Origin of the sequence: Mycobacterium interjectum, assembly GCF_900078675.2 — a bacterium.
Lineage (GTDB): Bacteria > Actinomycetota > Actinomycetes > Mycobacteriales > Mycobacteriaceae > Mycobacterium > Mycobacterium interjectum.
The window spans coordinates 3,998,013-4,053,053 of the sequence record NZ_LT546237.1; the positions used below are offsets into that span (position 1 = coordinate 3,998,013).

Here is a 55,041-nt window from a genome sequence, read left to right on the forward strand (position 1 = left end):
GTTGCCGAGCCCCTCGCTGACGAGGCGCACGACGTCGCGCTCCGCCGGGGTCAGCGACGCCCACCCACCGGCCGGGCGTTTACGCTCACCGCGCCCACGTCGCGCGTAGGCGATGGCTTCCTCGCGGGACAGGGCGGAGCCCTCGACCCAGGCGGAATCAAAGTCCCTCTCGCCCAACGCTGCTCGCAGCGTCGCCAGAGAGGCCTCGTAGCCGGCGTCGAAGACCTTGAAGCGCACGCTGCCCATGCGCTGGCGGATGGCATGCGCCGCACCGAAGAGACGGGTGGCTCCGCGGTGGCTGCCGGCGTCGCCGGCCAGGACAGCGATGCACTCCAGAATGTCGGGGACCAGCAGGTATGCCTCGATCTCGGCGGCGATCGCGAGAGCGTCGTGGGCGTCGCGTTCGGCCTGCTCCGGCTCCCCCTGCGCGATCGCGACGCGGCTGCGCGTGGTCAGGGCCGACATCAACCAAAAGCCCGAAGCCGTCGCGATCGTGTCGTCGGCTCGACGGCGCGCCCCGATCAAATCCCCTGCCGCCAACGCGGTTTCCGCACCCATGGCGCGTCGCCCCTCCAAATGAACACTCAGCTCAGGCGCGGCCTCGGTTGCGTCCCGTGCTGTCGCAGCATCGCCGGCAGCCAGCGCCGCGACAGCCAACGTGACGTAGGCGACGCCGGCTTTGAGCCGACCCAGCTCGACGGCGGCGTCGGCGGCGGCGCGGGCCGCATCCGCGTCGCCCTGCTGCGCTAGTGCGACGCCCAGGTATGCGAGGCTATCCCCCCTGAAGACATGATCGTGCGCAGCCTCAGCCTCGGCAGCGACCTCGCGAAACTGCGCGACGGCGCCAGCCAGATCGCCCTGCCAAAGCTGCGCGATTCCGCGGCCGCAGCGGCACCGGCGCGAGGTCCACCGGTCGCCGATCGCATCGGCCAGGTCGCGTCCTTCTTCGGCGGCCGCGCGCCCCACGATCGGGTCACCCGCCACCATTGCCCCGGCCGCCTGCGAGGCCAGGATCTGGCTAAGCCTCCACCGATCGCCCGACGCCCGGGCCGGGCCGATCGCTTCCGCGAAATACCCCTTGGCCGCCTCGGGATTGGTGTAGGCGGCTATGTACCCGCAGGCGCTCAGCGACCGCGCCAGCAGCGAGGGGTCGTCGACCTCGAGCGCGAGCGCCAGAGCCTGCTGAGCCTGATCCAAAGTGTCGGGCTCGCCCATCCAGGTGGCGAGCAAGGCTCGGTCGGCGAGCGCGCTCGCCCGCACCACGCCCGCCACCTCCCGATGTGGCGCGTTGTCGCCGGTGAGGGCGGCGTTGAACCAGGTCAGCCCTTCCCGGAGGCGGCCCCGTCCCTGCCACAGCGGCTGGAGTGACGATGCCAGCGCCAACGCGGGCTCGAGATCGGACTTTTCGCGACTCCACCCGAACGCGGCGCGCAGGTTGTCGATCTCGGTTTCAACCTGCTCGAGATGCTGCTCGTAATCACTGCCCGCCGGCGCGTCGAGCAGAGCCGCCATCGCCGTGTAGTGATCGCGGTGGCGCGTGCGCACGGCATCGGCCTCGCCGGACTCCCCGAGCTTTTCCTGCGCGTACTGGCGCACAGTCTCCAAGAGCCGATAGCGCGTTCGGCTGCCGCTCTCGTCCGCCACCACCAGAGACTTGTCCACCAACAGGCTGAGTTGATCGAGCACTTGGTAGCGCTGGATCTCGCCGCCGGCGGCGACTGCCTGGGCGGAGTCGAGGTCGAAGCCGCCCGAGAATGCCGCCAGCCGGCGGAATAGGACCCGCTCCGGCTCGGTGAGCAACGCGTGCGACCAATCCACCGAGGCGCGCAGCGTCTGCTGGCGGCGCACCGCGGTACGCGACCCGCCGGTTAGCAGCCGGAAGCGGTCATGCAAGCTGCCGAGGATCTCGGGCAGCGACAACGCCCGCACACGTGCCGCCGCCAGCTCAATTGCCAGCGGCATCCCGTCGAGACGCTGACAGATCTCGGCAACGACGGCGGCGTTGTCGTCGGTGAGGGCGAAACCGGTGTGGCCCAGACGCGCACGGTCGGCGAACAACTCGGTGGCTTCGTCGGCCACCGATAACGACGGCACTCGCCACGTCCCTCGCCACCCACACCGAGCGGCTCACGACTGGTGGTCAGCAGGCTCAGCCCCGCTGCCGCGCTCAAGAGAGCGACAACCATTTCCGCGCACGCGTCCAGCAGGTGCTCGCAATTGTCCAGCACCACCAGCAGCTGGCGGTCGCGAACGAAGTGCAGCACTGTGTCCATCGTCGATCGGCCGGGCTGGTCGGGCAGCCCCAGCGCGCGGGCGACCGTCACCGGCACCAGGTCGGGGTCCGTGATCGGCGCCAGATCCACATACCAGACACCCGCGGCCTGTTCCGCCGCTAACAGGTTCGCGACTTCCACGGCCAGGCGCGTCTTGCCCACCCCGCCAGCACCGGTCAAGGTGACCAGCCGGTTCTCCGCCAACAGCTTGCGGACCTCGCTCACCTGTAGGCGGCGACCCACAAAGCTAGTGAATTGCGTCGGGAAATTGTGCGCGGCAACACTATTCGTCGTACGTAAGGGCGGGAAGTCGTTGCGCAGATCCGGATGACACAGCTGCACGACCCGTTCAGGTCGGGGCATGCCGCGCAGCTCGTGGGTGCCCAAATCGATCAGCCACGCATCGGCCGGCAACGCGTCAACAACCAACGCCTCGGTCACACCCGACGACACCGTCTGCCCGCCATGGGCCAAATCACGCAGCCGCGCCGTGCGATTGATCGCCGGGCCGATATAGTTGCCCTCACCGCGCAACTGCACCTCCCCGGTATGCACCCCAATCCGCAAACCGATCGGCGCCAACGGCGCCCGCTGCAACCCCAGCGCGCACGCCACCGCATCACTGGCCCGCGCGAACGCCACCACAAAGCTATCGCCCTCACCCTGCTCCACCGGGCGCACCCCACCATGAGCGGCCAGCAGCTCCGACAACACCTCATCCAGCCGCGCGAACGCCGCGGTCATCTGCTCGGGCTGGGACTCCCACAACCCGGTCGAGTTCTCCACATCAGCCAACAGCAGCGTCACCGTGCCCGTCGGCAAAAGCCCGCTCACGCCAAGATCGCTCCACTCCACCAGCGGCAGGTCCGCGCGTGGATCAACCTCGCTCATGCTAGCCAGCATGCAGCGCGCCCGTACGGGAAACATCAGCGGAAACGCGTACGCCTATCCACTGCGCACGCGGAGTTTTCCGGGTCAAGTCCGCTTCCGGTCCGTGTCCTTACTGGGCTGCACCCGCTTCGGCTCGCCCGGCATCTTCGGGGTGGCATCGTGCTACTGATCATGCTTGCCCGCGTATTTCCAGCTCGCGAGCGTCAGCCACGCCGCAGGTTGTCGGGCGAATATTCGCCCGACTCCGGCCGTGGTCAGCCATCGCGATTTCCGAGCCTGGTCTTCTCACGTGGCAAGTGGACCTCGACGATCAGTAAGTCGCCGAGAGGAACTCTTGACGCCAACAAGGCGCGGCGCGGCGCTTCTGCAGCGCTCGAAGAGTGCGATACCGCATCAATAGGCGATTAGGGCATCCGTTAAGTGCTCGACTGTCGCGGAATATCGGCGATCGCAAGCTGGCTGAGGCGCGTATGTCCCATGACGCCGTCCGGCCGCAACCGGGAGGGAGATCACATGACGGCACCTTCACCCGGAATGCTGGAAGGCGAGTTTTGGCGGGTCGAAACGCCAGACCGTCGCATACCAGGTTGGCTGACAGTGAACGACCGCGATTGCCCTGCTCTGGAGACCTTGGGGCACATATTCGACGAACGCGCCAACGTCGTGAGAATCTCCGAGCACGGCGGGGTGACGATAACTAACTCCGGCGACCCAGAGCTCTTGTCCTTATGAACTGTCAGGCCGCTCATGCTGTCTGAGGGCTGCATGGCCAGCGGATCAGCGCGGAAGCAGGCCGCAAAGGTACGGCCAGTGAGACCATCGTCATCCGTACCGACGAAGCCTAGCTTCAACAACTGATTTATCAAAGCTCATTTCCTACAAGGGGTTTGGCCTTGTGGCATGCATTTGGAAACCTCGATGAGAGGCATGTGCCCGACACGACCGTGGCGAAGGCAGCGCTGATGCAGACCTCTTTGTCGGCAGCTTTTGGGCGGCTGCCCCTCCCGATCACGACCGCTGCGCCGAATAGGGCTGCAGCAGTACCGCGAGCGTCAGTCCCCGTGTCAACCGCGTGACGTACACCTTCCCCGAGACGGTCCAGCCCGTACACGTTCAGGCTCCGCCTCCGCCGCATCCCCCAATAGGGTCGTTTGACCCTTGTTATGCACGCCGGACTGCGGTCTACGCTGTTGGTCTACGGATTGATCACCAGCTTCCATGCTCCTGACAATGTGGGCAACCCCATCGTCGTCGTTGAAGGAAGCGTCTTTTGTCACCGCTATGGTTCGTACCGCACCCAAGAAGGTGCGTGGATCATTGCGCCCGATATGGCGGATACGCGAGGAACAACGAAAGGAAGCAAATGATGATGAGGAAAGCCATGCTCGCCATGGCGGGGTCCGCAACGGCGATCGTTATCGGTGGCTGACGTTCCCGTTCTGCAAGTGGGTCAACGGCGCGACCTCAACAGCTCCGACAGCGGGGCCATGATGCCGAAGCGGCATAAGGAGATTCGCCGCTCTAGGAAGGCGACCGCAACTCCGGCGGCTCGCGAGCCGGATCCCACAACTACGGGACAGTTCACGCTGTCTCTGACATCACCCGGGAAAGGAAACAACAGTGGTCTCCCGCAAATACGATAAGAAATGGAAAGCGAAATGTCCCCGCTGCTCGAAATCATGGAACCAGAGCGACTTTTCCTGCACCAATTGCGGCAACAACGAGGTCCTTGGTCAAGGACACTCGTGAAATGGGCATGGGGTACATGTACTTCGGCTGTCGGCGCTGCAATACCAGGGGCTACGACCCTCAATGCCCCGACTGCGGTACCAACCTGGCCGGAGTAGCCAGGACCGGGTGGTTCTCATAAACCGAAGGGGAACGAAATGAGCTCAACAAGGATCGTCGGCTTCGTTATTTGTGCCTTCTTGACCCTCGTCAGTGTCGTCGGCCTGTTCCAGGGCGGAGCAATCGGCGCCAAAGTGGTATTGGGCTTATTTGCCGCCTTCTTCGCCTTACTTGCCTTCCTTTGCGCACGGCCTCGGTGACGAACGCGGCTACGAGCACTGGGAGCAGCACGCAATCAGTCAGGGCCAGAAGATCCCTACGTGTGGATCTGCCGGCCGTGATGGTGGAAGGTTACGACGTGGTTAGGCGCCCAATCATCTCCGTAAGACACCAATCCTCTACGAAGTGCCAACGGAGACAACAGAATTCCGAAATGAAGACCCATGACGGGCGGTGATCAAGGCTTCCCGTTCTGCAACAGCAACGACAACCTCGACACCAGTCACTACTACTGCGGTGCCTGAGATGATCGCGGTGTCCGCCAATTTGGGCACAACGGCCGCCGCCGCTGCGATCATGACTTTTCTCGTTGTGTTACCCGCCTGTAGCCTGTCTAGCCGTTTCGCATCCCTTGAAGGCGCCCACACTGGTGTTCGGCGGCTGGAGCAGCACCGCGCAGTTGTCGGGGCCGTTCCGGGAGCCAGTGTTACCCGCGCACGGCATCGGTTGCATCGGGACCTGCAATTGCACGCACGCCGCGTTGCATTGCCACCGAGCTTGATCAGGTAGCGAGGAGCACGCCGGGAAGTCTCCGGCATGCGCCACCGGTATGGATGCTGTGAACGGGGCGATGGCGAGCGCGGCCACCGCTGCGATGATTGTTTTCTTCATTTCGGATGCTCTTTTCCTGGTTGCTCGCCGCATGCTATTCGGGCTCGTTTCCGCAGCTGACCTTGTCGTGGTACAGGTTCATGCATTGCTGCCAGTCTTGCTGGTTGCGTTGCAGGGCCTGCTGGTTCGCCTCGTACTCGGTGTAGGCGTCCTGTGTCTGCGGCCCGATGTGCAGCTGGCACAGCGCGTAACGGTACAGCCCGACTTGGGTCGCCCAGTCACATCCGGTGTCGCTCTGCGGCTCCGTGGCGCAGATCTTTTTGATCACCCAATCCGGTTGACCCTGAGCCTTCGCATCAGCACAAGCGTCGGCGTGCGCCACCGGGGTGGTGACGAGCAGCGGAGCGAGGGCGATAACCCCCGCCGCCGCCGCGATAATTACTCTTCTCATCACTGGCCTCCCCTAGCCCGCTTTGCCGTTTCGCACCCGTTGTAGGCACCCACACTGGCGTTCGGGGGCTGCAGGAGCACAGCGCACGAGTCGTTCGGGACATTCGCGGGAACCTGCACTGGCGCTGCCGCTGGAAGTCCCCAACACGCCGACGATTGGTTGGCTACTGGGGTAGCAGAGAGACAGCCCTGACAGAGTGGTCCCGTAACCGCGTTGCCGCTATTCACATCACATGCCGGTGCGCTGTGTGCCACCGGCATGGATGCCGTGATAGGTGCGAGGGCGATAGCGGCCACCGCCGCGATGATTGTTTTCCTCATTTTGGGAGGCTCTATTCCGGGTGCTTCTCGTGCTCTAGCCGTTCAGCCGTTGCATATATGCACCCGGCGGGGGCTTATAGCGGGGCAACCATGTGGCTAGCGTACTAGCGGGCCTGGAGGCAGCAAAGGGCACTTTGTCACAACAAGGGACGAAAGCACAGTGTCCCGAGTCGCGTGAGACGCTTGACCGCTGGAAAAATTCGCGCGGCAACTGCCCGTGGCCTACGCCGCCCCCGAACAGTTGATGGGGCAGGAGCTGGATGGGCGAGCCGATCAATATGCCTTGGCCGCTAACGCTTTTCATTTGCTCACCAGCGCGCCACCGTATCAGCAGTCGAACCCCGTCGCGATCATCGATCAACACCTCAATGCAGCCATTCCTAAGTCAGCGACCGCCGCCCGGATTTGGCTAGCTTTGACCACGCATTATCGAGAGCGTTGGCCAAGAATCCCGATCAACGCTTAGACAGTTGCCGGGATTTCGCCAAAGGCACTGCGCGAACATGTTTCCGCCGCGCCGGTGGGAGAAGGTACCACGCGGGTGGGCGCTCCTCGTGGTGCACCAATCCCTGCCGATGGTCGCCTGAATGCGCGTCGCCGCCCTCCAATCCCTCTCCCCGCAGTCGTTTTCGTGCTGATCGCTGTGGCACCGATCGGCATGGTTGTCACGGTGATCCTGCTGTTCACGGGCGGCAACCCACCGGCTGGTCCGCCCAACACCGTAGGCCCCAGCAGGGCTGCGCCGCCCGCCCCTGCACCAACCATCAGCCAACCGCCGCCGGTGGTTGTTGCCCCACCACTAGACGGCACCTATCGCCTCGATTCGACTACTCGAAAGGGACCGTCGACGGCCGGCCTGTAACGCACCCACGCGACAATATCTCGCTTTGGTTTGGGTTCCGGTCGGCATGTACATCGGCAGGATGCGTCGCGACGGGTGCGTTCGGATGTTTCTCGCCACGGCCTAGTTTTAGCGGGACACCACGCCAGCCCAGCGCGCCGCGTTGACCAGAAGGCGCACATCGGGATCCCTGCATATCCGACATCTTGGCTCTGCGGGCTCGAAGTCCGCCCACTCAGCCCTGGGGTCACAAGGCTTATCGAAAAGTGCTTGCGGCCCAAGCAGCTTCACGCAAAATGCTCAGCGCACGCAGAGGACCTTCAGTGGGCTCCACCTGACCGCACAACAGGATCTCTCCCGACATCGTCGTCCTCCAGGGCGCGCAGGATCATCACGTGTACTCACCGCTTTCGCGTCGCACTTCTCGGACACAGGCCGGGCTTCCAGGGCGGCATGCAGCTCGTCTGCCGCGCTGCCTGACCCCCACAAAAGAGTTACTGCCATGCTGGGCCGCCTCGGGCCCTCATTGAGACTTACTAGTCCTATTCAAGTCCTTATTTCGACTGGGCTGCACCCGCTTCGGCTCCCCCGGCATCTTCGGGTAGTTCGGCGGGTAGGGCATGTCGCCCAGTCCGCGCTCCGCATCGGCGTCGGCCATCTCCAGCAGCGGCGCGATCGACTGGGCCACGTCGTCCATGCCGGCCCACGGATCGGACCGGCGCCGCACCAGGTCGGGCACGGTCGCCATGGTGTAGTCGTCGGGATCGGCGCCGGCCAGCTCGTCCCACGTGAGCGGCGTCGACACCGTCGCGATCGGCGTGCGCCGCACGGAATACGCCGAGGCCATGGTGCGGTCGCGGGCGTTCTGGTTGAAGTCGATGAAGATCCGCTCGCCGCGCTCCTCCTTCCACCACGAGGTGGTCACGGCGTCGGGAGCACGGCGCTCCACCTCGCGCGCCAGGGCGATGCCCGCGCGGCGCACCTCGACGAAGCCCCAGTCGGTGGCGATGCGCAGGAACACGTGCACCCCGCGGCCCCCGGAGGTCTTCGGGTAGCCGACCAGGCCGAGTTCGTCGAGCAGCGGCCGCAGCACATCGACGGCAACCGAGCGCGCCTGCTGAAAGTCGGTGCCGGGCTGCGGATCCAGGTCAATGCGCAACTCGTCGGGATGGTCGACGTCCGGGCAACGCACCTGCCACGGGTGCAGCGTGACCGTGCCCATCTGCGCCGCCCATACGATCGCCGACGGGTGGGTCACCTTCAGCGCGTCGGCGGTGCGTCCCGACGGGAACGTCACCCGGCAGGTCTGAAGGTAGTCGGGGTGGTGCGGCGGTACCCGCTTCTGGTAGATCTCCTCGCCATCGATGCCGTCCGGAAAGCGCTGCAGATGGGTGGGCCGGTCGCGCAGCGCGGTCAGCATCGGCCCGCCGGCTACGGCCAGGTAGTACTCGACGAGCCGCCGCTTGGTCCCTTCCGAACCCAGCGCGGGGAAGTAGACCTTGTCGGGGTTGGTCAGCCGCACCGCAATGCCGTCGACGTCGATTTCCTCCGCTGCAACAGCCACATGATGATTCCAGCACAATGACCTCATGCGCTTGCCCGTCATGCCGCCGGTGTCGCCGATGCTGGCCAAACCGGTGCGGTCGATGCCGCCGGACGCGTCCTACGAGCCCAAATGGGACGGGTTCAGGTCCATTTGCTTCCGCGACGGCGACGAGGTCGAGCTGGGCAGCCGCAACGAGCGCCCGATGACCCGCTATTTCCCCGAGCTCGTCGCGGCGGTGCGCGCTGAACTCCCCGAACGCTGCGTGATCGACGGCGAGATCGTCGTCGCGACCGACCACGGCCTGGACTTCGAGGCGCTGCAGCAGCGGATCCACCCGGCCGATTCGCGGGTGCGGATGCTGGCCGAGAAGACGCCGGCTTCGTTCATCGCGTTCGACCTGCTCGCGCTCGGCGACGACGACTACACCGGGCGCCCGTTTAACGAACGGCGCGCCGCCCTCGTCGACGCATTGGGAGGCTCCGGGCCGTCGATCCATCTCACGCCGGCGACCACCGACCTGGATACCGCGCGACGATGGTTCGAGGAGTTCGAGGGCGCCGGACTCGACGGCGTCATCGCCAAGCCGTTGACCGTCACGTATCAGCCGGACAAGCGCGTGATGTTCAAGATCAAGCACGAGCGGACCGCCGACTGCGTCGTCGCCGGCTATCGGGTGCACAAGTCGGGCGGCGAAGCGATCGGCTCGCTGCTGCTCGGGCTCTACACCGACGACGGCCAGCTCGCGTCCGTCGGTGTGATCGGCGCCTTGCCGATGGCCGAACGGCGACGGCTGTTCGCCGAATTGCAGCCGCTGGTAACCGGTTTCGAGGGCCACCCGTGGAACTGGGCCGCGCACCAGGCCGGCGAACGGACCCCGCGCAAGAACGAATTCTCGCGCTGGAACGCCGGCAAGGATCTTTCGTTCGTGCCGCTACGACCCGAGCGGGTGGTCGAGGTCCGCTACGACCACATGGAAGGCCCGCGGTTCCGGCACACCGCCCAGTTCAGCCGGTGGCGTGCCGACCGCGACCCGCGCTCGTGCACCTACGCGCAGCTCGAGCAGCCGGTGACCATCAGCCTCGGCGACATCGTGCCCGGCCTCGGGCCGGCCTAGATGGTGGCGACCCGCCGCGCCCGGCTACGCCGCGCTTGCGATCGCCACGCGTCCGATCAGGCGTGAGGGCAGAAGATCCCGAGGATCTGCTGGCAGTTGTCTTTGTTGATCAGGCCCGGCGGCGCCGGCGGGGGCGGCGCCGGTGGGTTGTCCCCGTCCCAGATGTTTTGGGCGACGTTCCCCTGGCCGAAGTAGACGTAGTAGTAGGTGTGGCAGACGTTGTTGTCCCAAATCACCGGGTTGGTGACGTGATTTCCGGTGGGCGGCAGCGGTTGGCCAGGGCACCAGTGGCAGGGCCCCTGCGGGTGATCGTTCGGGCAGCCGGGCCAGGCGTTCAGCGGCACGGGGCCGGGGTGCGCGTGGGCGGTTGCCACGGTCAGGCCCAGGCCCGCCACACCGACACCGCCGGCCACCAACGCGGTCGTTGCTGCCCGCGCGATTCGTCGTGTCATGGAACGAACGTTGCTCATCGTGGTCCTTTCCGATGGCGGGGCCCTGATGGGCCGCTTAGCTATGCAATTCGATATCGACCGCGTTGCTACCGGTCCCAACTTCAGTTCGCCGCGCCGAAAACTACCGCCGATCACATGCGAAATTCTTGCGGAATTAAGCTGTCGTGATGCTGAATATCGCGGCCCTGTTCGTGGCCGGCACTGCCGCGCTGGACGATAACGGCGCGATCTATGCCACCGGCATCCCCACGACGTGGTATCGGGTCGACCAAATCCCGTTGCTTGCAATAGTTCCGATCGTTCTTGTGGTGCATGCGCGGTCCGGTGGTGACTACGACGCGGAACTGCATGTCGTGTGCAAAGATCCCGCGGGGGTGCCGTGCGGCAGCCTCGAGGCGTCGTGGCACTGGCCGGACGACGGCGACAGACCGTCCAAGTACCGGTGCTTCACCGAAAACCTGAGCTTCCCGGTCGATGCCGAAGGCGAGTACACGATCGGCGCCTATTACGACCCGCACGGAAAAATCGAGATGGCCACCCCCGTACCGGTTTCGATCGCGTTAACCGCAGCCAGCCCGGCCGGCGACGTCTCCCAGGCCGCCGCAGCCGAGGGTTAGTCAGCGTTTATCCGGGGCTTGATGCGGGCACGCGGAAAAGATGTCCGTAACAGCATTCAAGGATCTGCCGCTGGCCGACCGCGACCGCGCGTGGGACGGCGCCGCCGCCGAAAAGCGGGTGCGCAAGTGGGCCGGTGCGCAGGACAAACCGAACCAGAAATACCGAAACGCCCACATCTGGTACGACAGCGGCAAAAAGGACAACTTCACGGCCTACAAGCTGCTGTTCGCCGACGTGATCGGCGGCGAACTCAAAGCGGTGCCGCGGGGAGTGATGATTGCGGGCGCGATCATGGACGGCGCTCGCGGCGGCATCGATCTGCCCAAGGCTGACGTCGGCCGCGTCAAAAGCCACCTGGCGAAGTACTACCAAAAGATGGGCGAAACCGCGCCGTGGGAACGCGGCTGATCGCACTCCGATGGTGGCGACCCGCAGCGCCCGGTCCCCCGCAAGCGGGAGGTGCCCCCAACGCGCGCTTGCGATCGCCGCTAGACGGCGACCATTAGCTCCGACAAACCGCGCAGCGTGACGTTCGCCTTGTAGCGCGGTTCGCCGGCCAGCCGCGCATCGGGGAAGCGTGCCGTCAGCGCTGACACTGCGACCCCGGCCTCCAGCCGTGCCAGCGGCGCGCCCAGGCAATAGTGAATTCCGCGGCCGAACCCCAAGTGCCGCAGGGTCCCCCGATCCGGGTCGAAGCTGTCGGGCCGGTCGAACTCCGCGGGATCACGCTGGGCCGCGGCGAGCAGGACCATCATGATGTCGCCGGCCGGCACGTCGACGTCTCCGATCGTCATGTCCGCGGCGGCAACTCGCCCGGCCAGTTGCACGGGTGGGTCGTAACGCAGGGTCTCCTCCACGATCGCCGGGGCCCGACCCGGGTCGGCGGCCAAGGCCGTCCAGTGCGTCGGGTTCCGCAGCATGGCCAAGATCGCATTGCCGATCAGGTTCACCGTGGTCTCATGTCCGGCGATCAACAGCAGGTTGCAGGTGGAGACGATTTCGTCTTCGGTCAGCTGATCACCGGACTCCTCCACCGCGACAAGGCCCGACAACAGGTCGTCGCCCGGCTCTGACCGGCGCCGCTCGATCAAGTCGTGGAGATAGCCGCGTAGCCCCCGCACCGCCTGCATCCGCTCGTTCACCACGTCCGGCGGGACGCCTGTGATCGTCGAGAAGGGGTCCAGCGCCTGCGCCAGCACCGCGGAGGCCCGGCTGAATTGCGGCTCGTCTTCGAGCGGCACACCGAGCAGCCGGCAGATCACCGCCACGGGCAGCGGATAGGCGAAATCCTCGACGACGTCGAACTCGCCCTTCGCGGCGATCCGATCAAGCAGTCCATCCACCAGCGCGACGATTTCGGGTTGCAGCGCGTTGACCACTTTCGGCGAGAACGCCTTGGCGACCAACTTGCGCAGCCGTGTGTGATCGGGCGGATCGAGGAACAAAAAACCCGGCGGGAACGGCCGGGGCTGCAACAATCCCGCCTCGAGCTGGCGCTTCGCGACCGTCGACTTCATGTTGCTGCTGCTCGACGACGGATGCCGCAGTACCTCGTCGCAGTCTCGGTATGCCGAGAAAACCGTCAGGCTGGTCTGCGGCAGCTGCAGCGGCCCGCGGTCGCGAAACTGTGCCAGGAGCCGATACGGGTCGGCGCGGTTGGCCGGGTCGAGGAGCTGCAGCAGCAGCCCCTGCGACTCGGCTTGGGCGGCGGTCGTCATGCTCACATTCTGCGCGCCCCGCCGGCGGGCTCAGCGCCGCAGAAACTCCGCGATGTGGTCGGCCAGTTCCTCGCCGGCGTCCTCCTGCAGGAAGTGCCCGGCGCCGCGGATCGTCGGATGGTCGATGCCCTGCGCACCGCGCATCTCGCGCTGGAAAATCGCGGCCATCGGCCCGGTGATGGGGTCGCTGTCGCTGAACGCGACCAGCATGGGCGTCGGGCTCACGGCCAGCTTGGCCCACGCCGCCTTGTTGGCCGACGCGGCGGGGTCATCCGGCGCGGTCGGCACCACGCCGGGCATGGCCCGCGGCCCGGCGCAGTACTCGTCGTCGGGAAACGGCGCGTCGTAGCCGGCGCGCACCTCGTCGCTGAGCTGCTGGCGGCACCCGCCCTGGACGAACGACCCGATGTTGAGGTTCGGTGCCGTCGTGATGGCCTCCCGGAAGCGCCACCACACGTCGGCCATCGGCTGCTCGCCGTTCGGCAGGCCGGTGTTGGCGACGACCAGCCGGGCGAACCGCTCGGGATGCTCGGCCGCCAGCCGCAACCCGATCAGCCCGCCCCAGTCCTGGCCCACCAGGGTCACGTCGCGAAGGTCGAGGACGTCGAAGGCGACGGCGCGCATCCATTCGACGTGGCGGGCATAGCTGTGGTCTTCGCGCCGGGTCGGCTTGTCCGAGCGACCGAACCCCACCAGGTCGGGGCAGATGACGCGGTGCCCGGCGGAAACCAGTATCGGGATCATCTTGCGGTACAGGTACGACCAGGACGGCTCGCCGTGCAGCATGAGAACGGGGTCGGCATCCTGTGGCCCGTCCTCCACCCAGGCGACCCGCAGCCCACCGCCCTCGCCGTCCGGTATCTCGCAATACCTTGGCGCATAAGGGAAGTCGGGCACGTCGTCGAATCGGTCCTCGGGAGTGCGGAGCGTTTGCATGGTTCAAGTCCCTTCGTCTAGTCCCGCCAGCGCCGGGTGGGCCAGCAACCGATCGAGAAAAGGACGCTGACCCTTGAGCAGCTTCGCGCGTGCCCGCGCCACCGTAAACCAGCCAACCCGGTCGACCTCGGGAAACTCCCGCATCCGGCCCGAGCCCCTGGGCCACTCCATTTCGAAGGCGTTGCTGCGCGCGTCGGTGACGTCGAGGTCGGCCCCGACGGCGAAGGCGGTGATCACCTTGCCGCTCGGTTGTTTCAGCGCGCCGAAGTCGATGCGCGGGCCGGCCGGCAACGGCAGGCCGAGTTCCTCATGGAACTCGCGCTGCGCGACGGCCCAGGGGTCATCGCCGTCGGCATACTCGCCCTTGGGAATCGACCAGGCGCCATCGTCTTTGCGGGCCCAGAACGGTCCACCCGGGTGTGCGATCAGGACCTCGACGACGCCGTCAGCGATCCGGTACAACAGCACACCCGCGCTGAGCGTCGGCATCGGCTGTCAGACCCCGACGGCGCGTTCCAGATCCTTGAGCGACGACTCCAGATGCGCGAGCAGGCGCTGCAGGTGCGGAATGCTGCGACGGCATCCGACCAGACCGAAATCGAGATTGCCGGCGTTGCTGACCAGGGTGATGTTCAGCGCCTGTCCGTCGAGGATGGCCGACAGCGGGTAGTTGCCGTCGAGGCGCGCACCCCCGCAGTACAGCTGCTCCTGGGGCCCCGGCACGTTCGATATGACGAGGTTGAAGGGCGGCGACGTGGAGTTCACCCAACCCGGGACCGCCGCCAAGGCCAGCGAGCCCATGTTCATCGCCGACAGCGCCAGCGCCTGGATTCGGGGCAATTCGGAAAACACCTTCTTGTTGCTGCGCATCGACTCGCTGACGGCCTGCAGACGCTCGGCGGGATCGTCGGCGTCGGTGGCCAGGTTGCACAGGATCGCCCCGACGAGGTTGCCGCCGGCGTCGGCCTCGTCCTCGCGACGCAGACTCACCGGGACCATCGCGACCAGGGGCGTGTCCGGCAGCGCGTCCTGCTCGAGCAGGTAGTAGCGCAGCGCGCCCGAGCACATGGCCAGGACGACGTCGTTGAGGGTCACCCCCGCGGCCCGCTTGACGCTCTTGATGCGGTCCACCGACCAGGACTGGGCGGCGCACCGGCGGGCGCCCCCGATCTTGACGTTCAGCATGGTGCGCGGGGCGCCGAACGGCAACGTCACCTGCTGCTCGAACAAAGCGGCGCGGGCCAGCGACACCGTCGAAGGACCAAGTGCCGCAACCGATCCCGCCGTCCGGAGCAGTGAGCCCACCCGGGACGTGGGGCTGGACTTGCGCTTGGGCTTCGCCAGGCTCCACGGCGCGCGAATCTCGCGGTCATCGGGATCGTTCGACAACGCGCGCTGCATCAGCTTCTGCGCCGAGACGCCGTCGATCAGCGCGTGATGCATCTTGCAGTACATGGCGAACCGGCCGTCCTTCAGTCCCTCCACCACATACAGCTCCCACAGCGGGCGGTGGCGATCGAGAAGGCTGGTGTGCAGCCGAGACGTCAGCTCCAGCAGTTCGCGGACCCGGCCCGGTGACGCCAGCGCCGAGCGTCGAACGTGGTAGTCGACGTCGACCTCGTCGTCGTAGGCCCAGGCCATGGGGGTTATCCCGCCCATGATCGTCGCGGGGTGCTTGCGGAATGTGGGCTGGAATTCGTCGCTGGACATCAGGGCGTCGGTGAACTCACGGACGAAGTCGGGACCGGCGCCCGGTGGTGGCTCGTATAACTGCAAGCCGCCGACGTGCATGGGGTGTTCACGGGATTCCCCCAGCAGGAAGACCGCGTCGGTGGGCATCATCAGTTCCATCCACCAATTAGACCCCCAACGGCCTGCGACGCGAAGCCCTCTCAGAACATCGCCGCCGACCCGACGTCGGGATGGCTGCGCATGAACTCGACGAGCCGATCGACGTAGCTTCCGAACGGGGGCGCCTCGATGCCGCTGCCCGCGAGGTCGGCGCGGCAATGGTCGGTCAGATAGGTGGTGGGGTGGGCGAAGTAGTCGACCGCCTCCGGCGGGATCCGCATCAAGCGGTACAGCCCCGGCACGTGCGCCAGGGACGCCTTGGCCAGCTTCCGCGGCAACGGCACCTTGATGAGTTGCCGGCCCGTCGCCTCGGCGAGAGCCTCCGCGATCTCCTCGACGGTGAGCGGGCGCGGGTCCGCCAATTGATAGGTTCGGCCCTCCGACGCCGGAAGGCCGCTCAGGTATCCGACCGCCTCGACGATGAAGTCGCGCGGCACCACGTTCACCCGCGTCGCCGTCGGGTCGCCGGCCAGCGGCAGGAGCGCGCGGCGTGGCTGTCGCAACAGCCACTGCATGACGAAGTAGGGCCCGTCGAACTTCTGCGTCTCACCGGTGCGACTGTCACCGACGACGATTGCGGGGCGATAGACGGTGGCCGGCATGCCGGCGGCCATGCGCCGGCGGACCTGGACCTCGGCGAGGTTCTTGGTCTCCTCGTAGTAGTTGTTGAACGGGGCGCCGACCTCGAGGTCGTCCTCGCCGAACGGGCCGGCGTAGCGGCCGCTGACGTAGCACGTGCTGAAGTAGTGCAGTCGCGTCAGCATGGGGCAGCGCTCGAGCGTATCCAGGACGTTCCGGGTGCCCTCGACGTTGACCCGGACCGCCACGTCGTGGCGCACGGCCAGGTCGTAGGCGGCGGCGAGGTGCCACGCCTCGGTGACCCCGGTGAGCGCATCCGCCGCGAGGCCCAGACCGGGCTGCGTGATGTCGCCCTCGACCACCGCGATCCGGCCCTCCAGGAACGGATCGGCGGCGCTCAGCTCGGCCACGCGCCGCTCCGCGAGCGGCGTGAACTTGGGCTGCACCAAGCAGATCGCGGAGCTGTCAACGCGTTTGAGGATGCCCGGCAGCAATGCGCTGCCGAGAAAGCCGGGGAATCCGGTCATCAATACTGTCATGACTGCACCTCTAGCTCACCCCGACACTGAGGTTATCGACGAGCGGCGTCGTGCAAACGGGTCTTTTGACCCGCCACGGCCGCCATTGGTCCCCGGCAACGGGGAATTGTGGCTCTGCCACGGCGCCCCACGGCTGCGCGAGCATGACTGCATTGGACTGCAGCGCAGGAGTGAACATGGCCGGCGACGAATCGGCCCCGCACGAGATGGCCAAGTGGGACCCCACCTTCACCGAGCTTCTGATCAACGCGGTGACTCCCGTGATCAACCGATGGTTTCGGCCGGAGGTGCGGGGCTTGGAAACCTTCCCTTCGGCCGGCGGCGCCTTGTTGGTGTCCAACCATTCCGGTGGGGTGCTGACGCCCGATTGGAACGTCTTGGCCCCAGCCCTCTACGGCAGGTTCGGCTACGACCGGCCGCTGTACACCCTCGCCCACTATGGCGTGTTCTTCACGCCGTTCCGCGCGGCGTTGGGCCGCCTTGGCGTCATCCATGCCAGCCGGGAAAACGCCGGCGAGGTGTTGCGCTCGGGCGCAGTCGTGCTGGCTTTTCCGGGCGGCGACTACGACGCGTTCCGACCGACGCTGAGCCAGAACGTCATCGACTTCGGCGGCCGAACCGGATATGTGCGGACCGCAATCGAAGCGGGCGTGCCGATCGTGCCCGCCGTGTCAATCGGCGGTCAGGAGACGCAGCTATTCGTCACCCGGGGCAATTGGCTCGCGAAGCGGCTGCGATTCAAGCGCTTTCGGATTGAGATCCTCCCGGTGACGATCGGTTTCCCCTTCGGTATGACGGTCTTCTTCCCCGCCAACATGCCGTTGCCGGCCAAGATCGTCTATCAGGTGCTGGAGCCGATCGACGTCGCCGCGAGGTTCGGCGATGATCCCGACGTCGATGAGGTCGACGCCTACGTGCGCTCGGTCATGCAGGCCGCGCTCGACGCGCTGGCGCGCGAGCGCCGGCTCCCGATCCTGGGCTGAGCGACCGACCACGCCGACGCGGCGATCAGGTGCTGCCTCCCCAAAGCCGTCGATCGGCGCAGCGCCTACAGCAGGTCCGTGATGGTCTTGAGGCCCGCGTCGTAGAGGACGCCGGGCAGCATGCCGCCGTCGCATTCGATGGTGGTGCCGTTGACGAAGTCCGCGTCGCCGCTCGCGAGGAACACACAGACCCGGCCCACCTCCGCCGGCTCGCCCGCCCGGCGCAGCGGGACGGCGGCGAAGTACTTCTCGCCGGTCGGGTCGTCTTTCGGCAGGACGAACGACCGGAAGTTCTCCGTCATCGTCGGGCCCAGCGCGACGCAGTTGACCCGGACCTTGGGCCCCCATTCCTCGGCCAGCGACCGGGTCAGCTGGTTGAGCCCGCTCTTGGCCGCCCCGTAGGAAACCAGCGTGGGAGACCCGGCGGGGTGCCCGGCGCCGCTGGAGATGTTGATGATGCAGCCCACCCCGTCCTGGGTGCTCATCTGCCGGTACGCGCGGATCGCGAACCACAGCGGGCTGATGAGGTTCATCTGCACCGCGTACGCGTGAAACAGCGCCGTGCGCTCATAGTCGTCGTCGCTCGGCGGCGCGCCCTGGATGCGCTGCACGAGTTCGGGAATGCTTTCGGCGTGCGGCGCCGGCACGGTGCCGCCGGCGTTGTTCACCAGGATGTCGATGCGCCCGTGGGCGGCCACGGCGTCGGCGACGAACGAGTCGATCGAGTGGTAATCGCCTTGGTCGCAAACCTTTTGGTGGGCCCGGGCCGCCCAGTCGGGTTCCGCGTCGACGCCCGGGAGGGCCGCCAGCGGCGAGCGTGAGCAGCCGATGACCGTGGCACCCGCGCGCAGCAATTCGTGGGCGATGCCCACGCCCACGCCGCGGCTGGTTCCGGTGACGATCGCGATCTTGCCGTCGAGGGCGCCCATCGTCAGGCCTTCCTGTGCGTCATTGACAGTGACTGTCAGCGGGTCATACTGTGCCATTTCAGCCGTTGGCGTGTAAAGGCGTGTACTCGGGAGGCCACATGAACATCCGCGTCATCCAATGGGCGACAGGCGGTGTCGGCAAGGCGGCCATCGCGTGCGTGCTGAATCATCCGCAGCTGGAGCTGGTCGGCTGCTGGGTGCACAGTGCGAGCAAGGACGGCGCCGACGTCGGTGACATCATCGGCGCGTCCCCACTCGGCGTCGCCGCCACCACCAACGTCGACGAGCTGCTGGCCCTCGACGCGGACTGCGTCGTGTACAGCCCCCTGGTCCCCAACGACGACGAGGTCATCGCGATCTTGCGGTCCGGCAAGAACGTGGTCACGCCGGTCGGCTGGGTGTACCCGGATCCGGGCAACCCCCGTCACCAGGCGGTGGCCGACGCGGCACTCGAGGGCGGGGTGACCCTGCACGGTTCGGGGATCCACCCGGGGGGCATCACCGAACGGTTCCCGCTCATGGTGTCGTCGCTGTCGTCGGCCGTCACGCACGTGCGTGCCGAGGAGTTCTCCGACATCCGCACCTACAACGCCCCGGACGTCGTGCGCCACATCATGGGGTTCGGCGGCACGCCCGAGGAGGCGATGCAAGGCCCCATGGCCGGCCTGCTCGACGCGGGCTTCAAACAATCCGTCCGAATGATCGCCGATCACATGGGATTTCGCATCGAACCGAACATCCGGACCATCCAGGACGTCGCGGTGGCGACGGCCGACATCGACTACGCCCCCTTCCCGATCACCACGGGAACGGTGGCCGCGCGTCGCTTCCGCTGGCAGGCCCTGGTGGACGGCGAACCGGTCATCACCGCCGCGGTGAACTGGTTGATGGGCGAGGAAGACCTGGAGCCGGCCTGGAATTTCGGCGGGCGCGGCGAACGCTTCGAAGTGGAGATCACCGGCGACCCGACCGTGAGCCTCACCTTCAAGGGTTTGCAACCCGAGACGATCGCCGAAGGGCTGGTGAAGAATCCGGGCGTGGTCGCCACGGCCAACCACTGCGTGAACGCCATCCCCGATGTCTGCGCCGCCACGCCCGGTATCAAGACCTACCTCCAGCTGCCGTTGTTCGCGGGCCGCCCGGCCCCCGATCTTGCGGCGGCCAGGCCATGACCCTCCTGGGCGATGTGTCGTTCTGCCACCTCGTCGTCGGCGTCACCGACATGGACCGCGCGCTGGCGTTCTACCGCGACGCGCTCGGCATGGACGTCGTCTTCGACACGCTGATCTCCGGCGAGCCCTTCGATGCGGCGTTGCACGCGAAAAGAAAGCAGGAGGGCCGGGTGGTCGGTGGCCTGCTGGGTGGGCTGATGGTCGAGTTGCTCTCGCTAGGGGCCAAGCCCACCGCCGACCCACCGGCACGCCGGGCCAGCACAGGGATCCACAACGTCTCGCTGTCGGTCCGCGACCTCGATGACACTCACCGCCGGCTGCGCTCGGCGGGCTACACGCCCGACCAGGATCCGTTCGAAATCGGCGGGGTGCGAATGTTTTTCGTCAAGGACCCCGACGGGACGCCGGTCGAGTTCATCGAGCTGCCAAACGGGGTCCGCAGCACCTACGAGATGCACCGCGGCGTGCCGTTGCACATCGGGCCCGCGCGATGACGTATAGCCACCCGGCATCGATGCGCGGCCACGTCGCGATCGTCACCGGCGCCGCGCAGGGCGTCGGCAAGGGCATCGCGGCCGCACTGCTCGAGCGCGGCGCGTCGGTGCTGCTGGTCGACATTCAGTCCGACGCCCTGAGCGCCACCGCCGACGAACTGAAATCGGCGGGTCCGGTGGAGAAGTTGGTCGCCGACCTGCGCGACCCCGGCAACGCCCCGCGGATCGTGGCCGCCGCGGTCGACGCCTTCGGCACCGTGCACGGGTTGGTCAACAACGCCATCGCCACCAACGAGCCCAAGCCGTTCGTCGATGTCACCACCGAAGACCTGGCACTCGGTTACGACGTCGGCCCCCGCGCGACATTCCTGCTCATGCAGGCCGCGCACCCGGTGATGGTCGCGGCCGGCGGTGGGTCGGTCGTCAACCTCGGCTCGGGTACCGGCACGGGCGGCGAGCCGAGGTGGGGCGGTTACGCCGCCGCCAAGGAGGCCATCCGCGGGTTGTCGAAGGTCGCCGCACTGGAGTGGGGCCGCGACAACATCCGCGTGAACGTCATCTGCCCGTTCGCCGAGTCCGACGGCGTCAAGCTGTGGAAGCAGTTCGCGCCCGACGATTACGCCAAGGCGGTGAGGCGCGTCCCGATGAAGCGGATCGGGGACGTCCGCACCGACGTCGGAGCGCTGGTGGCATTCCTGCTCGGCACCGATGCGACGTTCATCACCGGACAGACCATTCACGTCGACGGTGGCATCGGCTGTTTCCGATGACCGAGGAATCCCTGCGGGATCGGCAGCGCGCACAAATCCGCGCCGAGATCCGGCGCGCGGCGTTCCGGCTGTTCATCGAGCGCGGCTACGACGCGGTGACGACCGAGGAAATCGCCTCGGCCGCGGGCGTTTCCCCGCGCACCTTCTTCCGCCACGTGCCGACGAAGGAGGATTTGCTGCTGGCCCCCGTGCGGCACGGCGGCGCCGCCATCGTCAACCTGCTCGAACAGCGGCCGCCCAGGGAGTCGCCGGATGCCGCGTTGATCAACGCCATCGTCGCGCGGATCCGCTCGTTCGACCAAGCCGACGTCGAGGAGTGGCGAGAAGCCCTGCTGGTCGCGCCCGGCTTGCTCGACAAGGCCACGATCCACACGCCCGCCGACAAGGAACGCGCCGCCAAGCTGGTGGGCGAACGGATGGGCGCCAACCCCACCGACGACATCCGCCCCGGGCTGCTGGTCCAACTTGCCTTCGCGGCAGCCGATTTCGCGTTCCAGCAGTGGGTGCGGCAATCCGGGGCCCCGCGAACGCTGGATCTCTACGTCATCGAGGCCCTCGAGGCGGTCAAGGGCAGACACTGGAAAAGGAAGTCGATCTCGTGAAGGACACGTACAAAGTCGCGGTGTGGGCCACCGGCGGAGTCGGGAAGTACGCGATCCGAACCGTCACCGACCGCCCCAACCTCGATCTTGTCGGGGTGTGGGTGCACTCGGACAGCAAGAACGGCAAGGACGCCGGCGAACTCGCCGGCATCGATCCCGTCGGCGTCCTGGCAACCCGGGACGAGTCGGCGATCCTCGGCGGCGACGCGGACTGCGTCGTCTACGCGGCGCCGGCGCCACCCCGGATGAAGGAAGCGATCGGCGACCTGTGCCGAATCCTGGCCGCCGGCAAGAACGCGGTGACGACCGCGATACCCGGACTCGTGTACCCGCGCGGCTCGCTGCCCGGCAAGGTGATCGATGCGATCCGCGGCGCGGCGGACGCCGGCCGCAGCTCGTTGTTCTCCAGCGGCATCGAGCCCGGGTTCGGCGCCGACCTGTTCCCGGTCGCGCTGATGTCGATGTCGCACAAGGTTTATTCGGTGCGGGGCATCGAAATCACCAACTACTCCGAGTACCCGGCCGAATACGACATGCGTGAGCTGTTCGGATTCGGCCAGCCGCTGGACTACCAAGGCGGCTTGATGATGCCCGGCGTCCTCCGCTGGGGCTGGGGCGCCGCGGTCACGATGGTGGCCGACGCGCTGGGGGTGCAACTCGACGACATCCGCGAAACGTGCGAGTTCCAGGCGACTCCGCGTGATATTCCCACCGCGTTCGGCCTTGTCGAAGCGGGGACCGTCGGCGCCACCCGGGCGCGCTGCATCGGGGTCGTCGACGGCGTCGAGGTCATCACCATCGAGCACGTCGACCGCATCGCCGACGACCTCGCCCCCGACTGGCCCAAGGGCCGAACGGGCGGAACCGATGGCATCTGGCGCGTCGTCATCGACGGTGAGCCGAGCTTCGATGCCGAATTCGAAGTCGGGTATCGGCCCGGCGACAGCCACAACGATCACGGCCTGCTGGCGACCGGCATGCGCGCGGTCAACGCCATCCCCTGGGTCTGCGAGGCCGAGCCGGGAATCGTTGACGCGCTGCATCTCCCGCTGACCTCACCGGTGGGAGCGCTGCACCCGCACCGCGGCGGGATCTCCGCCTTCTGAAGGCTCAGAAGCCGCTGTCGCCCCCGCCGGAGTCAAACCCGCCGCCAAAGTCCGAGCCGCCGAAGTCGAATCCGCCGCCGGAGTCATAACCGCCGCCCGAGTCGTTGCCGCCGAAACCGGCGTCGCCGCCGCCTGAGTACTGGTAGCCCCCGTCGAAGCCGACGTCGCCCTGCTGGCTGTCGTAGCCGCCGCTCGGGGCGCTGTCGAAGCTCTGATTCGCCGTCGCCGAATCCCATCCGGCGTCGAAGCCCCGGTCGTAACTGCCGCCCCAATGGTCGTCGAGCATGGCGTCGATCAACAGGACATCGGCCAGGGCCCAACCCCAGCCCGGCCCCCAGAACGCGTACGGGTAGTAGCCGGGGTAGAAAAACATCCCGTTGTACATGCCGCCGGGGTAGTAGTTCGCGTAGCCGGGCTGCGGGGTGGTGCTGTAGTTGTTGTTGTTGATCGTCACGTACTGCCCGGTGTCCGGGTTCTTCACCTGCACCGTGGCCTGCTTGCGGTCCGGCTCCGGCACCGACGTCACGGCGGACACGTTGGGCCCCGGGTTCAGCTTGCGGTTCGCCTTGTGCACAGTGGCCTGCACGGCCCGCAGGTGCGCCCGCGCCGCGGTGTAATCGCCCGCCTGGTAAGCCTTTCGGGCGTCGCCCAGACCCGCGTTCGCCTTCAGCGACTCCGCGCTGACGTCGATGTCGGCGTTGGCGATCACCGCGTTGTCGAGATCGGCGACCTCGGACTCGGCGGCGATCAACTGCCCCTTGACCCACTCGCGCGCCTCGTTGTCCTTGCGGCGCTTGCGGCTTCGGCTCACGGCGAACCAGATCAGGCCGACAACCGCCAAGGCGACGCCGATCACGATCAGCGCCGTCCACAGTGCAGCCAAGCCGCCGTGCCTGGCGCTGCCGACGGGAGAGGTCGTCGCCGTGCCACCGGGCGCGGCGGTCACGCCGGACAGCTTGCTGACGAAGTCACTGGTCGCCCCGTAGGGGTCGTTGCGGTGCTCCTTGGCCGACTGTCGGAGGAACGGGTCCACGCTGTCCGCGATCACCCTCGGCACGTTGTAGGCGCGCACGTGATAGCCCTTGGCGTCGATGACCAGGATGACGCCGCTGAACCCCGGATCGCGGCCCACGATGACCTCATGGATGGCGTCCGGCGTTGTCACACCGGTCTGGTCGGGCGCCACCGCGGCCACCCACACCGGCGGGGCGGGGCTCCACGCCCACCGGCTGGTGAGGATCTGCTGGTTCAGCTTGTCGGCGTTTTCCAGCGGCGGCCGACCCGCGGCGTCGGCCACCACGTGGGTCTGCGCATCGAAGCGGCCCACCACCTGGTCGGTGTAGGTGTCGGCCCAGGCAGACGGCGCGAGCAGCATCGCCAGCGTCGCGAGGAACGGAACCACGAAGATCCCGCTGATTCGTGGTGTCACGTTTGTCCTGCCTTCGTTGTTCGCCATCGCTCGTGCTGATCNATCCGCCGCCGCCGGCTCCTCCTCCGGCACCGCCGCCCGCGCCACCAGCTGCGCCGCCGCCGCCCGGAGCGGAATTCGAGTACCCGCCTCCGTACGGTATCCGGGGTGCGGGCGGTGGCGGTGGCGCAGGGCTGGACGACGTGGGCGCCGACGGGGCTGCCGGCACATTCGTTGCCGAAATTTCTGCGGCGGCAACGCCGCAGCCGGCCCCCAAGCCGATTACGGCAGCGCCACCAAGCGCCGCGATTGCCGTCAGTACTCCAGATCTCATCGGGTCCCCCATTCTTGTGATCGCCTAACGACGCAAGACTCGTACCCCTTATTCACACCCATAATCGGGTGCTCGGTGGGGCAGGTGACTTTGGCCGATCCCCTGCGCGGTTGATGCGCCGCCACCGGGAACCTGGGCGGCTCAGCCGCCTCCTCCTTTCGGATCCACATTCGGACTCGATCCGTCGGCCGCGCGCGCAATCGGCAGTCGCGGATTCGGCGCAATCAGCCGAGCGCCGGCAGTACCTTGTCGGTGAGCAGCTGAACCGACTTCCACGCCTCGTCGACCGGCATCCCGCCGACCAGCGGATGCAGCACGAGCGGCCCGTACTGCTGGGACCCTCGCACCTCGGCGATGAGCTGGTCGGGGGTCAGGAACCGGTACCGCCCCGACGCCTTGACCTCGTCCAGGGTCTGCACCCCGGGCAGGTGCATGAGCGAACGCTCCTCGCCCGACCATCCGCCGTAAGTGACTGCCTCCCAGAGGATGTGGTCGCCGAATTCCGCCCAGGCCCGGTCCGGATCCTCGTGCAGGTAGATCATCCCGCGATTGATCGGCCCAGGCATGAGGATGAGGGATTTGATGCCGGCCTCGGAACACAACTCGCGATAGTAGGCGGCGATCCCGGGCAGGTGGTCGGCCAGGCTGAGCGGCAGCCGAAAACGCGCCGCGCGCCGCGCGGTGACGCGCGAACCGCCGCCGACGTACAGCGGCGGATGCGGCCGTGTCCAGGTACCGGTGCATACTCCCGCGTCGGCCCCGGTACCGGACCAGACGGACAGCATCCGCTCGACCAGGGCGTCCATCAGTGCGCCGCGCCGTCCGAAATCGATGCCGAGCGAGTCGTATTCGATCGTGCGGTAGCCCAGGCCCACGGTGGTGTGCAGCCGGCCGCGGCTCATGTTGTCGACGAGCGCGATGTCCTCGGCTAGTCGGACGGGATTCCACAGCGGCCCCAGCGCGCAGTCCACGCTGGCGATCAGGGTCGTAGTGCGCGCCAGGAACATCGACGCCGCCATGATCGGGTTGCAGCTCCACCCGTGCCCGGTCGCATGATGCTCATCGACACTGATGGAGGTGATTCCGCGGGACTCGCCCCACTGCGCCAGTTCCAGCGCGGCCGCCAGCAGTTCGCTCTGCACGCGCGGATCACCTTGGGGGGAGGCAAAATTGAAGCGCAGCACGGTCAATAGCACGTCAAACCTCCGGTGGGCCGGCCATCGAGTTCAGGAACGCGGGGAAGTCGGGAAAAAGCGCGCGATCGACGATCTCGATGCGGGTGCCACAAGCGTCCGTGTAGTAGGCGAACAGCGCGAGATCGGACCCGGGAGTGTCGGCGGTCATCTCCAAAGTGAAGCCGTTGGCCTCCAGCGCCCCGGCGCTCTCGGCGAGGTCGTCGCTGAAGTAGCCGAGGTGATGGACGGCGTTGCCCGGCGCGGCCGTCCACGGACTTCCGGGCACCTCTTGCACGAGTTCGACGTGGGGGCTTTGCAAGGAGTAGACGATCGTCGAGGTCAGTTCGCGGACGCCGGCGGCGGTGCGAAAGGGCAGCGTGTAGCTCATCGGATTGATCCACCGGTAGCCGGCCAGCGCGCTCAGCCTGGCCATCGCCGCGTCGAGGTCGGGCACGATGATGCCGGTGTGGTAGAAGTCCTCGGGGTGCAGAGCGAATGTCATTGTGAGTCCCTTGCTTTCAGACGCAGTCGGATGCGCCGTCGACGACGAAGAGCGCGCCACTGGTGTAGCTGCTCTGCTCGGTGCACAGAAACGCGATCGTCGGCGCGATCTCCCCGACCGATCCGAACCGGCGCAACGGAATGTGCGCCAGCTCGGATTCCACCAGTTCGGCCGACCCGTGCATCGGAGCGGTCATCGGGGTGTCGATCGTGCCCGGCGCCACCGCATTCACCCGGATCCCCTTGCGCGCCCACTTGACCGCGAGATTCCGCGTGATGCAAACGATCCCGGCCTTCGCGGCGCCGTAGCCGGGCACCAGCGGAACGGCTCGCAGCGCCGACATCGACGCCAGGTTGACCACGCTGGCGCCGCCGGGCGCAGTCGACGACTTCAACGCCCCGTACAGGGCGACCGTGAGCCGGTACGGACCGGTCAGGTTGAGCGCGACCGACGCGTCGAACCCGTCGGGCTTCGACTCGTCAAGGCCGCCGGGGAAATTCGCGCCGGCATTGTTGACGAGCACGTCGAGGCGGGTGAACCTCTGCGCGAGCGCGTCTATCGACTTTTCCTCGATGATCTGCAATTGGTGATAGGCCATACCGGACAGGTCGGCCTGGTAGTCGGCGGCGGTCGGTTTGGTTCCGGTGATGGCAACCGAGGCACCGGCGTCGCGGAACAGCGTCGCGCTGGCGTGCCCGATGCCGCTGGTGCCGCCGGTGATCAGCACCTCCGTCCCGGTGAAGTCGAAGGTGACGCGTGCCGTCATAAGTTCCTCGCTAATCGGTTTGTGAGCCAGGCGCTTTCCCAGAAGTTGGTGCTGTCGGCCAGCAGCGTTTCGTGCGCCCTCTTCAACACTTCGCGCGCGCCCGCGTGCTCGGACGCGGCGAGCTCGGCGAGGTGGATGGCGTGCAGCGCCCGGCCCGCGTCGAGGTGCCTGCGCGCCCTGTCCACCAACGCATCGGCGCCGGCCAGCTCCACCACGTCGGCGGCGACGGCGTCGAAGCCGACGGGGTACAGCTCCGTGGTCGACCGGTGATGAAACCAGCCCGAGTAGTTCTCCCAGACGGCGCGCACGTCCCAGGCGACCTTGCCGTAGCCCTGGCCCACTTCGTATTCCGGGGGCAACGTGATCTCGCGCATCAGGGTCCGGACGTCCTTGCCCGCGTTCATCCCGGCGACGGTCTGGTCGTGGATGTATTGGATCGCGTCCCGCAGCCGGGTCAATTCGGCGTTGATGCGCCCCTTGCCGGCGATCGGGTCGAAGTGGCCGGTCACCAGGAGTTCCGGCTCCAGCTCGCGCACCCGCTCGACCGACGCGATCGCGGTCAGCGCGTCCCGGTACCGGTCGCCGCGCATCGTCACGAGGTTGGGGATGTGCCCGAACACCGGGCCGAAGGTGTTCCCGCACAGGCAGATCCGTTCGTCGGGTAGCCACACAACCAGCGAATCGGTGGTCTCACCGCCGGGCACCGAGATCAGCTCCATCCGCCGGCCGCCGATCTCCAGGGTCAGCGTGTCCTCGAATTCGAGGTCGACGACGGGCACGCTCTGGCCGGCCAGCCGCGTCGTACCGAGACGGCGCTGAATGGCCTGGATGCCCGTCGCCAGCTTGTCCTGGAAGGCGAACGCGCTGCGGGCGGCGCGGTACGGGATCAGCCGTTCGTTGTCGTCGCGCCACGCGGTCCAGTTCGCCTGCGCGACAACCGTTGTATCGGGGTCGCGCACGCTGTCCAAGCCGCCGACGTGGTCGACGTGGCCCTGCGTGAAGATGATGTAGCGCACCGGGGAGGGGTCGACGGCGTCGAAGTTGGCGCGGTGCACCGGCCCCTCGAAGCCCATCCCGGTGTTGACGACGACCCGGCCGTCGCCGGTGGTCAGCAGGTAGGCGTTCGACAGGCCCGGCGAGCACCACAGGCCCGGCGCTATCTGGTCGGCCTTCTCGGCGGACGCCGGGCGCATGGCATCGGCGCCGGGTCTGCTGCGATAGACGGGTTCCATCGCGGATGTCTCCTTCATTCGGGGCGGACGTCGAACCTGTCGAAGTAGAAGCCGAACCGCCCGCGCAGTTCGTCGGGCGAGATGCCGAAATGCCGCTGCAGGTCGTAGCGGATGCGGCCGTGCTTGCCCCGCGGGTTGCCGTCCAGGTACTGCTGCAGGCGCCCCCGCACCTTCGGTGTCAGCTCGACGCCGCCCCGCCGGTACAGCTGCTCCAGCAGCGGCAGCTCGTTGCCGTTGAGGTGGTGGAAGCTGATGTCGATGCTGCGTTCGGCCGGAACGAGCTCGCGGTCACGCACGCACGCGCCGAGCAGCCGGTGCACCCGGTCGCTCCAGTAGTCCAGCAGCCAGCCCGCGTCGATGCTGGTGCGGCGCAGCCGGTCGGAGTAGGCCATCATCGTGATCGCCGACTGCACCACCGCCACCGGGTCGCGATGGGTGAAGGCCACCGTCGCGTCGGGAAAGGTCGCCATCAGCGGGCCGAGCTGCTCGCAGTGCTGCGGGCTCTTCAGGACCCAGGTCCGCGGACCGCGCAGGAAGGTCAGCGCCTGCAGAACTTTCCTCAGGTACGCGTAGTGGCGGTTTTGGTCGAGCGCCAGGTAGTAATCGCGCCAATCGGGCACGCGCGCGTGCCATTCCAGGACGTAGGCGGCCAGGTCGAGGTCGAGCAGTTCGACCTCCTCCTCGATCGCCTCGGGAAACCGGTCGTGCATCGCGGCCACCACCGGCGCGCTGGCCATGAGCGCGTCGTGCTCGGCCTTCGCCCGCGCGTAGCGGGGATCGACCCCGAAGATGTCGGGGCCCTGGCCGCGGGCGGGAATCGGTTCCTGGCTCTCCCAATAGGGCAGCGCGCGCCGGCGCGGGTCGGCGGCGATGAGATTCACCAGATGCGTGGTGCCGGATCGCGGCATCCCGACCACGATGAGGGGCTTTTCGATGACAATCGACTCGATTTCGGGGTAGCGCCCGATGAGCTCGACCAGCGACAGCCGGTTGCGCAGCAGGCGAACCACTCGCTGCCGCAGCGACGTGCGGGTGAGCTGGGTCAGGCCCTCGTCGGCCTCGATCGCCGCCACGTGCGCGGCCAGCCGCTCCCCGAACCCGTCGCCGTCGTCCAGATCGCCGGCACCGGCCTGCCCGACCGCCTCGGCCAGCATCCGGTCGATGTCGAAGTCGACCGGCCTGGCTTCGGTGAATTCCAGAATCTGACGCTGCACATCGGTCAGCCGAGGTGCCGTCAGATCGTCGAAGTCGATGTCATTCACGTCGCCGACCGCATGACCCACGCGCCCGCCTCCTCGACATCGACTGCGTCGAAGCTACCGCAGCGAGCCGAGAGTTCTACAGGTTAGCCAGGTCGTCGGGAACGTCGACCTTGTGCTCCTGCAGCGCCTCCAGGGGGACCACCTCGAGCGTGCGCTCGTGGGTGGACGCCAGCACCACGGGCGCGGCGAACCCGTCGTGATGGGCCCGGAGCCAGTTCAGCGCGGTGACACACCAGCGGTCGCCGGGGAGCAGCCCGGGGAACCGGAGCTCGGGAACCGGCGTCAGCAAGTCGTTACCGATGGAACGCTGGTGTTCCAGGAACTCAGCGGTCATCACCGCACAGATCGTGTGCCGGCCGAGGTCCTCCGAACCGGTCGAGCAGCAGCCGTCGCGGTAGTAACCGGTAAGTGGTTCCGTGCCGCACGGTTCCAGCGGACCGCCGAGCACATTGCGATCAGGCACGCGCTTAGTATCGCGCTCCTCGGCGCGAAGTTCGAAGGATCTTTTTGCATCCGTTCCGCAAATGCCATCCGGTACCCGATCGGCCCTGCTACGCGGTACGTTCTGCGTGTGATGCTTGCCGGTGCTTTCCTGGCGGAAGCGGCCGCGACGGTCGACAACAAACTAAACGTGCAAGGCGGCGTGCTGTCCAAATTCACGGTCGGTCCCGACCGGGTGGCCCGCATTGTCCTGGTGGTGCTGACCCAGCCCGACGACGAAGATTCGGAACGGCGGATCGACGTGGAAATGAAGCCACCGACGCTTGACGCCACTCAACACACTTCGTTCGAAGCGCCACAGGCCGCCGTCGGGGACTTTCCGGGTTTCGCCTTCTTTCCGATCGAGACGCGGCTGCCGTTTGACGGCCGCTGGGTGATCGACGTTTCGTGCGGAGATTCGGTGGTCTCGTTACCCCTTGTCGTAAACGAGTGGTCGCCGCAGTCATTCGGCATCTGAGCGGGCCCGTTTTCACCAGGCGCACAACGGTCTTGGCGCCCGTCGTGACCGCATCCCAAGGGCCACAACGCACCCGCGGGCCCCGCGCGTGAATGCCGCTAGGTCACAACGAGATAACAATTCCCGAAGCGCCGATAAGCTCCCCGGCGACTCGCTGGCCAAATCCCGGGGAGGCGGCCCGGCGAAATTTATCGTCAGATCGTGCACCGTCGAACAGCCCTCAAGATCCCCTTGCTGCTGGCGGCGGGCACGGCGCTGGCCCACGCGCCCCGCGCCTCGGCCGAACCGGCACCGCGCTCCTCCGGTGAGGTGACCCGGTGGTCACCCGACCGTGCCAATCGTTGGTACCAAGCGCAGGGATGGCTCGTCGGTGCCAACTACATCCCGTCCACCGCCATCAATCAGCTCGAGATGTTTCAGCCGGGCACCTACGACCTCCGGCGCATCAATACCGAGCTGGGCTGGGCCCGGGCATACGGCTTCAACAGCGTGCGGGTGTTTCTGCACGATCAGCTGTGGGCGCAGGACGCCCGCGGCTTCCACAACCGCCTCGCGCAGTTCGTCAGCCTCGCCGCCAGCCACGGCATCAGGCCGCTGTTCGTCTTCTTCGACTCGTGCTGGGACCCGTTCCCCAAACTGGGCCCGCAACGGGCGCCGAGGCCCGGCGTGCACAACTCGGGTTGGGTGCAGAGCCCCGGCGCCGAACGCCTGGGCGATCCCGCCTACACCCGCGTCCTGCACGACTACGTGACGAGCGTGTTGACCCAATTCCGCAGTGACAACCGGATTTTGGGTTGGGACATGTGGAACGAGCCCGACAACCCCGCGCGCGTGTATCAAAAGGTGGAGAGGAAAGACAAGCTGGAACTGGTCGCCGAGCTGCTCCCCCAGGTGTTCCGGTGGGCGCGCGCGGTCGACCCGAGCCAACCGTTGACAAGCGGCGTGTGGCGCGGCGGCGATCAGGGCGAGCAGGGGGGCCGCAGCCCGATCAGCGACATCCAGCTGAACAACGCCGACGTGATCACCTTTCACTCATACGCCGAGCCCGCGGGCTTCGAGTCGCGGATCGCCGAGCTTGCGCCGCTGGGGCGACCGATCATCTGTACCGAGTACATGGCCCGGCCCCAGGGCAGCACCATCGAGGCGATCCTGCCGATCGCGAAGCGGCGCAACGTCGGCGCCTTCAACTGGGGTCTGGTCGCCGGCAAGACCCAGACCTACTATCCTTGGGACTCCTGGGACCACCCGTATCCGGCGCCGCCGAAGGTGTGGTTTCATGACCTTCTGCAACCCGATGGCCGGCCCTTTCGGGACAATGAATTGCAGGCGGCTAGGAGCCTGACCAGCGGCGGGCCTACCTGAAGCGCCCCCGGACGGGGGAGCGGTAACAATTTCGTAATAAGGAGGGCGGGCCTCGCCGGCTTTTCGCGCCCGCGGGTTCCTATCCGAGCGACCGGCTGTTGCGCCTGTCGAAGTAATCCGTCCACGACACGATCTCGGGGTGCTGCTTGAGCAAGGCCCTGCGCTGCCGCTCGGTCATACCACCCCAGATCCCGAACTCGACCTTGTTGTCGAGCGCTTCCGCCCCGCATTCCTGCATCACGGGGCAGTGACGGCAGATAGCCGCGGCCCTTCGCTGGGCGGCTCCCCGCACAAATAGTTCGTCGGGATCGGTTTCCCTGCACAGCGCCTTCGTGACCCACGCGCGATCGCCCGCGTCCACTGCGCGCGGAGCGCCGGCTGGGGGCACCAGATTTAGCGGCCGCGAGGCCGGTCCTGTTCCTGGCAAGGAGCCATCCCTTCGTCTCGGCCGCGAGTCCGCGACCGCCTCCCCGATGCTGGGATTCGCGCCACACGTGCCCGTTGCTGTGACCTGGATCCCCCCGAGTGCCAAAGATAGCGGTTCGATATCGATTGCGCAACGGCTTTCTGGTACAGACGTACCTTTCCCCGTGAGTTGGCGCGGAGGCAGCCCGCGACCGATCGGCACCGCGCCCGGCGCGCGGCCAAACAGGTTACGAGGGGCGAGGAGGCTTTACCAAGCGACGAGGTGGATATCGGTGCACGATGACGCCGCTCACCCCGGCGTGAATGACGCCGTCGGTTTGACTGGCTTTGGCGGTGGCGGAGGGATTTGAACCCTCGGACGGTTTTAGCCGTCACACGCTTTCGAGGCGTGCTCCTTAGGCCGCTCGGACACGCCACCGCCAGGCAGCTTACCCAACCGCTGGCCGCTCACCCCAATCGCTGGCGGGCGAAGAAGTCCTCCAGCGGCGCGGCGCATTGCTGCGCGAGCACACCGCCGCGCACCTGCGGGCGGTGGTTGAGCCGACGGTCGCGGACGACGTCCCACAGCGACCCGACCGCTCCCGTCTTGGGTTCCCACGCCCCGAACACCAGCCGCGCGATGCGGGCCAGGACCAACGCGCCCGCGCACATAGTGCACGGTTCGACGGTCACCGCGAGCGTGGCGCCCTCCAGCCGCCACCCGTCGCCGAGCACGTGCGCGGCCGCCCGCATCGCCAGGATTTCGGCGTGCGCGGTCGGATCGCCAAGGGCCTCACGGGCATTCACCGCCCGGGCCAGTTCGGTCCCGTCGGCGCCGATGACCACCGCACCGATCGGCACGTCGCGGGGGCCCGCCGTCGCGGCGACCGACAGTGCGGTGCGGATCAGGTCTTCGTCGGTGATCGGTGATCACCGACCGAGGCGGTCGATCACCGCCGACAGCTCGTCGGCGAAGCCCATCTCGCGGGCGATGCGGCCCAATTGCTCGTCGGCGTACAGGTCGCTCTCGTCGAGGATGACCCCCAGCACCGCCTCGGGCAGTCCGACATCGGACAGCAGCCCCAGGTCGCCCTCCTCGAACGGGTCCGCGTCCTCGAGGTCCTCGGGATCGATGTCGGCGTCGAGGTTGTCCAGCGCTTCGGCGGCGATGTCGTAGTCCAGCGCGGCGGTGGCATCCGAGAGCAGCAGCCTGGTCCCCGACGGTCCTGGGCGAACGATGACGAAAAATTCGTCGTCCACGTCGAGGAGTCCGAAGACCGCGCCGGAGCTGCGCAGCTCACGCAGCTCGGTCTCGGCGGCCTTCAGGCTCGTCAGCGCCTTGGGAGACATGGCATAACAGCGCCATTTGCCCTCTTCGCGCACGACCGCAACGCCGAAGCCGTCCGGCGCGTCCGCGGACGGGCCTTGCGCCGAGGCCCGCTGTGCTCCCATGGGCGCCTACGCTAGTCGCTGACCAGGCCCTCTGACCAGACGCAGCGCTGACTGTGCCAACCTTGGATTGTGGCTCATCCTCGGTCCGAAACCCCCGTGTGCGTGCTCGGGCTGGGCCTCATCGGGGGCTCGATCATGCGGGCCACCACGGCGGCCGGCCGCGACGTGTTCGGCTACAACCGGTCGGTGGAGGGCGCGCACGCCGCCAGCGCCGACGGCTTCGACGCCAGCACCGATCTCACCCAGACCCTGACCCGGGCCGCCGACACCGGCGCGCTGATCGTCCTGGCCGTGCCGATGCCGGCGTTGGCAGGCCTGCTCGCCCACGTCAGCGAACTGGCCCCCGATTGCCCGCTGACCGACGTCACCAGCGTCAAAAGCGCCGTGCTCGACGCGGTGGCCGCGGCGGGCCTGCTGGAGCGCTTCGTCGGCGGTCACCCCATGACGGGCACCGCGGATTCGGGTTGGGCCGCGGGCTATGCCGGGTTGTTCACCAGGGCGCCGTGGGTGGTCAGCGTGGACGACCATGTCGACCCCCGGATCTGGTCGATGGTGATGCAGCTCGCGCTGGACTGCGGCGCGCTGGTGGTGCCGGCCAAATCGGACGAGCACGACGCCGCGGCGGCGGCCATCTCCCATCTCCCGCACCTGCTCGCCGAGGCGCTGGCCGTCACGGCCGGGGAGGTCCCGCTGGCCTTCGCGCTGGCGGCCGGCTCCTTCCGCGACGGCACCCGGGTCGCCGGCACCGCCCCGGAACTGGTGCGGGCGATGTGCGAGAGCAATTCCGCGCAGCTGCTGCCCGAGCTCGACCAGGTCATCGAGCTACTCGTCCGCGCCCGCGAGTCGCTGGCCTCCCACAACACGCTGGCCGACCTCATCGACGCGGGCCACGCCGCGCGGACCCGTTACGACAGCTTCCCGCGCTCCGACATCTTCACCGTCGTCATCGGCGCGGAGAACTGGCGCGAAGAACTGGCCGCGGCGGGCCGGGCGGGCGGGGTGATCAGATCCGCTCTGCCAAGCCTGGATAGTCCACGATGAATCCCTCTTCATCGGCGCTCACCGCGGTGTCGGCGACCGGGGAGCGCAACTTGATCCCCTCGCGGCTTCCCTCGCTGGTGTAGCTCACCGTCGCCGCGGTGACGGACATGTCGGGTACGTTCACATAGACCATCGGCAACGTGACCATGTCCGCCCGCTCGTGCAGCCCGAGGCGCCGGATGGGCAGCGCATTGAAAAACGGGCTGAACACCACGTCGACGTCGAGCGCGCCGTTGTACCCGGCGCGCCGCTCGCCCTGGTGGTCGGTCACCAGCCACATGTTTTCCTCGTCGCGGGCGATGGAGAGCACGCGTTCCCGCTCGGCCAGCGTGACGGTCAGCCCCAGGCGCTTGGTGGCGCCGGTCTCGTCGGTCTGCACGTCGTAGTAGGCGCCGAACGCCGGGTTGGTCGCGGTGGCGGCGGCCACGATGCGTCCATTGGCCCGGATCCGCTTGCCGGACACTTGGATTCGCACCGATTCCATGCGGGATACGTCCTGCGCGCGCCAGGTCAACATCGCCTGCCACACGCGCCGGGCTGGGTCAGAGGGGGCTGCGTTCACGCTTCTACCGTAGGACTTGTCCATCGGCGGCGGCGGGTTTGGCCCCAAGTGCGGTGGGCGTCACGTGGCCGGGCCGCCGGGCGGCCCCGCCTGATCGGCCGCGCAACCGCCCGGTGCCCGGCACCGAGGCCCACACCGCCAGCGCGAGCAGGCCGTCGAGGATCAGCGCGAGCGCGGCCACCATCAGCGCACCGACCAGGGCGAGCTGAAATTGGCGCTCCTTGATCCCGTCGATCAGGTATCGGCCCAGCCCACCGAGGCTGGCATAGGCGGCCACCGTCGCGGTGGCGACCACCTGCAGCGTCGCGTTGCGCAGCCCGCCCAGGATCAGCGGCAGCGCGTTGGGTATCTCGACGCGCAGCAACACCCGGGTCTCCGTCATGCCCATGGCGCGGGCGGCGTCGACGACCGTCGGGTCGACATTGGCGATGCCCGCGTACGTACCGGCCAGCAGCGAAGGCACTCCGAGCAGCATCAGGGCAACCAGCGGCGGCCCGATGCCCAGCCCGAACAGCAATACCCCCAGCAGCAGCACGCCCAGCGTCGGCAGCGCCCGCAGCCCGTTGACCGCCCCCACCACCAGGAGCGTGCCGCGACCCGTGTGCCCGATGACCAGCCCGATCGGGACGGCGATCACCGCGGACGCGGCCACCGCGATCGCGGTGTACTCCAGATGCTCCACGACGCGCGCCGCCAGCCCGACCGGACCGGTCCAGTTGTCGGCGGTCAGCAGGTAGGCGAGCGCCCGTTGTAGGAAGTTCATCGCGCGCCGCCCACGACCGGGGCCACCACCGAGCGGCGACCGGTCCTGCGCCCGGCGCGCTCCCACGGCGTGGCAAGCCGCCCGGCCACGACGATGACCGCGTCGATGACGGTGGCCAGCACGAACAGCGCGACGATGCCCGCGACGATCTGGTCGCTCTTGTCGGTCTGGTAGCCCGCGGTGAACCAGGTGCCCAGGCCGCCGATGCCGATCACCGAGCCGACCGAGACCATCGCGATGTTGGTCACCACGACCACGCGCAACCCTGCGACCAACACCGGGATAGACAGCGGCAGGTCGACTTTCAGCATCCGCTTGAGTGTCGGGTACCCAACCGCGGCGGCGGCGTCGCGCACCTGGGCCGGCACCGCATCCAGCGCCTCGAGCACCCCCCGCACCAGCAACGCGGCGGTGTAGGCGCTCAGCGCGACCATGACGTTGGCCTCGTCGAGGATCCGCGTTCCGATGATCATCGGCAAGACCACGAACAGTGCCAGCGACGGAATGGTGAACACGACGGCGGCGCCCGCCGTCGTCAGCCGTCGGGGAATCGGCGCGCGCTGCACCGCGACGCCCAGCGGGACCGCGATCGCCAACCCGATCAGCACCGGCACCAACGACAGCCGCAGATGCACCAGCGTCAGCGCCCAGGCGTCGTCGAGATGGGTGAACAAGTAGTGCATCGACCCTCTCCTCTAGGCCCGCCGCCGCGCGTCGACCGCGGCCAGCACGTCGGCGGCCAGCACGCCGCCGATGACCTTGCCCCCGTCGTCCACGGCGACGCCGACGCCCGACGGCGACGACAGCGCCGCGTCGAGCGCGTGGCTGAGATTGCCGCCCGGGCGGAACAGCGAGCCGACGCCACTGACGCTGTCGGCCAACGGCGCGCCGCCGCGGTGCTTGCGCAGGCCCTCGGCGTCGATCCACCCCACTGGGGCTCCCGCGTCGTCGACCACCACCGCCCAGCCGTCGGGCAGGCCGGTATCGCGCAGGCTGTCGGCGGCGACCCGCTCGATGTCATGCAAAGACAAGCCGGCCGCGTCCATCAGCTGCAGCAATCGGTAGCCGCGGCCCATGCCGATGAACCTGGCCACGAATTCGTTGGCCGGACGCGAAAGCAGCTGCGCGGGTTCGTCGTACTGCTGCAGTACGCCGCCTTTGAACACCGCTACCCGATCGCCCAGTCTGAGCGCCTCGTCGATGTCGTGAGTGACGAAGACGATGGTCTTGCGCAATTCGCCTTGCAGCCGCAGTATTTCGTTTTGCAGCTCGTGCCGTACCACCGGGTCGACCGCCGAGAACGGCTCGTCCATCAGCAGGATGGGTGGGTCCGCGGCCAGTGCGCGGGCCACACCGACGCGTTGTTGTTCACCGCCGGACAGCTGGGCCGGGTAGCGGGCGGCGATCTTGGTGTCGAGCCCGACGCGTTCGAGCACCTCGTAGGCGGCTTTGCGGGCGGCCCTACGTGGCTGTCCCTTCAGCACCGGAACGGTTGCGACGTTGTCGATCACGCGCTGATGGGGCATGAGTCCGGCGTGCTGGATGACGTAGCCGATCCCGAGGCGCAGGCGCACCGGGTTGACGCCTCTGACGTCCGCGCCGTCGACGGTGATGGTGCCGCAGGTCGGCTCGATCATCCGGTTGATCATCCGCAGCGCCGTGGTCTTGCCGCTGCCCGAAGACCCGACGAAGACGGTCAATTCGCCGGTCGGAACCGTCAGGCTCAGCCGGTCCACGGCGGCGGTCCCGTCGGCGAACACCTTGCTGACGTGGTCGAAGACAATCAACGGCGTTGGCCGATCGGGTGGTTGAAGCCGTTGTACTGCACCCAGTTTCGTGCCGCCTGGTCCGGATCGACTCCCGAGTTTCCCGACACCGCGGCGTTGAGGCCGGCCATGCCGGTGGTGCTCAGCTTCGCCGAGACCGCGTCGAGCACGTTCTTGAGCAGATCCGACTTCTTCTGCGAATTCACGAGCGGGACAATGTTGCCGGCCAGAAAGTTGTGTTCGGGATCCTCGAGCGCCACCAGGTGTTCTTGCAGGATGGCCGGTGACGTGCTGAAGACGTTGGCGGCGGTGACCCTGCCCTCCAGCAATGCGCGCACGGTCACCGCGCCGCCGCCGTCGTTGATGGCGACGAAGTTACCCGGGCTAATGGCCAGGCCGTACTTCTGCCGCAAGCCCGGCAGGCCGGACGGCCGGTTCTCGAACGCCGAGGGCGCCCCGAACCGCACCTCGGGCGAGTGGGCGGCCAAATCGCCGATTGTCTTCAGGTTCCAGTTGCGGGCGGTGCCGGCGGTGACGGTGACCGTGTCGGTGTCGGAAGCCGGTGACGGCGTGAGGATCGACAGGTCACCGGGAAGTTGCTTGTACAACTCCAACTCGACGTCGTCGAGCAAGGTCGCGGTGGAGTTGGGCGCGAAGTACAACAGCAGGTTGCCGATGTACTCGGGCACCAGATCGATGGAATGATCTTTCAGCGCAGGGATATACGTCTCTCTGCTGCCGATGCCCATTCGACGCCCGATCTCAAAACCGTTGGCCTGCAGCGCTTGTGCGTAGATTTCGGCGACGATCTCCGATTCCGGGAAATCGCCGGAGCCGACCACAATGGATTTCGGGCTGCGGGCCACCGCCCCCAGCGGATCGGAATTGCTGCAGGCCGCGATCAGGCATAACGTGGCCAGCCACGCTGCCGCGCGGAAGGTCGCGCGGCGGGCGCGCGGCAGCATCCTCATAACGCCGACACTAACGGCAGAACCGCCGCGACGCGGCAGGCCCGAGGGCAGGTCGCGGGTGGTGTTTTGCGTGGATTTGTTTCAATCCGCCCAGGATGGGACAAAGATGACAGTATGAGTGGCCAAACCCCAGCCTCGCCCACCCCGTCACCGGCTCCGCACGGTGGCGCGACCCCCAAGGAGCCGGCCGTCGGGTTCACCCGCGCCGGCGCCCTGTGGACGTCCCTGACCGCAGGCTTTCTGACCCTGATCGTGTTGCTCATCTTCATAGCCCAGAACACGAGTTCGGCGTCGTTTGCGTTCTTCGGCTGGCGCTGGACGTTGCCGCTGGGCGTGGCGATCCTGCTGGCGGCGGTGGTGGGCGGGCTGATCACGGTCGCGGCCGGCACCGCGCGGATCCTTCAGCTGCGTCGCGCGGCGAAGAAGCATCACGCGGCGGCACACTCAAATCCTTCAGCGCCGCCCGGTTAGCTTTCGCGCCGGCAGTCAAGGCGTGGGGTAGGCAGTGTTGATCGCCCGGGGTGCCAACCTCGGTTGTCGCCCGATAAACGGTTGGGTCGTGAGGTCGGCTGGGCCGTGATGGTCGGCAGGCTGATTAGTCGCCGTGGGGCGGCAGGCTTTCGTGTGCGCCGTAGAGCGGCCCAGCGCGAGCGGGCGGCAAGCTAAGTTGCGCCGTCGTGCGGCATAGCCGGAACAGCCGTCACCGCTCGCGACTGAGCCTTCCTCGACGATAGCGCTGTTCATCGAAAGGTTGTTGGGTTCGAAGCAGTCGATACGCCAGTCGGCAGGCGTGGCGGGCCAACGCGACACGGGCCTGTATGGGAGCCATACCCCGAGCTCGGAGTTCAGCGTCGCGGCCGGCAAAGGAGGGCGATTGTTGGGAAAGTCCCCAGGCGATGCCCATCAGGGCGTCACGATGCTCGGCCAAGCCCTGGCGGGAGATGCGCCCACGCCGGTTCAGCGTGGCCGACTGGTAGAGCGCAGGGGCCAAACCTGTGGCCGAATAGAGGTGTTCGGCATCAGGAAACCGCTCAATGGGCAGACTGTGCGCAGCAAAGGCGGCCGCCCGGATCGACGCGACGCCGGGCAGCGTGGTCAACACCTGCCCGTCGGTCGCCGCCAGCAGTTCGCTGGTCTGGGCGTCAAGTTCGGTGATGTCGACAAGTAGCCGACGGTAGCGGTCGAGGTCGCGTCCCAGGCGTTGAGCCCGGCCAGCCGCGTCGGCCGGTGGTGGCAAACACTGTCGCCACCGAGCCGCCCAATAGTCGGCGGTGGCGACGGTCAATCGCCCCGGTGCACGGCAGATCAAGGACCGTGATTTTGGTGGCCGTCCCGCGAACGCCGCAGCACAGGCCAACACGGCCAGCCCGGTCGGCGTGTCCAGCGCCAGCGCCCTGCCATGGCCGGCCGGCGCAGACAAGCCCGGACACAACACGTTGAGTTGATCATGGAGCCGCTGCTGGGCGACCTTGCGATCGGCCACCAGCCCTCGCCGATGACGCACCACCGCGCGTAACGCCTCGACCGCCGATTGCTCGTGATAGCGCCGCCCAAGACCCTGCCGAACCAGGTAGGTCAAGGCAGCACAGTCTCGATCGTCGGACTTGAACCGCCCTGATCCCAACTGAATTCGCGCTGCCGTGGTCTCCGACGGTGCAAACACCCGCACCGATCCGGCATGACGACGCTCCAATTCCGACACCCACGCCCGGTGCAAGCTGCCCGTCGCCTCGACCGCAATCACCGGCTCGCCGCCACCTCGCCCACCAAGCGCGAGCTCCAACCCCAAGACGCCCTCCTGCGACACCGGCAATGACATTGGATCAACCAGCAACCCCGACCCGTCGCTGATCCACACCCGATTGAACGCCTTGCCAGGATCAACTGCGACGATCACCGTCGCCGGATCGAGCGCATTTCCCAACACCGACATGAGCAGCCTCCTCTGTACCGGACCCTGCAAAGAGAATCCGCCCAGCCACTACTCATGGCCTATCAGCCGGGCAGCTTGGCGAGCTCCGCCAGTCCGCGCGAGATCAGCGGGGCGACGACCTCAGGGGCGTGTTCGGACTCCGTTCCGCTGGCCAGGTCCGACATCCGCCGGCGGAAGTCGATGCCGGCGGCGATGATGGCGAGCTTGAAGTAGGCCAGCGCCATATAAAACTCCCAATGCGCCAGCGGCAGCCCCGCCGCCAGCGAGTAGCGGTCCGCCAGCTCGTCGGCCGTCGGCAACAGCGGCGACGTCCAGGCGGCCTGCGCGTTGACGATCAGGTCCAGCGCCGGGTCGCGGTAGACGCACATCAGGGCGGCGTCGGACAGCGGGTCGCCCAGGGTCGACAGCTCCCAGTCCACGACGGCGCGCACCCTCGTCGGATCGTCGGCGTCCAGGATGGTGTTGTCGATCCGGTAGTCGCCGTGCACGATCGAGGCCCGGCTCTGCTGCGGAATTGATTGCCGCAGGCCCGAATGCAGTCGCTCGACGTCGGCGTCGCGGTGGTCGTCGGGCAGCCGCACCAGCTCCCATTGCGAACCCCACCGGCGCACCTGCCGCTCCAGGTAACCGCTGGGCTTGCCAAAGTCGGCCAGCCCCACGGCGTTCGGGTCGACGCTGTGCAGGTCGACGAGCACCCGGATCAGGGAGTCGACGCAGGCGTCGATGACGGTGTGGCTGAACGCTTCGAGCTGCGCGCGCCGGCGCACCACCTGGCCGGCAACGAATTCGACGATCTGGAACGGCGCACCCAGCACGGAGTCGTCCTCGCACAGCGCGATCGTGCGCGCGACCGGGACGGGGGTGTCCTGCAGCGCGGCGACCACCTTGTATTCGCGGGCCATGTCGTGTGCCGACGGCGTCAGCCCGTGCAGCGGGGGGCGGCGAACCAGCCAGCTGGACGCGTCGTCGTACACCCGGAACGTCAGGTTCGAGCGGCCACCGGAGATGAACTCGCCTCGCAGCTCGCCGTCGCGCCCAATCCCGAGCGAACGCAGGTACCGGTCCAGCGAGGCCAGGTCCAGCCCTTCGAGGCGATCAGTTGAAGTCACTCGAAATTGTTTACCACCGCCGGTGCCCGCCAATTTCACCACCGCTGGTTTCGGGGCAACAGGTCCCACACGTGTTCGACCGCGTTGACCCCCGCCACCGTCGCCTCGCCGGACCGCGAGAACAACAGCCGGGTCACCGACGCGTAGTCGACGGGAAAGGACAACAACCGGGCCGTGCCGAGGATCTCGTGCAGCAGCACGTTGATCACGCCGCCATGGCTGAACACCGCGACCGTGTCCTCTGGATCAGCCGTGGTGACCAGGTCGTCGACCGCCGCGCGGACGCGTGCCCGGAATGCGTCCGCGTCGACCGCACTGGGTAGCTGCCCCTGGGCCAGGCGCGCCCACTCCTCCGGTCGTTCCGCCTTGATCTGCTCGACCGGGATGTAGACCGGAAGGTCACGGTCGTATTCAGCGAACCGATGGTCGATTTCGACGCTGAGCTCGCGGGCCGCCGCGACGGGTTCGGCGGTCTGGATGGCGCGCCGCTGCGGGCTGCTCACCACGCGCGATATCGGAAACCTGGCGAGCGCGTCGGGCAGCCGTTTGACCTGAGCCAGCCCGTCCTGCGACAGGTCCGGATCGGAGCCCTCGCCGTGTTCGCTGCGCAGCGGTAACGCGTGGCGGACCAGCAGCACTTGCATGTTCGTTCCCGTCGTCGGATTGTGGGCAGCGCCAGTTTCTCATCGCGCCTCACGAGGAGGAGAGATGACCCAGCCGGGCATGGATTGGGACGCCGCCTATCGGCAGGAGGCACCGCCACCGTGGAGCATCGGCCGGCCGCAGCCCGAGCTGGCGGCCCTGATCGATCAGGGCAAGGTGCGCAGCGCTGTCCTCGACGCCGGCTGCGGCCATGCCGAGCTGTCGCTGGCCCTCGCCGCGCGCGGCTACACGGTCGTCGGCCTGGACGCCAGCGCCACCGCGATCGCGGCCGCGACGGCGGCGGCAGCCGGACGCGGACTAACGACGGTGACCTTCGCGCAGGCCGACGTCACCAGCTTCGGTGGCTATGACGGGCGCTTCTCGACGATCCTGGACAGCGGACTGTTCCACGCGCTGCCGCCCGAGCGACGCCAGGACTACCTGCGGTCGATTTCTCGGGCCGCCGCGCCGGGCGCGGCGCTCTACATCCTGGCGTTCGCCGCCGGCGCGCTCGGCGACAGCGACGGGCCCGGCCCGCGCGGCTTCACCGAGGCGGAGTTGCGCGACGCCGTCGGGCAGCTGTGGCGGGTCGATGACATCCGCCCCGCAAAGCTGTACGGCAATGCCGACGCATTCGCGTCCGCCCCGGGCCTGTCGTCGCGCGTCGGGCGTGACGACGAAGGCCACTTCCTGGCTCCAGGCTTCCTGCTGAGCGCGCACAAGCCGGAACAATGACGCGGGCCGCGGGGTGGGAAAGCCCCCGATAGCGGAGAATGCTATTCTCTGCGCGGAGAGCGGGGTGTGCAGCCTATGACGAGTGTCAGCGAATCCCAACTGGACGCGGGCGTTCTTGCCCGCTGGCTCGATGCGAACGACGCACCGGGCCGCGGCCAACAACCGGCGCTGGAACCGCTCAAGGGCGGTTCGCAGAACACCCTCTACCTGGTCGAGCGGGGCGGGCAGCGGATGGTCCTCCGGATGCCCGGCGCCCGCGCCGACGCGGCCCGCATCGACGGCTTGCTGCGGGAAATCCGCCTGGTCCGCGCGCTGTCGGGCACCGACGTCCCGCACGCGGCGCTGGTCGCCGCCGACGACACCGGCGCCGTGCTGGGCATGCCGTTCTACGTGATGCAGGCGATCGACGGGTGGAGCCCGATGGACGGCGGGTGGCACGCGCCGTTCGACACCGACCTGGGCGCCCGTCGCGGGCTGGCGTTCCAACTCGTCGAGGGCGCCGCCAAGCTCGGCCGGGTGGACTGGCGCGCGCAGGGGCTCGAGGGCTTCGGCCGCCCGGACGGATTCCACGAACGCCAGGTCGACCGCTGGCTGAAGTTCCTCGACGCCTACAAGGTGCGCGAGCTGCCCGGGCTGGACGACGCCGCGGACTGGCTGCGCAACAACCGGCCCGCGAGCTACCGGCCGGGCATCATGCACGGCGACTACCAGTTCGCCAACGTGATGTTCGCGCACGGGCAGCCCGCCCGGCTGGCCGCGATCGTGGACTGGGAGATGACGACGGTCGGTGATCCGCTGCTGGATCTCGCGTGGGCGTTGCTGGGCTACGACGGCGAGGAGCCGAACACCGACGGGTTCTATCTGGACATGCGGGGCATGCCGACGCGCAGCGAATTGCTCGCGCACTACGAGAACGTCAGTGGGCTGTCCACCGAGAACATCGACTACTACCTGGTGCTGGCCAACTGGAAACTGGGGATCGTGCTGGAGAAGACCTACGCGGCTGGCGTGCGCACTGGGAAAGTGGACCCCCAGATCCAAGACACCTTCGGGGCGATGATCCCGCGCCTGATCGCCACCGCGGCGGACCTCGCCCGGTCCCTGCCTTCGGGGGGCCGCTGAAATGGCCTATGCCGACCAGCTTTTCGACCTCACCGACCGGGTGGTGCTGATCACCGGCGGCAGCCGCGGCCTGGGGCGTGAGATGGCGTTCGGCGTCGCGCACTGCGGCGCCGACGTGGTGATCGCCAGCCGCAACATGGACAACTGCGCGGCCACCGCGAAGGAGATCGAGGCCGAGACCGGCCGTTCCGCCATGCCCTACCAGGTGCACGTCGGGCGCTGGGAACAGCTCGACGGCCTGGTCGATGCGACCTACGAGCGGTTCGGCAAGGTAGACACGTTGATCAACAACGCCGGCATGTCACCGTTGTACGACAAGCTGACCGATGTCACCGAGAAGCTGTTCGACGCGGTGCTCAACCTGAACCTCAAGGGCCCCTTCCGGTTGTCGGCGTTGGTGGGCGAGCGGATGGTGGCGGCCGGTCGCGGATCCATCATCAACGTGAGCACCGCCGGATCGCTCCGCCCGGCCCCCGACATCATTCCCTACGCCGCGGCCAAGGCCGGGCTCAACGCCATGACCGAAGCCTTGGCGAAGGCGTTCGGACCGGCCGTTCGCGTGAACACGTTGATGGCGGGGCCGTTTCTCACCGACGTCAGCAAGGCCTGGAATCTCGACCGCGCCGAGGGCAAACCGTTCGGCCATCTGGCGTTGCAGCGCGCCGGCGACCCGCGTGAAATCGTCGGCGCCGCGCTGTTTCTGGCTTCCGACGCGTCCAGTTTCACCACCGGCTCGATCCTGCGCGCCGACGGCGGGATCCCCTGACACCTAGGAGTATCGAATGCCTTGGGACTTTTCCACCGAACCGGAGTTCGAGAAGAAGCTGGACTGGATCCGCGAGTTCGTGCGCGAGGAGGTGGAACCTCTCGAAGTCCTGTTCCCCGGCCGCGAGTTCCTGCCGCTCGACGACGAGCGGCGCCGGATCGTCGATCCGCTGAAGCAGCAGGTGCGCGACAACGGCTTGTGGGCACCGCATTTGGGCCCCGAGCTGGGCGGGCAGGGCTTCGGGGCGGTCAAGCTGACGTTGATCAACGAGATCCTGGGCCGCAGCCCGTGGGCGCCGATCGTGTTCGGAACGCAAGCGCCGGACACGGGCAATGCGGAGATCATCGCGCGCTTCGGAACCCGGGAGCAGAAGGACCGCTACCTGGCCGGGCTGCTGTCCGGGGAAATCTTTTCGTGCTTCTCGATGACCGAGCCGCAGGGTAGGGCCGATCCCCGGGTCTTCACCACCCGAGCCGAACGGGACGGGAGCGACTGGGTCATCACCGGACGAAAGTACTTCTCGTCCAACGCCTCCGTGGCCTCGTTCTTCATCGTGGTGGCGATCACCGATCCGGACGTGCCCGTGCATCAGGGCGCCTCCACGTTCCTGATCCCGGCCGGGACCCCCGGTCTGAACGTCGAAGCCACCCACCACCTCGTCGGCGCGGACCCACACGAGCCCGGGCATTCCCTGGTTCGCTACGACGCGGTGCGGGTGCCTTCCGACGCATTGCTCGGCGAACCGGGTCAGGGCTTCCTGATCTTGCAGACCCGCCTGGCCGGCGGGCGGCTGCACCACGCGATGCGCTCGATCGGCATGGCGCAACGCGCCGTCGAGATGATGTCGCGGCGCGCCAAAAGCCGCTTCACCCAGGGCAGCTCGCTTGCCGACAAGCAATTGGTGCAGGAGTTCGTCGCCGACTCCTACACGGAATTGATACCGTTCCGGCTGACCGTCCTGCACGCCGCCTGGCTCATCGACAACGGCGACGAGCGAGCCGCCCGCGCCGAGATCGCCGCCTGCAAGATCCTGGCGTCGCAGGTGCTGAAATCGATTGCACTGCGCGCGATTCAGGTCCATGGCGCGTTGGGGCTCACGGACCAACTGCCATTGGTCAACGTGCTGCTCGGCGGCATCGCGCTCGGACTGGCCGACGGGCCGACGGAGGCACACAAGGTCAACCTGGCGCGGATGCTCCTCAAGGGCTACGAGGCCGAGGAGGGTGACTGGCCGAGCGAGATGCTGGACGTCCGGCGCGAGGCGGCCCGCGCCAAATACGGTGAGCTCATTGACAACTAGCAAGCCCAATAGCCGGGTCGTCGCGGCGGTCGAGCGGGCCCTCGACGACCGACAGCGGGAGGCAACCGAGGAGGTCGAACGCATCCTTGCCGCCGCGGTGCGCGTCATGGAACGGGTCGCGCCCGAGGCGCCCCGAGTCAGCGACATCGTCGCGGAGGCCGGCTCGTCGAACAAGGCGTTCTACCGGTATTTCGCCGGCAAGGACGACCTCATCCTCGCGGTGATGGAACGCGGCGTGGCCATCGTCGTGTCCTACCTGCAGCACCAGATGGCCAAGGAGACCCGCCCGGCGGACAAGGTGGCGCGCTGGATCGAGGGCGCACTGGCGCAGGTCGCCGACCCGCACCTGATCAGCATGAGCCGCGCGGCGGCCGGGCAGATGTCGGCCGGCGCCAACTCGCGGATGGCCGACCAGGAGACGCTGCGACCGCTGCGGGATCTTCTCACCGAACCCGTTGCGGCGCTGGGCAGCACCGATGTCGACCGCGACGTCGAAGCGGTGTTCTGCTGCACCGCCGCGGCCATGCGGCGATACGTCGGTTCCGCCGGCCGGCCCGAACCAGACGACATCGCACACCTGGTGGGATTCTGCCTGCGCGGCCTGGGGGTCCGATGATGCGCGCCGCCGTCTGCCGCGCCTATGGCTCGCCGGAGGACCTGGTCATCGACGACGTCGCCGATCCCGTACCCGGCCCCGGCCAGCTCGTGGTTCGCGTGCACGCCGCGGCGGTCAACTTTCCCGATGTGCTGCTGATCGCCGGCAAGTATCAGGTCAAGATCCCGGTGCCGTTCATTCCGGGTAGCGAACTGGCCGGGGAAGTAGTGGCCGTCGGTGCCGGCACGCCGTATCGGCGCGGCCAGCGGGTGTTCGCGACCACGCCGACCGGGGCGTTCGCGGAGCAGGCGCTGCTCGATGCGGGCTCGGTGGCGCCCATTCCGGACGGCGCCGACTTCGCCGCCGCCGCGGCGTTCGGCGTCACGTATCGAACCGCGTATCACGCGCTGCGGTCGATCGCCGGAGTGGCGCAAGGTGATTGGGTGGTGGTCCTGGGCGCCGCCGGTGGCGTGGGGCTGGCCGCCGTCGACCTGGCGGTGGCGATAAAGGCCCGGGTGCTGGCCGCGGCGTCCAGCCCGGAAAAGCTGGAGCTGTGCCGGGAGCGCGGTGCGGAGGCGACCGTCGACTACGACCACGAAGACCTGAAGACGCGCATCCGCGAGCTCACCGGCGACACCGCGCGCGTGGTCCTCGACCCCGTCGGCGGGGCGTATGCCGAACCCGCGCTTCGCGGTCTGGCCCGCGGCGGAACCTTCATCACCCTGGGCTACGCCTCGGGCACCATCCCGGCCATCCCGCTGAACCTGGTCCTGCTCAAGGGAATCACCATCCGCGGCATGGAGATCCGCACCTTCATGGGCGACCGGCCGGACGACGCCGCGCGCGACATGGCCGAGCTGTCCCAGATGTTCGCCGCCGGCACCATCCGGCCCTACATCGGCGCGCGGTTCCCGCTATCCGAAACCGCGGCCGCGCTGCGGCACGTCTCCGAGCGCAAGGTGCTGGGCAAGGTCGTCATCGACGTGGCGTGATCCGAGCGGCTGACGCGTCGGGAGCGCGAGCAGACGCTACGGCGTGACGATGTTGAAGTTCTGGTCCGGCTCGTCGAGCGCACCCAAAAATGCCTGCAGCGCCCCCTGGTCGCCGGAAATTTCGAGCCCGGGCGAGGCGAAGTCGCCCATCGCCGCCGTCAGCAACCGAAACTTTTTGTCCAGCTTGACCGTAACGGCAGCCGTCACCGCGTCGGCGGCCACCTTCCGGTAGACCAGTACCCCGTTGCGCAGGGTGAGCCGATAGTTGGCGGCCGGGTCGGCGAACGAGATGTCCAGCGCGATGTCGAGGTCCCAGCTGCGCGGCCCGTCGACCCGCAGGGCGAAGCTGTCGAAGATCTGCTCGGGAGTCAGCTGGTTGAGCATCGAGGCCGACGCCGCGGTCACGGCGGTGCCGAAGTTGCCGTCCCGCAATTCCGTTGCGCCACTCATGAAGAAGTTGCGCCACGTCGCGTTCTCGGCGCCGTAGGCCAGCTGCTCCAGTGTGTCGGCGTACAGCGCGCGGGCCGCCGCGTGATCGCTGTCGGTGAAGATCGCGTGGTCGAGCAGCGTTGCCGCCCAGCGGAAGTCACCGGCGTCGAAGGCCGAGCGGGCGAGGCCCACAACCCGGTCGATGCCGCCCATCGCGTCGACGTAGCGCGCGGCGAGGGCCTCGGGCGGATGGGGCCACAGCCGCCCGGGATTGCCGTCGAACCAGCCCATGTAGCGCTGGTATACGGCCTTCACGTTGTGGCTGACCGACCCGTAGTACCCGTGGGTGTGCCAGGCCCGCTCCAGCGCCGGCGGCATCTGGAACATCTCGGCGATCTCGACGCCGGTATAGCCCTTGTTGAGCAGCCGCAGGGTCTGGTCGTGCAGGTAGGCGTACATATCCCGTTGCAGGGATAGGAATTCGACGATGCGGTCGCGTCCCCAGGTCGGCCAGTGGTGGGAGGCGAACACCACCTCGGCGCGGTCGGCGAAGGTGTCGATGGCCTCGGTGAGGTAGCCGGACCAGGCGTGCGGGTCACGCACCAACGCGCCGCGCAACGTCAGCAGGTTGTGCAGGTTGTGGGTGGCGTTCTCGGCCATGCACAGCGCGCGAAAACGCGGAAAATAGAAGTGCATTTCGGCGGGCGCCTCGGTGCCGGGCGCCATCTGGAATTCCATCTCCACGCCGTCGATGGTGTGCTTCTCCCCGGTCTCCCGGATGCCGATGGTCGGCACGATGACGGCCACCTCGCCGGTGGACGGGGCCTGGCCAAGCCCGCAGCCCACCTGGCCCAACGGCCCACGTGGCAACAGGGTTCCGTACATGTAGGTCGCCCTGCGCGTCATTGCCGGGCCGGCGTAGACGTTCTCTTGGACGGCATGCTCGACGAAGCCGTCCGGTGCCAGCACCGCGACCGCTCCGCCGTCCACGTCGGCCTGCGCGGTGACGCCGAGAACGCCGCCGAAATGGTCGACATGGCTGTGGGTGTAGATCACCGCGACGACGGGGCGGTCGCCACCGCGGTGGGTGCGATACAGGGCCAGCGCCGCGGCGGCCACCTCGGTGGATATCAGCGGATCGATGACGATGACACCGGTGTCGCCCTCGACGAAGGTGACGTTCGAGATGTCGAAGCCGCGGACCTGATAGATGCCCGGCACCACTTCGTAGAGACCTTGCTTTGCGGCCAGGGTCGACTGCCGCCAGAGGCTGGGGTGCACGGACGTCGGTGCGGCCCCGTCGAGGAACGAGTAGGCGTCGTTGTCCCACACCACGCGGCCGTCGGCCGCCCTGATGACGCAGGGCGACAGCGCCGCGATGAACCCGCGATCGGCGTCGTCGAAGTCCCTCGTGTCATCGAACGGCAGGGCGTGCCCACCGTGGGCCGAATCGATGATGGCGGTTGGGGGTTTGTGTTCCACCGGCAATACATTGCCATTAATGCGCCGTCCCGGGAACGAACGAAAAGAAGACATCTGGCCGGTCAAAAGAATTTTCCCTGAACCTCTTCTATGCGGCGCGGCAAACCCGCATACTGCCTTGACGGTTCTCAATGCCGAGGACCGCAACGATCGGGCGAAGGAGAACAGGTGAAGCGTGGACTGACTGTCGCGGCCGCCGGAGCCGCAATTCTGGCAGCAGCTATTGCGGGATGTTCGAGCAACAAGGGAACTACGGTCAGTGGTGGCGGGGTCACGGCAAGCACCGGCGGCACGACGAAGGTCATCATCGACGGTAAGGACCAGAACGTCCAGGGCAGCACCGTCTGCACCAAGGCCGCCGGCAACGTGAACATTGCGGTCGGTGGAAGCAACACCGGGATCAGCGTGGTGCTCACCGATGCCAACCCGCCCGGTGTGAAGGCAGTCCAGCTCGGCAACGTCAACGGTGTGACCCTGCAGTACGCGCAGGGCGGTCAGGGCAACGCCTCGGCGACCAAGGACGGCAACACCTACAAGATCACCGGCACCGCCACGGGCGTGGACATGGCCAACCCGATGCAACCGGTGAACAAGCCGTTCGAAATCGACGCGACTTGCTCTTAACTCGGTGACTGAGCGGGCGGTTGCCACCCGTTGAGTGGCAACCGCACCGTGAACTCGGTGTGGCCCGGTGCGCTGCTGACCGTGATCGTCCCGTTGTGCGCCTTGACGACGGCCGAGACGATCGCCAAGCCCAGCCCGGTGCTGCCCCCCTTGCGGGAGCGCGAGGAATCGCCGCGCGCGAACCGCTCGAAGACCTCGGATTGCAGCGCCGCCGGGATGCCCTGGCCGTTGTCGATGACCTGCAGCAGGGTGTGCGTCGGCTCGGTGGTCAACCTCGTCGTCACGACGGTCCCGGCGGCGGTGTGGACGCGGGCGTTGGCGAGCAGGTTCGTCAAGACCTGGTGCAGCCGCGCCGCATCGCCGGTGACGACGACGGGTTTCTCGGGCAGGTCAAGCTCCCACTGATGATCCGGCCCGGCGACGTGCGCGTCGCTCACCGCGTCGACCGCCAACCGCGACAGGTCCACCGGTTCACGTTCCAGCGGCCGGCCGGAGTCCAGGCGGGCCAGCAGCAGCAGGTCCTCGACGAGTCGCGTGATCCGCTCCGTCTCGGATGCCACCCGGCTCATCGCGTGCGCCACCGCCTCGCGGTCGTCACCCATGCGCTGGGTGAGCTCGGTGTAGCCGCGGATCGCGGCGAGCGGCGTGCGTAATTCGTGACTGGCGTCCGCGACGAACTGGCGAACCCGGGTCTCGCTGGCTTGCCGCGCCGACAGCGCGGCGGCGATGTGGTCGAGCATCCGGTTCAGCGCGAACCCGAGCTGACCCACCTCGGTGGCCGGGTTCGCGTCGGACTCGGCCACCCGCACCGGCAGCTCGACCTCGCCGCGGTCCAACGGCAGGTCCGCCGCCTCGCTCGCGGTCTGCGCGACGCGGCGCAACGGCGCCAGCGCCCGCCTGATGATGACGACACCGGCGGTGGTCGCGGCAACCAGCGCGATAACCGTGACGATTCCGAGGATGACCAGCATCCGGATCATGGTGGCGTCTACGCCTGCCATCGACAGGCCGGTGACGATGATGTCGCCACCGCTGCGACTCGGCGCGGAGACGACGCGGTAGCGCCCGAGCCCGTCGAGGTCGAGCGTCACCGCCTTGCGGCTGTCGGCGATGTGTTCCAGTTGCGCTTGCGCGGCCGGGGTCAGCGCCGCCCGCGACCCGGCGCTGGTCAGGTATCCGGCGTCGACGGTCTTGCCGTTGCTGATCACCGCGGCGACCATGCCGGCGGGCTGGCCCGGGGCATCGAGGAACCGCGGACCCGGGCCCGGTCGCGGATAGTAGAAGTGCGATTCGTGGTGCCAGCCGGGACGTTTCGGCTCGGGATACATCAGCGCCGACCGGTAGGAGGCCCCGGCGAGTTGCCCGTCGAGCTGCGCCACCAGATGGTGCAGCAAGGCCAGTTCGGTGGCCGCGGTGATGCCGACGCAGACGACGGCGAGAACGACGATCTGCCCGGCCAACAGCCGGAGCCGAAGCGACCAGACCCGCCGCGTCCTAGCGGGCTGGCTTGAGGACATAGCCCGCGCCGCGCAGCGTATGGATCATGGGTTCGCGACCGTTGTCGATCTTCTTGCGCAGGTAGGAAATGTAGAGCTCGACGATGTTGGATCGGCCGCCGAAGTCATAGCTCCACACCCGGTCCAGGATCTGGGCCTTGCTCAGCACCCGCTTGGAGTTGCGCATCATGAAGCGCAACAGCTCGAACTCCGTGGAGGTCAACGAGATCGGCTCGCCGGCGCGCGTGACCTCGTGACTGTCCTCGTCCAGCACCAAGTCGCCGACCACCAGCTGCGCCCCGCTGTCCATGGTCGTGACCCCGGTACGCCGGAGCAGCGCCCGCAACCGCAGCACTACCTCCTCGATGCTGAACGGTTTGGTCACATAGTCGTCGCCGCCCGCGGTCAGCCCGGCGATGCGGTCTTCCACCGCATCCTTGGCCGTCAGCAACAGCACCGGCAGCTGCGGGTTCTCTTCGCGGAGCTTGTGCAGCACGTCGAGCCCGCTCATGTCGGGGAGCATGACGTCGAGAACGACCACATCGGGCCGTTGCGCCCTGGCCGAGGCGATGGCCGACGACCCGTCGCCGGCGGTCGAGATGTTCCAGCCCTCGTACCGCAGTGCCATGGACACCATTTCGGCCAAGACAGCTTCGTCGTCGACGACGAGGACATTGATCGGATTGCCGTCGGCACGGCACATGACAACCCGCTCTACCGACGCTCGCGACTGTGTCACAGAGTCCAGTATCCGCAGCGGACTGGGTCGACGCTATGCCATTCCTATGCGTGTCCTGTGAAAAGATCGCGTGGCCGCCGGGCGGTCACGCGATCCGGTATGCGGGCGCTGCCTAATACCAATACCGCCTGCCGGCGACCGGCCGGCCGACGGATCCCAAGATCCACAGGACCGCACCGATGACGAGCAAGACGATGCCGAGCACCCACAACAAATGGATGCCGAAGATGAATCCCAGAACAAGCAAGACGATGCCGAGGATGATCATGACAATTTTTCCTTTACGTGAGGGGTACTAGGCTGCTGGACATCGAGCTGGGCTGCGGTACTTTGCAATCCTTGACTTTCGGATTGACGCCCGCGTAGTTCAACGGCCCGGCAATTATTGTCAACGCGATATTTCCCGCCGTGACACAGTTTGTTGAATCACCCTTGAAGTAGTCGCGTTGGTACGCCGCGAAAACTCCGATGAGCAGCCACACCAGGACAATCGCGCCGATCACTCCGCGTCCACGCATGGTGACCTCCATTGTGTTCGAGAAAATTTCCCGTGCGCCTAGCTTTACCCGTTCGACTTGTGTCTAAACCTGGCCGATTCCCATTCCTCCGGCGTCAGCCGCTAAAGCGAGCCGCTAGGAATGCTCGGCAAGCCACGCCGCGGCCCGCCGCTTCGAGGCGCGCGACAGCCACGCGTCCTGAATCAGCTCGGCCAGTTCCGTCGTCGTAATCTCGGCCAGTCGGCCGGCCCGCACCAGCACCGAGGGGTGCCCGTCGAAATGGCCCGTGGTGAAGAACGGCGACGCGGGATCCTGGATGAGCGCAAGCTTGTCGCTTTCCGATTCGACCCAGAGCATGATCACGTCGGCGTAGCGTTCGCCGGTCTCCGGGTTCGTCGCGTCGGGCTGGGGAGTACGAAAGAAGATGAACGACTTTCCGCCCACCTGATAGATCGGGTTCCCCTTGGGGCCCTCCAACCGCCTGACGTGGGGCATCGACGCGGCGATCCGATGCACGTCGCTTGCCCGGGCAGGCCGATCACCCATGGCCGCGACACTACCGCCCGGATCGGTAGCATGGCGAGTGGCGTTGCGGTAAAGGGGGATTGATGTGCGGTGACTGACACCCTGTTCGCTGATGTCTCCGAATTTCAAGTCCCCGTGAATGATTCGTATCCGTACCGGGTGCTTTCGATCCGCGCCTGTGACGGCACCTATCGGGATCACAATTTCGCGGCCAACTATGCGTGGATGCGGACAGCCTTGGACAGCGGACGCCTGACATTCGGAATCGTCTACACCTACGTCCGCCCGAACTGGTTGGACAACGCCAACACGGTGCGCTCGATGATCGATGCCGGCGGCGGCCTGCATCCGCGGGTCGCCCTGATGCTCGACGTGGAATCGGGCGGCAACCCGCCAGGCGACGGTTCGACCTGGATCAACGGTTTGTACTGGAACCTGGCCGACTACGCAGCTGATCCCGCGCGAATCATCGGTTATGCCAACGCCTATGACTTCTTCAACATGTGGCGGATGCGGCCTGAGGGCTTGCGGGTCATCGCGGCCGGCTACGGGTCCAACCCGGACCTGCCGGGCCAAGTCGCGCACCAGTACACCGATGGCACAGGCTTCAGCCCGAACCTGCCGCAGGGGTGTCCGCCCTTCGGAAACTGCGACATGAACTCGGCCGACGGGCTGACACCACAAGAGTTTGCCGCCGCGTGCGGCATCAGCGGGAACGGAGGAGGGTTGATGGCACTCACCGATGCCGAGCAAGCCGAGCTGTTGAACAAGGTCCGCGACATCTGGGACCAACTGCGCGGGCCGGACGGCGCGGGCTGGCCGCAGCTCGGTCAGAACAGCGCAGGCCAGGACCTCACGCCGGTCGACGCGATCGCGGCGATCAAGCAGGACGTGGCGGGGATGCGGGCGACGGAAACAACCCGCGGGCCAAGCTGATTTACGAGCCGAGGGCTTTGGACAACAGCGCGGTGAGGCGCCTCTGCTCGGCCGCGTCCAGCCGCTCCGTCAGCGGCGCCATGAGTTCGCCGATTTCGGCGATGATCCGCGTTTCTAGACGTCGGGCCTCCGCGGCGAGGCCGACGCGCACCGACCGTGCGTCCGCCGGATCGGGGGCCTTGCGCACCAGTCCGCGCTGGGCCGCCCGGTCGATGAGCCCGCTGACGGTCGAGCGTTCTAGACCGAGATAGTTGGCAAGCTCGGCCATCGTGGGTTCCCGATCGCGCAGGATTCCGAGCACGCGCAGTTGCGTCAGCGATAAGCCATGTTGGGCGGCAACGCGGTTGAGCATCGCG

At 67.5% G+C, this 55,041-nt stretch carries 57 protein-coding genes, 1 tRNA gene and 1 pseudogene (2 of these 59 running past the window's edge); 23 read left to right on the plus strand and 36 right to left on the minus strand.

Annotated features, from left to right (window positions below; all coding sequences use genetic code 11):
- Positions 1-3,107 (minus strand): annotated as a pseudogene (locus BN4348_RS53785) (helix-turn-helix transcriptional regulator); it reaches 126 nt to the left of the window's first position.
- Positions 3,108-5,050: 1,943 nt separating this feature from the next.
- On the opposite strand from BN4348_RS53785, the gene BN4348_RS60180 reads away from it, so the two are divergent.
- Positions 5,051-5,212: a hypothetical protein gene (locus BN4348_RS60180; protein WP_160040586.1), complete on the plus strand. Its 162-nt coding sequence runs from the start codon at positions 5,051-5,053 to the stop codon at positions 5,210-5,212.
- Between the two features lie 665 nt (positions 5,213-5,877).
- On the opposite strand, the gene BN4348_RS53790 is transcribed toward BN4348_RS60180, so the two are convergent.
- Complete coding sequence (locus BN4348_RS53790) at positions 5,878-6,234, minus strand: hypothetical protein (protein WP_142308762.1); 357 nt, start codon at positions 6,232-6,234, stop codon at positions 5,878-5,880.
- 537 nt (positions 6,235-6,771) lie between these two features.
- Here BN4348_RS53790 and BN4348_RS59755 point away from each other — a divergent pair.
- Entirely contained in the window at positions 6,772-7,020 is a 249-nt protein-coding gene (locus tag BN4348_RS59755) for a protein kinase family protein (RefSeq protein ID WP_142308763.1), read from the plus strand.
- A gap of 898 nt (positions 7,021-7,918) precedes the next feature.
- Here BN4348_RS59755 and ligD read toward each other — a convergent pair.
- The gene (gene ligD / locus BN4348_RS53795; RefSeq protein WP_096866212.1) at positions 7,919-8,959 is read right to left on the minus strand and encodes a non-homologous end-joining DNA ligase; all 1,041 of its coding nucleotides are present in this window, start codon (positions 8,957-8,959) and stop codon (positions 7,919-7,921) included.
- Between the two features lie 25 nt (positions 8,960-8,984).
- Here ligD and BN4348_RS53800 point away from each other — a divergent pair, with 25 nt between their 5' ends.
- On the plus strand, positions 8,985-10,055 hold the full coding sequence (locus tag BN4348_RS53800) for an ATP-dependent DNA ligase (protein ID WP_066916813.1): 1,071 nt from the start codon (positions 8,985-8,987) through the stop codon (positions 10,053-10,055).
- Positions 10,056-10,111: 56 nt separating this feature from the next.
- Here the strand turns inward: BN4348_RS53800 and BN4348_RS53805 are convergent, their stop codons facing one another.
- Positions 10,112-10,507, minus strand: coding sequence for a hypothetical protein (locus BN4348_RS53805; RefSeq protein WP_235852815.1), 396 nt, complete (start codon positions 10,505-10,507; stop codon positions 10,112-10,114).
- 167 nt (positions 10,508-10,674) lie between these two features.
- On the opposite strand from BN4348_RS53805, the gene BN4348_RS53810 reads away from it, so the two are divergent.
- Positions 10,675-11,124 (plus strand): hypothetical protein, encoded by a 450-nt coding sequence (locus tag BN4348_RS53810; RefSeq protein ID WP_142308764.1) that lies wholly within the window; start codon positions 10,675-10,677, stop codon positions 11,122-11,124.
- Positions 11,125-11,164: 40 nt separating this feature from the next.
- Entirely contained in the window at positions 11,165-11,533 is a 369-nt protein-coding gene (locus BN4348_RS53815; protein ID WP_066916818.1) for a hypothetical protein, read from the plus strand.
- An 80-nt stretch (positions 11,534-11,613) separates the two neighbouring features.
- On the opposite strand, the gene BN4348_RS53820 is transcribed toward BN4348_RS53815, so the two are convergent.
- From BN4348_RS53820 to BN4348_RS53840, 5 genes are read right to left on the minus strand one after another with little or no spacing between them, the layout of a single operon-like run.
- Positions 11,614-12,843 (minus strand): cytochrome P450, encoded by a 1,230-nt coding sequence (locus BN4348_RS53820; protein WP_066916820.1) that lies wholly within the window; start codon positions 12,841-12,843, stop codon positions 11,614-11,616.
- 30 nt (positions 12,844-12,873) lie between these two features.
- A complete protein-coding gene (locus tag BN4348_RS53825) occupies positions 12,874-13,779 on the minus strand; it encodes a haloalkane dehalogenase (protein WP_066916822.1) in 906 nt (301 codons plus the stop codon).
- Positions 13,780-13,782: 3 nt separating this feature from the next.
- Positions 13,783-14,268, minus strand: coding sequence for an NUDIX domain-containing protein (locus tag BN4348_RS53830; RefSeq protein ID WP_066916824.1), 486 nt, complete (start codon positions 14,266-14,268; stop codon positions 13,783-13,785).
- A gap of 6 nt (positions 14,269-14,274) precedes the next feature.
- Positions 14,275-15,630, minus strand: a complete 1,356-nt coding sequence (locus BN4348_RS53835; protein ID WP_066916826.1) for a WS/DGAT/MGAT family O-acyltransferase — start codon at positions 15,628-15,630, stop codon at positions 14,275-14,277.
- A gap of 41 nt (positions 15,631-15,671) precedes the next feature.
- The gene (locus BN4348_RS53840; protein WP_066916828.1) at positions 15,672-16,748 is read right to left on the minus strand and encodes an SDR family oxidoreductase; all 1,077 of its coding nucleotides are present in this window, start codon (positions 16,746-16,748) and stop codon (positions 15,672-15,674) included.
- 176 nt (positions 16,749-16,924) lie between these two features.
- Here BN4348_RS53840 and BN4348_RS53845 point away from each other — a divergent pair, with 176 nt between their 5' ends.
- Complete coding sequence (locus BN4348_RS53845; RefSeq protein ID WP_066916928.1) at positions 16,925-17,731, plus strand: lysophospholipid acyltransferase family protein; 807 nt, start codon at positions 16,925-16,927, stop codon at positions 17,729-17,731.
- A gap of 65 nt (positions 17,732-17,796) precedes the next feature.
- Here BN4348_RS53845 and BN4348_RS53850 read toward each other — a convergent pair whose 3' ends face one another.
- On the minus strand, positions 17,797-18,660 hold the full coding sequence (locus tag BN4348_RS53850; protein WP_066916830.1) for an SDR family NAD(P)-dependent oxidoreductase: 864 nt from the start codon (positions 18,658-18,660) through the stop codon (positions 17,797-17,799).
- A gap of 98 nt (positions 18,661-18,758) precedes the next feature.
- Between BN4348_RS53850 and BN4348_RS53855 the strand changes: the two genes are divergently transcribed.
- The 5 genes from BN4348_RS53855 to BN4348_RS53875 are packed head-to-tail and all read left to right on the plus strand — an operon-like array spanning position 18,759 to position 22,804.
- Positions 18,759-19,832, plus strand: a complete 1,074-nt coding sequence (locus BN4348_RS53855) for an NAD(P)H-dependent amine dehydrogenase family protein (RefSeq protein WP_066916832.1) — start codon at positions 18,759-18,761, stop codon at positions 19,830-19,832.
- Positions 19,829-20,326 (plus strand): VOC family protein, encoded by a 498-nt coding sequence (locus BN4348_RS53860; protein WP_066916835.1) that lies wholly within the window; start codon positions 19,829-19,831, stop codon positions 20,324-20,326. The genes BN4348_RS53855 and BN4348_RS53860 overlap by 4 nt, the downstream gene beginning before the upstream one ends.
- On the plus strand, positions 20,323-21,096 hold the full coding sequence (locus BN4348_RS53865; RefSeq protein WP_066916837.1) for an SDR family NAD(P)-dependent oxidoreductase: 774 nt from the start codon (positions 20,323-20,325) through the stop codon (positions 21,094-21,096). Before BN4348_RS53860 ends, BN4348_RS53865 begins: the two co-directional genes overlap by 4 nt.
- Entirely contained in the window at positions 21,093-21,698 is a 606-nt protein-coding gene (locus BN4348_RS53870) for a TetR/AcrR family transcriptional regulator (protein ID WP_066916839.1), read from the plus strand. Before BN4348_RS53865 ends, BN4348_RS53870 begins: the two co-directional genes overlap by 4 nt.
- Complete coding sequence (locus BN4348_RS53875; protein ID WP_066916841.1) at positions 21,695-22,804, plus strand: NAD(P)H-dependent amine dehydrogenase family protein; 1,110 nt, start codon at positions 21,695-21,697, stop codon at positions 22,802-22,804. Before BN4348_RS53870 ends, BN4348_RS53875 begins: the two co-directional genes overlap by 4 nt.
- Before the next feature lie 4 nt (positions 22,805-22,808).
- Here the strand turns inward: BN4348_RS53875 and BN4348_RS53880 are convergent, their stop codons facing one another.
- From BN4348_RS53880 to BN4348_RS53910, 7 genes are all read right to left on the minus strand, one after another.
- Entirely contained in the window at positions 22,809-24,233 is a 1,425-nt protein-coding gene (locus tag BN4348_RS53880) for a hypothetical protein (RefSeq protein WP_066916930.1), read from the minus strand.
- 537 nt (positions 24,234-24,770) lie between these two features.
- Positions 24,771-25,742: an LLM class flavin-dependent oxidoreductase gene (locus BN4348_RS53885; protein WP_066916843.1), complete on the minus strand. Its 972-nt coding sequence runs from the start codon at positions 25,740-25,742 to the stop codon at positions 24,771-24,773.
- Between the two features lies 1 nt (position 25,743).
- Positions 25,744-26,223, minus strand: coding sequence for a VOC family protein (locus BN4348_RS53890; protein WP_066916845.1), 480 nt, complete (start codon positions 26,221-26,223; stop codon positions 25,744-25,746).
- Between the two features lie 16 nt (positions 26,224-26,239).
- Positions 26,240-26,989 (minus strand): SDR family NAD(P)-dependent oxidoreductase, encoded by a 750-nt coding sequence (locus BN4348_RS53895; RefSeq protein ID WP_066916847.1) that lies wholly within the window; start codon positions 26,987-26,989, stop codon positions 26,240-26,242.
- The gene (locus BN4348_RS53900; RefSeq protein ID WP_066916932.1) at positions 26,986-28,221 is read right to left on the minus strand and encodes an MBL fold metallo-hydrolase; all 1,236 of its coding nucleotides are present in this window, start codon (positions 28,219-28,221) and stop codon (positions 26,986-26,988) included. Before BN4348_RS53900 ends, BN4348_RS53895 begins: the two co-directional genes overlap by 4 nt.
- Before the next feature lie 14 nt (positions 28,222-28,235).
- Positions 28,236-29,504, minus strand: a complete 1,269-nt coding sequence (locus BN4348_RS53905; protein ID WP_066916849.1) for a sulfotransferase family protein — start codon at positions 29,502-29,504, stop codon at positions 28,236-28,238.
- A gap of 55 nt (positions 29,505-29,559) precedes the next feature.
- Positions 29,560-29,946 (minus strand): DUF2237 family protein, encoded by a 387-nt coding sequence (locus BN4348_RS53910; protein WP_066916851.1) that lies wholly within the window; start codon positions 29,944-29,946, stop codon positions 29,560-29,562.
- A 111-nt stretch (positions 29,947-30,057) separates the two neighbouring features.
- On the opposite strand from BN4348_RS53910, the gene BN4348_RS53915 reads away from it, so the two are divergent.
- Complete coding sequence (locus tag BN4348_RS53915; RefSeq protein ID WP_066916853.1) at positions 30,058-30,441, plus strand: hypothetical protein; 384 nt, start codon at positions 30,058-30,060, stop codon at positions 30,439-30,441.
- A 201-nt stretch (positions 30,442-30,642) separates the two neighbouring features.
- Positions 30,643-31,803: a glycoside hydrolase 5 family protein gene (locus BN4348_RS53920; RefSeq protein ID WP_066916855.1), complete on the plus strand. Its 1,161-nt coding sequence runs from the start codon at positions 30,643-30,645 to the stop codon at positions 31,801-31,803.
- 79 nt (positions 31,804-31,882) lie between these two features.
- On the opposite strand, the gene BN4348_RS53925 is transcribed toward BN4348_RS53920, so the two are convergent.
- The 4 genes from BN4348_RS53925 to BN4348_RS53940 form a co-directional block, all read right to left on the minus strand.
- Entirely contained in the window at positions 31,883-32,194 is a 312-nt protein-coding gene (locus tag BN4348_RS53925; protein ID WP_066916934.1) for a WhiB family transcriptional regulator, read from the minus strand.
- Positions 32,195-32,557: 363 nt separating this feature from the next.
- Positions 32,558-32,647 (minus strand) — tRNA-Ser (locus BN4348_RS53930).
- A gap of 29 nt (positions 32,648-32,676) precedes the next feature.
- Entirely contained in the window at positions 32,677-33,132 is a 456-nt protein-coding gene (locus BN4348_RS53935; protein ID WP_066916857.1) for a nucleoside deaminase, read from the minus strand.
- Positions 33,133-33,138: 6 nt separating this feature from the next.
- Positions 33,139-33,660: a tRNA adenosine deaminase-associated protein gene (locus BN4348_RS53940; protein ID WP_066916859.1), complete on the minus strand. Its 522-nt coding sequence runs from the start codon at positions 33,658-33,660 to the stop codon at positions 33,139-33,141.
- Between the two features lie 96 nt (positions 33,661-33,756).
- Here BN4348_RS53940 and BN4348_RS53945 point away from each other — a divergent pair, with 96 nt between their 5' ends.
- Positions 33,757-34,701, plus strand: a complete 945-nt coding sequence (locus BN4348_RS53945; protein WP_084454551.1) for a prephenate dehydrogenase — start codon at positions 33,757-33,759, stop codon at positions 34,699-34,701.
- On the opposite strand, the gene BN4348_RS53950 is transcribed toward BN4348_RS53945, so the two are convergent.
- Genes BN4348_RS53950 through BN4348_RS53970 form a run of 5 tightly spaced genes read right to left on the minus strand, consistent with a single transcriptional unit; the run spans position 34,664 to position 38,763 of the window.
- Entirely contained in the window at positions 34,664-35,263 is a 600-nt protein-coding gene (locus BN4348_RS53950; protein WP_066916861.1) for a putative glycolipid-binding domain-containing protein, read from the minus strand. The two genes, BN4348_RS53945 and BN4348_RS53950, sit on opposite strands and share 38 nt — an antisense overlap.
- Before the next feature lie 4 nt (positions 35,264-35,267).
- Positions 35,268-36,026 (minus strand): ABC transporter permease, encoded by a 759-nt coding sequence (locus BN4348_RS53955; RefSeq protein WP_066916863.1) that lies wholly within the window; start codon positions 36,024-36,026, stop codon positions 35,268-35,270.
- The gene (locus tag BN4348_RS53960; RefSeq protein ID WP_066916865.1) at positions 36,023-36,709 is read right to left on the minus strand and encodes an ABC transporter permease; all 687 of its coding nucleotides are present in this window, start codon (positions 36,707-36,709) and stop codon (positions 36,023-36,025) included. Before BN4348_RS53960 ends, BN4348_RS53955 begins: the two co-directional genes overlap by 4 nt.
- Positions 36,710-36,721: 12 nt before the next feature.
- Positions 36,722-37,813 (minus strand): ABC transporter ATP-binding protein, encoded by a 1,092-nt coding sequence (locus BN4348_RS53965; protein WP_066916867.1) that lies wholly within the window; start codon positions 37,811-37,813, stop codon positions 36,722-36,724.
- Positions 37,810-38,763: an ABC transporter substrate-binding protein gene (locus BN4348_RS53970; protein WP_066916869.1), complete on the minus strand. Its 954-nt coding sequence runs from the start codon at positions 38,761-38,763 to the stop codon at positions 37,810-37,812. The genes BN4348_RS53965 and BN4348_RS53970 overlap by 4 nt, the downstream gene beginning before the upstream one ends.
- Positions 38,764-38,877: 114 nt before the next feature.
- Between BN4348_RS53970 and BN4348_RS53975 the strand changes: the two genes are divergently transcribed.
- Complete coding sequence (locus BN4348_RS53975) at positions 38,878-39,234, plus strand: LapA family protein (RefSeq protein ID WP_066916871.1); 357 nt, start codon at positions 38,878-38,880, stop codon at positions 39,232-39,234.
- 229 nt (positions 39,235-39,463) lie between these two features.
- On the opposite strand, the gene BN4348_RS53980 is transcribed toward BN4348_RS53975, so the two are convergent.
- The 3 genes from BN4348_RS53980 to BN4348_RS53990 all read right to left on the minus strand — a co-directional run bounded on the left by BN4348_RS53980 (position 39,464) and on the right by BN4348_RS53990 (position 42,449).
- Positions 39,464-40,696 carry an IS110 family RNA-guided transposase gene (locus BN4348_RS53980; protein WP_066916873.1) on the minus strand — a complete coding sequence of 411 codons (1,233 nt, stop codon included), beginning with the start codon at positions 40,694-40,696 and terminating at the stop codon, positions 39,464-39,466.
- A 62-nt stretch (positions 40,697-40,758) separates the two neighbouring features.
- Positions 40,759-41,805 (minus strand): phosphotransferase family protein, encoded by a 1,047-nt coding sequence (locus BN4348_RS53985; RefSeq protein ID WP_066916938.1) that lies wholly within the window; start codon positions 41,803-41,805, stop codon positions 40,759-40,761.
- Positions 41,806-41,840: 35 nt separating this feature from the next.
- The gene (locus BN4348_RS53990; RefSeq protein ID WP_066916875.1) at positions 41,841-42,449 is read right to left on the minus strand and encodes a histidine phosphatase family protein; all 609 of its coding nucleotides are present in this window, start codon (positions 42,447-42,449) and stop codon (positions 41,841-41,843) included.
- Between the two features lie 64 nt (positions 42,450-42,513).
- Here BN4348_RS53990 and BN4348_RS53995 point away from each other — a divergent pair, with 64 nt between their 5' ends.
- From BN4348_RS53995 to BN4348_RS54020, 6 genes are all read left to right on the plus strand, one after another.
- Positions 42,514-43,182: a class I SAM-dependent methyltransferase gene (locus BN4348_RS53995; RefSeq protein WP_066916877.1), complete on the plus strand. Its 669-nt coding sequence runs from the start codon at positions 42,514-42,516 to the stop codon at positions 43,180-43,182.
- Positions 43,183-43,257: 75 nt separating this feature from the next.
- Positions 43,258-44,304, plus strand: a complete 1,047-nt coding sequence (locus BN4348_RS54000; protein ID WP_066916879.1) for a phosphotransferase family protein — start codon at positions 43,258-43,260, stop codon at positions 44,302-44,304.
- Position 44,305: 1 nt separating this feature from the next.
- The gene (locus BN4348_RS54005) at positions 44,306-45,070 is read left to right on the plus strand and encodes an SDR family NAD(P)-dependent oxidoreductase (protein ID WP_066916881.1); all 765 of its coding nucleotides are present in this window, start codon (positions 44,306-44,308) and stop codon (positions 45,068-45,070) included.
- Between the two features lie 16 nt (positions 45,071-45,086).
- A complete protein-coding gene (locus tag BN4348_RS54010; RefSeq protein ID WP_066916883.1) occupies positions 45,087-46,370 on the plus strand; it encodes an acyl-CoA dehydrogenase family protein in 1,284 nt (427 codons plus the stop codon).
- Positions 46,360-46,986, plus strand: a complete 627-nt coding sequence (locus BN4348_RS54015) for a TetR/AcrR family transcriptional regulator (RefSeq protein ID WP_276003198.1) — start codon at positions 46,360-46,362, stop codon at positions 46,984-46,986. Before BN4348_RS54010 ends, BN4348_RS54015 begins: the two co-directional genes overlap by 11 nt.
- Positions 46,986-47,957: an NADPH:quinone oxidoreductase family protein gene (locus BN4348_RS54020; RefSeq protein WP_066916887.1), complete on the plus strand. Its 972-nt coding sequence runs from the start codon at positions 46,986-46,988 to the stop codon at positions 47,955-47,957. The genes BN4348_RS54015 and BN4348_RS54020 overlap by 1 nt, the downstream gene beginning before the upstream one ends.
- A gap of 36 nt (positions 47,958-47,993) precedes the next feature.
- Here the strand turns inward: BN4348_RS54020 and BN4348_RS54025 are convergent, their stop codons facing one another.
- Entirely contained in the window at positions 47,994-49,874 is a 1,881-nt protein-coding gene (locus tag BN4348_RS54025) for an alkyl/aryl-sulfatase (RefSeq protein WP_167670482.1), read from the minus strand.
- 162 nt (positions 49,875-50,036) lie between these two features.
- Between BN4348_RS54025 and BN4348_RS54030 the strand changes: the two genes are divergently transcribed.
- Complete coding sequence (locus BN4348_RS54030; protein WP_066916891.1) at positions 50,037-50,492, plus strand: lipoprotein LpqH; 456 nt, start codon at positions 50,037-50,039, stop codon at positions 50,490-50,492.
- Here the strand turns inward: BN4348_RS54030 and BN4348_RS54035 are convergent.
- The 5 genes from BN4348_RS54035 to BN4348_RS54055 all read right to left on the minus strand — a co-directional run bounded on the left by BN4348_RS54035 (position 50,489) and on the right by BN4348_RS54055 (position 53,770).
- Positions 50,489-52,009: a sensor histidine kinase gene (locus tag BN4348_RS54035; protein ID WP_066916893.1), complete on the minus strand. Its 1,521-nt coding sequence runs from the start codon at positions 52,007-52,009 to the stop codon at positions 50,489-50,491. The genes BN4348_RS54030 and BN4348_RS54035 overlap by 4 nt on opposite strands.
- Positions 51,987-52,691, minus strand: coding sequence for a two-component system response regulator TcrX (tcrX, locus tag BN4348_RS54040; protein WP_066916895.1), 705 nt, complete (start codon positions 52,689-52,691; stop codon positions 51,987-51,989). The genes BN4348_RS54035 and tcrX overlap by 23 nt, the downstream gene beginning before the upstream one ends.
- A 148-nt stretch (positions 52,692-52,839) precedes the next feature.
- The gene (locus BN4348_RS60565; RefSeq protein WP_096866214.1) at positions 52,840-52,995 is read right to left on the minus strand and encodes a DUF6131 family protein; all 156 of its coding nucleotides are present in this window, start codon (positions 52,993-52,995) and stop codon (positions 52,840-52,842) included.
- Between the two features lie 13 nt (positions 52,996-53,008).
- On the minus strand, positions 53,009-53,257 hold the full coding sequence (locus BN4348_RS54050) for a hypothetical protein (RefSeq protein ID WP_066916897.1): 249 nt from the start codon (positions 53,255-53,257) through the stop codon (positions 53,009-53,011).
- Between the two features lie 102 nt (positions 53,258-53,359).
- Positions 53,360-53,770, minus strand: coding sequence for an MmcQ/YjbR family DNA-binding protein (locus tag BN4348_RS54055; protein ID WP_066916899.1), 411 nt, complete (start codon positions 53,768-53,770; stop codon positions 53,360-53,362).
- 69 nt (positions 53,771-53,839) lie between these two features.
- On the opposite strand from BN4348_RS54055, the gene BN4348_RS54060 reads away from it, so the two are divergent.
- A complete protein-coding gene (locus BN4348_RS54060; RefSeq protein WP_066916900.1) occupies positions 53,840-54,685 on the plus strand; it encodes a hypothetical protein in 846 nt (281 codons plus the stop codon).
- 1 nt (position 54,686) lies between these two features.
- Here BN4348_RS54060 and BN4348_RS54065 read toward each other — a convergent pair whose 3' ends face one another.
- On the minus strand, positions 54,687-55,041 hold the 3' portion of the coding sequence (locus tag BN4348_RS54065; protein ID WP_235852816.1) for a MarR family winged helix-turn-helix transcriptional regulator. Its footprint extends 56 nt past the window's final position; the window shows 355 of its 411 coding nt (coding positions 57-411); its start codon lies beyond the right edge, outside the window; the stop codon is at positions 54,687-54,689.

What these genes read in the sequence shown, in the direction of transcription:
- BN4348_RS60180 (WP_160040586.1), top strand. Translation starts at nt 5,051, where the DNA reads ATGAGCTCAACAAGGATCGTCGGCTTCGTTATTTGTGCCTTCTTGACC.
- BN4348_RS53790 (WP_142308762.1), bottom strand. Translation starts at nt 6,234, where the DNA reads ATGAGAAGAGTAATTATCGCGGCGGCGGCGGGGGTTATCGCCCTCGCT.
- BN4348_RS53800 (WP_066916813.1), top strand. Translation starts at nt 8,985, where the DNA reads ATGCGCTTGCCCGTCATGCCGCCGGTGTCGCCGATGCTGGCCAAACCG.
- BN4348_RS53805 (WP_235852815.1), bottom strand. Translation starts at nt 10,507, where the DNA reads ATGACACGACGAATCGCGCGGGCAGCAACGACCGCGTTGGTGGCCGGC.
- BN4348_RS53810 (WP_142308764.1), top strand. Translation starts at nt 10,675, where the DNA reads ATGCTGAATATCGCGGCCCTGTTCGTGGCCGGCACTGCCGCGCTGGAC.
- BN4348_RS53815 (WP_066916818.1), top strand. Translation starts at nt 11,165, where the DNA reads ATGTCCGTAACAGCATTCAAGGATCTGCCGCTGGCCGACCGCGACCGC.
- BN4348_RS53820 (WP_066916820.1), bottom strand. Translation starts at nt 12,843, where the DNA reads ATGACGACCGCCGCCCAAGCCGAGTCGCAGGGGCTGCTGCTGCAGCTC.
- BN4348_RS53825 (WP_066916822.1), bottom strand. Translation starts at nt 13,779, where the DNA reads ATGCAAACGCTCCGCACTCCCGAGGACCGATTCGACGACGTGCCCGAC.
- BN4348_RS53830 (WP_066916824.1), bottom strand. Translation starts at nt 14,268, where the DNA reads ATGCCGACGCTCAGCGCGGGTGTGCTGTTGTACCGGATCGCTGACGGC.
- BN4348_RS53835 (WP_066916826.1), bottom strand. Translation starts at nt 15,630, where the DNA reads ATGGAACTGATGATGCCCACCGACGCGGTCTTCCTGCTGGGGGAATCC.
- BN4348_RS53840 (WP_066916828.1), bottom strand. Translation starts at nt 16,748, where the DNA reads ATGACAGTATTGATGACCGGATTCCCCGGCTTTCTCGGCAGCGCATTG.
- BN4348_RS53845 (WP_066916928.1), top strand. Translation starts at nt 16,925, where the DNA reads ATGGCCGGCGACGAATCGGCCCCGCACGAGATGGCCAAGTGGGACCCC.
- BN4348_RS53850 (WP_066916830.1), bottom strand. Translation starts at nt 18,660, where the DNA reads ATGGGCGCCCTCGACGGCAAGATCGCGATCGTCACCGGAACCAGCCGC.
- BN4348_RS53855 (WP_066916832.1), top strand. Translation starts at nt 18,759, where the DNA reads ATGAACATCCGCGTCATCCAATGGGCGACAGGCGGTGTCGGCAAGGCG.
- BN4348_RS53860 (WP_066916835.1), top strand. Translation starts at nt 19,829, where the DNA reads ATGACCCTCCTGGGCGATGTGTCGTTCTGCCACCTCGTCGTCGGCGTC.
- BN4348_RS53865 (WP_066916837.1), top strand. Translation starts at nt 20,323, where the DNA reads ATGACGTATAGCCACCCGGCATCGATGCGCGGCCACGTCGCGATCGTC.
- BN4348_RS53870 (WP_066916839.1), top strand. Translation starts at nt 21,093, where the DNA reads ATGACCGAGGAATCCCTGCGGGATCGGCAGCGCGCACAAATCCGCGCC.
- BN4348_RS53890 (WP_066916845.1), bottom strand. Translation starts at nt 26,223, where the DNA reads ATGACATTCGCTCTGCACCCCGAGGACTTCTACCACACCGGCATCATC.
- BN4348_RS53895 (WP_066916847.1), bottom strand. Translation starts at nt 26,989, where the DNA reads ATGACGGCACGCGTCACCTTCGACTTCACCGGGACGGAGGTGCTGATC.
- BN4348_RS53900 (WP_066916932.1), bottom strand. Translation starts at nt 28,221, where the DNA reads ATGGAACCCGTCTATCGCAGCAGACCCGGCGCCGATGCCATGCGCCCG.
- BN4348_RS53915 (WP_066916853.1), top strand. Translation starts at nt 30,058, where the DNA reads ATGCTTGCCGGTGCTTTCCTGGCGGAAGCGGCCGCGACGGTCGACAAC.
- BN4348_RS53940 (WP_066916859.1), bottom strand. Translation starts at nt 33,660, where the DNA reads ATGGGAGCACAGCGGGCCTCGGCGCAAGGCCCGTCCGCGGACGCGCCG.
- BN4348_RS53955 (WP_066916863.1), bottom strand. Translation starts at nt 36,026, where the DNA reads ATGAACTTCCTACAACGGGCGCTCGCCTACCTGCTGACCGCCGACAAC.
- BN4348_RS53960 (WP_066916865.1), bottom strand. Translation starts at nt 36,709, where the DNA reads ATGCACTACTTGTTCACCCATCTCGACGACGCCTGGGCGCTGACGCTG.
- BN4348_RS53970 (WP_066916869.1), bottom strand. Translation starts at nt 38,763, where the DNA reads ATGAGGATGCTGCCGCGCGCCCGCCGCGCGACCTTCCGCGCGGCAGCG.
- BN4348_RS53975 (WP_066916871.1), top strand. Translation starts at nt 38,878, where the DNA reads ATGAGTGGCCAAACCCCAGCCTCGCCCACCCCGTCACCGGCTCCGCAC.
- BN4348_RS53980 (WP_066916873.1), bottom strand. Translation starts at nt 40,696, where the DNA reads ATGTCGGTGTTGGGAAATGCGCTCGATCCGGCGACGGTGATCGTCGCA.
- BN4348_RS53990 (WP_066916875.1), bottom strand. Translation starts at nt 42,449, where the DNA reads ATGCAAGTGCTGCTGGTCCGCCACGCGTTACCGCTGCGCAGCGAACAC.
- BN4348_RS53995 (WP_066916877.1), top strand. Translation starts at nt 42,514, where the DNA reads ATGACCCAGCCGGGCATGGATTGGGACGCCGCCTATCGGCAGGAGGCA.
- BN4348_RS54000 (WP_066916879.1), top strand. Translation starts at nt 43,258, where the DNA reads ATGACGAGTGTCAGCGAATCCCAACTGGACGCGGGCGTTCTTGCCCGC.
- BN4348_RS54005 (WP_066916881.1), top strand. Translation starts at nt 44,306, where the DNA reads ATGGCCTATGCCGACCAGCTTTTCGACCTCACCGACCGGGTGGTGCTG.
- BN4348_RS54010 (WP_066916883.1), top strand. Translation starts at nt 45,087, where the DNA reads ATGCCTTGGGACTTTTCCACCGAACCGGAGTTCGAGAAGAAGCTGGAC.
- BN4348_RS54020 (WP_066916887.1), top strand. Translation starts at nt 46,986, where the DNA reads ATGCGCGCCGCCGTCTGCCGCGCCTATGGCTCGCCGGAGGACCTGGTC.
- BN4348_RS54035 (WP_066916893.1), bottom strand. Translation starts at nt 52,009, where the DNA reads ATGTCCTCAAGCCAGCCCGCTAGGACGCGGCGGGTCTGGTCGCTTCGG.
- tcrX (WP_066916895.1), bottom strand. Translation starts at nt 52,691, where the DNA reads ATGTGCCGTGCCGACGGCAATCCGATCAATGTCCTCGTCGTCGACGAC.
- BN4348_RS60565 (WP_096866214.1), bottom strand. Translation starts at nt 52,995, where the DNA reads ATGATCATCCTCGGCATCGTCTTGCTTGTTCTGGGATTCATCTTCGGC.
- BN4348_RS54050 (WP_066916897.1), bottom strand. Translation starts at nt 53,257, where the DNA reads ATGGAGGTCACCATGCGTGGACGCGGAGTGATCGGCGCGATTGTCCTG.
- BN4348_RS54055 (WP_066916899.1), bottom strand. Translation starts at nt 53,770, where the DNA reads ATGGGTGATCGGCCTGCCCGGGCAAGCGACGTGCATCGGATCGCCGCG.